Below are 57,671 nucleotides of genomic sequence, written 5' to 3' on the forward strand. Positions count from 1 at the left end.
GCAAAAAATATCAAGACTCCAAATTTGATTTACCAGTGTGTTTGGGCAAAACCATTTCGAATGAGGTGTATGTGGCCGATTTGGCTAAAATGCCTCACTTGCTTATGGCAGGTGCCACGGGTCAAGGTAAGTCTGTGGGGTTAAATGCCCTTTTAGTTTCGTTGCTTTATCGAAAACATCCTTCTGAATTGAAATTTGTATTGGTAGATCCCAAAAAGGTTGAACTTACCCTATATCAACGCATAGAAAGGCATTATTTAGCCAAAATTCCAGGAGAGGGAGATGCAATTATTACCGACAACAAATTGGTTATCAGAACCTTAAATAGCCTTTGTGTAGAAATGGATAACCGATATGCCCTCTTGCAAGACGCGTTGGTTAGAAATATCAAAGAATACAATGCCAAATTTCAAAAACGAAAACTGAATCCTCAAGAAGGACATCGTTTTTTGCCATACATTGTAGTGGTAATTGATGAAGTGGCAGACCTGATTATGACCGCCGGAAAAGAAGTTGAACACCCCATTGCTCGGTTGGCTCAATTGGCTCGTGCCATTGGCATACACCTCGTTTTGGCCACACAGCGGCCATCAGTAAATATTATTACTGGAACAATTAAAGCAAACTTTCCTGCCAGAGTGGCATTTAGAGTTAGTTCCAAAATAGACTCTCGAACCATTTTAGATAGCAACGGAGCAGACCAGTTAATTGGCAAAGGCGACCTTTTGTTTAGTAATGGCAGCGACATTGTTCGTTTGCAGTGTCCATTTGTAGATACACCCGAAGTAGAAGTTATTACCTCCTTTATTGGCGAACAAAGAGGATATGCCTCTGCCTATCAATTGCCTGAAGTGGCTGAAGATGCCGGCTCTACAGCCGATATCGAAGACGATGGAGAGCGAGATGCACTATTTGAAGATGCCGCCAGAATAGTTGTTCAGCACCAACAGGGTAGCACCTCCCTTTTGCAAAGAAGATTAAAAATAGGATACAACCGAGCAGGCCGAATTATCGACCAATTGGAGCGTAACGGCGTGGTTGGCCCATTTGAAGGAAGCAAAGCTCGACAAGTACTTTTTCCAGATGAATATGCTTTGGAACAATATTTGAATGACCTTGCGTAAATTTGCACCTATGAAACGTAAGTCTATTATTACTTTATCGCTGGCAGTTGTGTTTTTAGCCAGCATTACTACCCTAATTGCTCAAGATGCAACAGCAACAAAAATACTTGATGGGGTAAGCAAAACGTATCAGGCCTATAAAACTATTAAAGCCGGTTTTACAATTAAAGTTCAAAACGGGCAAAACAATAGTGCCATTTCAGAATCTGGCACTCTATACCTAAAGGCTAAAAAGTTTAAAATTGAATTGAGCGATCAGGAAATATACTGCGACGGAAAAACAATGTGGACGTATTTAAAAGACGAAAACGAGTGTCAAATTACCGACTACGACGCGAATGCCCAAGAAATTAATCCTGCCGACATTTTTACAATTTACAAAACCGGTTTCTTATCGAAATATACTGGCGAAGAAATTTCAGGAGGTAAAAAAGTTCAAAAAATAGAACTGACACCCACCAATAAAAACAAACCTTACTTCAAGGTTAAACTTGACATTGAAAAGGCATCTAATAAAATTATGAAAATGTCGGTTTTAAATAAAAACGGTATCAACTCCACCTACAATGTGACCAGTTTTACTCCAAACTTAGAAATGGCCGATGCAGTTTTCAAGTTTGACCCTCGCAAAAAACCGGGTGTTGTAATTACCGATTTACGTAAACAGAAATGAAACTTTGCGGCATAAAAGTCGGTGTTTCGTGCCTATTGACATTGTTTATTTTTTCTTGTCAGTCGGGCAAAAAAGCTCAAAAGAATGCGAACATTTTGTTTCAAAAAACAGCTTGCTACGGCACTTGCCCTATTTTTAAGATGACCATTGATGGCTCGGGTTTGGCAACCTACACAGGCGAAAGGTTCGTTTCAAAAGTTGGAACTTATAGCAAACAGCTTTCAAAAGAAGAAACCGAAAGCATTTATAAAGCAATGAAGGAAATTAGATGGGATACGCTAAAAAAAGAATATCCTGCCCACGTTTCTGACTTACCCAGCGTTATTTTGGGTTATCATTTTAAAAAAATTAATAAAGAAGTTGTTGTTTCTGGTGAACATCCCGCGGAGTTGGACGTTTTAGACCAAAAGCTTTCGGCCATTGCCAACAGCGATGGATGGCAAAGCATAACAATAGAATAATGCTGCAACTTTTTCAACGGATAATCGATGACATACTTTGGCCATCGGTTTTGGTGGTTTTTATTTGGGTTGCCTATTTCGTCAATTTCAAATACAATCTCGATTGGAATCAATACGGAATAAAACCCCATGAACTGATTGGCCTCAGAGGCATAATTTTTTCACCCTTTTTACACGGAGATTTTTCGCACTTGCTTTCAAATAGCCTGCCCCTCATAGTTTCGGGTGGTTTTATTTTTCATTTTTATCAAAAATATTTCTGGAAAATGATTTTTTCGCTTTGGATGCTTAGCGGCATTGGAACTTGGATTTTGGGTTCAACGGGCAGTACACACATTGGTGCCAGCGGACTCATCTACGGTATGATTTTCTTTTTATTGATTACCGGATTTATTCGAAAAAACAAAAATCTTCTTGGTGTATCGCTTCTACTGGTGTTTCTCTACGGCAGTTTGGTTTGGGGCATTTTCCCGGAAATAAGCGAATGGTTGCAGCAAAATATTAGCTGGGAAGGCCATTTGGCCGGTGCTGTGTCTGGCATATTGATGGCGTTGATACTGCGAAATGTTGGCCCCTCAGACGACCCTGACCCTTTTATAAACGAAGAAATGCCACAATGGTGGATGGATATGCAGCAACAAGAAAATTTATCGGAACAAGAAAAGCAACCTCCAACCATTCATTACATCTATAAAGAAACAAAAAAAGATTTGGAGTAAAACATAAGTTTTAATTGTTGCTTGTAGCAAACCCACCAATCAGAATTCGCACTAAATTTGCCCTAACACAATGAAAAAAATTGCACATCAGGTTTTCATCATAGTTTGCAGCATCAGCCTTGTTTCTTGGGGATTTTATGGCCACCGAACCATTAATCATGCAGCCGTTTTTACCCTACCAACTGAGATGTTTGGGTTTTACAAAAAACACATTGACTATATTAGAGAAATGGCCGTTAATGCCGACAAAAGAAGGTATGCCGTGGCCGATGAGGCCGCCAAACACTTTTTGGATGCAGATTTTTACGAAAAATCTGCACCCTTAGACACCTTGCCACACCATTGGGATTCGGCGGTTGCAAAATATGGCCTCGACACGGTTATGGCTCATGGCATTGTGCCGTGGCAGGTTATCAAAATGAAATATTGGCTTACCGATGCCTTTAAAAAACGTGATTTTAAAAATGTTTTGAGACTTAGTGCTGATTTGGGGCATTATGTGGCCGATTTGCACGTGCCATTGCACAGCACCCACAATTATGACGGGCAACTATCCGGCCAAGAGGGAATACATGGTTTATGGGAATCAAGATTACCGGAATTATTCGGTCAAAACTATGATTTGTTTGTTGGCAAAGCCCGTTATATCAATCAGCTTGATTCAGAAGTTTGGGTGAGATTTGAGCAAAGTTTTGCCGCAAAAGATTCCGTTTTACTCCTTGAAAAATTGGCCACCCAATATGTTAAAGAGTCAAACAAATACACTTTTGAAACCCGAGGACGGCAAACAGTGAAAACGTATTCCGAAAAATTCAGCAGCCATTATCACGAAAAATTGAATGACATGGTAGAGAAAAGAATGCAGGCCAGCATAGAGTTTGTGGGTTCTATATGGTTTACGGCCTGGGTTGATGCCGGACAACCCGACTTGAACGAAGACGCAAATTTTGAGCCTTATATACCCGACGAAAATCTTGATTCGATATACTTAAACAGCAAAATAATAGGCCGACCGGAAACGGAATAGTACTTTAGGAAGCCCTTCCTCCCCGCTTCATCCCTTCAGGTTTGCCTTTTGCAGGAGCATCTTCTTTGGCTTTCGATTTAATTTTATCTTTTAAAGTCACTCCTTCCAAAATCTGAATATTCATGCCATCAGATAGCCCAACTTTAACCATTCTTTTTTCAAAAACCTGATTGCCGGTTTGCACCTCAACAAAGGGTTGCTTTTTATCGTCAAATTGAAGTAACGACTCAGAAATAGCCAAAACACTATCTTGCCTTTGCAACACCACATCTGCATTGGCACTATATCCAGCACGTATATACACATCCGAATTGTTTTGAATGGCGGCTTTAATTTCAAACTGAATAGCACCTTGGTCTTCAAATCCTTTGGGAGAAATATACTCTAACTTAGCGTTGAGTTTTTGGTCTTCAACCGCCCCAAGTGTCAAAATCAAATCCATACCCAACTTCAACTTACCCACTTCACTTTCATCCACTTTTCCTTCAAAAATCATTTTTTTCATATCGGCCACAAAGGCTATGGTGGTTCCGGCATTAAAAGTGTTTGCCTCAATAACCGAGTTGCCCACTTCAACTGGCACATCGAGTACTGTGCCCGAAACGGTTGACCGAACCAATGTATTAGAGGCACTTCCGCTTTTGGCCGAAACGCCATCACGTATAATTTTTAGGGCATCTTTGGCAGCAATCAATTCTTCTTTTGCACTTTCAAGAGCGGTTTGATAGCGTTGAAAATCTTGTGCCGCAAGCACGCCTTGATCGTGCAAGGTTTTATTTCGATTGTATGCCTGCTGAGCATCTTTTAAATTTATGTCCGCCCTATTTACCCGATTTTCAGCATTATTTAAACTGGTCATGTTGGGTATTACCTTAATTTTTGCAATCAAATCGCCTAATTTTATCTGCTGCCCGGCTTCCACATAAAGTTCAGCAATAATCCCACTTAATTGCGGTTTTATTTCTATTTCATTTCGAGGAACAACAGAACCCGTGGCAACTGTTTTTTTGATAATATTGGTTATTTGTGGGCTTTCTACCTCATACACCACCGGTTTTTTCTCCGACTTTTTATAGAGATAATAAAATGTGGCAGCAAACAATGCAAAAACCACAACGGCCAAAAGTATTTTTAATAGGGTTTTCATTTCTAACTATTGCTCACAAAGTTTATGCATAAAAAAACTTGGCCAAATAACTAAACAAAGTCATCGACCAAGTTTTTTTGATTTTCTACTAAACCACTTTTTAGGCAAACGATTCTGTTGCCCAATAATTGATTGGTAATTCTTTCGGCTTAATAGCCATTACCGGAATTCGGCTGTTTTCGATGATATGTCGGGCAAATGAACCGAGAAAATACTCCTTTAATTCCTTTTCTTGCTGTGTCATTATCATTACCATGTCCGCACCTACTTCTTCACAATATTGAAGAATATCTTTGCCAAAATGGTCGGGGTAGTTGGCATCATCCAATATTTTTGTTACGTGCCTTACTCCTTCTTTTGCCAGCATGTTCTCTACCTGTAGCAAACTTCCTTTCACTTTGTTCACAGCAAATTCGTCCTTCTGCATTTCCATAATAACATGAATTTCAGAATTGTATTTTTTTGCAAGATGTGTGGCCCAACTCACTTTTTGACGCGATTCGCGAGATAAATCAATGGGCATTACAATTTTTTCATATTTTACCTTGGCAGGTGTGTCTTTTATAACCACTACCGGCACCGGAGAGCTTTTTAATACTCGGTTGGTGGTGCCACCCATAAAATATTCGAGGCTGCTCGAGCCACTATATCCCATCACAATACTATCACAAGCCAATGTTTCGGCGGCTTCCACAATCATTTTATAGGGTTTTCCCTCTCGAACCATTGCATTTACGATAAGTCCCGGATGTTTGGCCTTTAGCTCATCAGCTTTTTCGATTAGTTTTTTGTTAACGGTATCCAGCATTACACTTTTTTCAATGCTGTTGCCAAATAAGTTGGTCAAGAAGTTTTCTTCCACCACATACAAAAGTGTTATTTCATTATCAAACAGTTTGGCAATTTCTACAGAATGTTCCAACGCAAAGTTTGCCGATGTCGAAAAATCGGTTGGAACCAAAATAATGTTGTCTTTGGGTGTTACTATCGAATCCATCTAAAAGTGTTTATTTGCCGCGAAAATAGTATTATTAATACTTTTAATTTGAAACAATCAGAATTAATACTCAATGCCGACGGCTCAGTGTATCATTTGGCTTTAAAACCCAACGAGATTGCACAAAAAATAATAACCGTTGGAGACCCAAAGCGTGTTTTTGATGTGAGTTCTTTTTTCGACAAAATTGAATTAAAAAAAGAAAATCGGGAGTTTGTTACACACACCGGAGTATTTAATAATCAGACAATTACATGCCTTAGCACGGGCATGGGAACCGACAACATCGACATTGTAATGAACGAATTGGATGCGTTGGTAAACATTGATTTAAACTCACGAAAAATTAACCAAAACTTAACATCACTAAACATAGTAAGACTTGGCACTTCCGGCAGCATTTTACCAACTATTGATGTTGACTCCGTGCTTTATACAAAAATTGCCATTGGCCTTGAAGGGCTTTTGAATTGGTACAAAACTGAAATAAAAAGCAACACCATTTCCAAATGGGAGGCAGCTTTTCAACACATTGATTTGCCTGTAAAACCTACATTTTTTGAAGCCCACCAAACACTTGAAGAATTATTTAATGGCAGTTTTGCACCCGGAATTACCGTAACAACTCCGGGTTTTTATGCTCCCCAAAACAGGCAGCTACGTTTAAAGCCATCACTCGACATTTTTGCTGAATTGGAGAAAATAACTGTGGATGGTAAACGAATTACAAATGTAGAAATGGAAACCGCCGGAATATACGGCTTGGCACAGCTATTGGGGCATAAGGCAATTTCTATCAATGTAATTTTGGCTAACCGAGCAACGGGTGTTTTTAGTAAAAATCCACAACAAATCATGCAAAAAACAATACAGAAAACATTGGAATTGCTATGCAAATAATACAGGTTGAAACAGATACCGATTTTGGACATTTTTTGAACGTCCCTAAATTGATTTATGCCAACGACCCCGTGTATATTCCTCATATAAAACAGGAGTTGACAAAACTGCTGTGGAAACGCAGCAAACCTGCCACGCTGTTTTTGGCTAAAAAAGACAATCAATTTATCGGTCGAATTGCGGCCTTTATAAACGATGGCAACAAAGGGGGCATCGGTTTTTTTGAGTGTATAAATGATTTGCAAACAGCAAAGGCACTATTTAACGCAGCCGAAAATCATCTCAACAATTTGAACATCTCTACCTTCGAAGCTCCTGTAAACTATGGCCGCCGCGATAAGTTTTGGGGATTACTCACGCTCGGTTTCGATAGCCCGTCGTATCAAGAAAACTACAATCCAAACTATTATAAGGCGTTGATAGAACAATGCGGTTATGAGCAAAGCTTTGTGCAACACACCTACCAAATTGCTCCCGAATATTTCAACTACGAAAAAACCTATGGCTTGTCTAAAAACATTTTTGAAAACAGAGACATTGAAATAAAACACATCGAAAAGAACAAAATCAAGCAATATGCCCGAGATTTTACGACCATTTACAACAATGCATGGAAAAAACACGAGCATTATGAACCGCTGAGCTACGAGCAAGTGTTAAAAACGATGAATGCCATGAAACCTGTTTTGAGGGAAGATTTAGCATGGTTCACCTATGTAAAAGGTCAACCCGCAGCATTTTACATCAGCATCATAGAGATTAACCAAATTTTAAAGTATGTAAACGGCAATATGAATTGGCTCGGCAAACTCAAATTTTTGTATTATAGAAAAAGAGTGCCAATAAAAATTGTGAGAGGGTTAATTTTTGGAGTTGTTCCAGAGTTTCAGGCCATGGGAATAACCAGCGGCATGATGATAAAAATGTATGAAGTGGTAAAAAACGACCCACACCTTGCATTTAGCGAACTGGCGTGGATAGGCGATTTTAACCCGCGAATGATGCACCTGATGGAGGCCATCGGCACCCGACAGTATAAAGAGCACACAACATTTCAAAAAAAGTTGTGATAGACTACAATTCCAGTGTTGCAGCTTCCATTAATAGTGAAATGGTATCAAAGCCACTTGGTAAAAGATTAATGGAAATTTAATGTCAGCTATTTCGGTTTATTTTGCATTTACAGTAAATTAACATACGACTTGCGGCATTGTTTCCGGCCAAAACCACCCACTTTGCATCGACAATTAAAATAAAATGAATTGAAAATGATTTCCATAAGGATGAATGACCTTATAGATTTTTCGCATTTTCAAGGTTTTGGAGCGTAAAAAAGAATTAAGTGCTGAAACGAAATATTCAATAGAATTAATAAACACGAAGCACCTAAATTCTTTTTAGCAGAAAAGCCGTAGCAAAATGCTGAAAAATCTATCAAGTCTTGAATTTTTTGTTACTTTTTGTTTCAAGACAAAAAGTAACGCAATGAAAAATAGCCGATAATAACCATACAACCTGCGGCATAGTTATTGGGCAAAACCCATTGTCAAATCATTAGTTTTAGAGGTATTACAAAAACGCCTATTGTATTACCAAAAAAAACTTCCAAACTTTGTTAAAAAATTGAGTATGAAAAATTTTCTTTGGGTTACTTTTTTTCTTCCTTACCTTGTTGCAATTTACTTCGTGTGGCGACCCAACTTACCTCACACAATACCTTAGTCAAGAACAAAAAGATTGGTGCAACTACAAAAAAGGTTCTTATTGGATTTACCAAGAAGAAGGCACTGGAACAACCGATAGTTTTTATTGTTATAAAGATACAACGTTCATTGAGGAGCTAATAGAAGAATATTCCGAGTCATACCATGAAACTACCGAGCGTTTTGTAGCGAGTACAAACCCCAACGACAGTTTCTTTTACATTGTTGGTGCCTCTTCATATATGCATCTCTTTAAAATTGGAAAAAGTCCCGATAGTGAAATTGATTTAGAGTGTTTATTGGTTCCTTTTGTAGTTAGTTCTACTAACGATCCGTCCCTATCACCCCATTCTATTAGACGAATTACCTTAGACACACCCGTTTATAACTACGAGCTAAAAGGCATAAAGTATGATGAAACCATAAAAATGACCGACAATTTCAACACGGCATTTAACGCCACGGAAACCATTATTTATACCGCCAAAGGCGTAGGCATTATCCGTAAAGAATTTCCCGAATACGGCCAAGTATGGAACTTAGTGCGGTATCATATTGAACAATAATTTTAAAATATGACCATTAGCGTTATCGAATAGACAGGATTTCCCCTAAACTTTGTTGAAAAATTGGACATGAAAAAGCTGATGGTTAAGCATAAAGCCATTCTTCTTTGGAGTGTATCTCTCCTATTTTCACCTCTCACATTTCTCTTTAATAGATGTACGAATGACGGCCCTTGCGACTGTGGTAATTACTCCCTCTTAGTTCTATAATTAAATCATACTGCGATTTTGATTCGGGAGTTCAGTGGGTTTACCGCTTAAAACAGGACAGTACCGTATATGACACTATAACAAGCAGAGGATACACCGAGTTTGACTACAATGGTTGTGGAACACATGATGTTGGCGATTAGGCAAATATTTGTTCAAGACAGGGTTACATTTCAATACAACACAGCAACTCTAAAGCTTTCCCTCGCGATAGGGATACTCTAAAACCGGGACGAGACAAAATCTCAATTAGCATTTCAGGTACAGAGGAGTATTTGGTGTTTGACCAACCAGGATTTTGGGTCGGAAGAATGTTCTGTCTTCCAACTATCGATGTAATAAAAGTATATCCCAACGAATTGTATGGTGCTGATACGTTGGTTGAAAAGACAATAAATGGAAAAATATATTCCGATGTAATTTTTGTAGAATTGACAAAGTTTAAAGGGATTCCTTACTACAGAGACTCCTTATACTTCTCCCCCAATTATGGTTTGTTGCAATACAACAGCGAACTAAATAAAACATGGATGTTGTACACTTTTAGAAAGTAATATTATTAAAAAGCCCTTATTCTCACTTATTCATATAGCCCATTATGGAGGCATAGCATTTGAAAAAACAGATTGGATTATGGCAGTTTCAAAAAAAGTTGAATTAGTTTTTGGCATTAAAATCTAAAAATCTATTTTTGCACCCTCAAAAACGGTATCGGGGTTTTCTCGAGGTCGTTTTTGACTGATTCCGTAGCTCAGTCGGTAGAGCATCTCCCTTTTAAGGAGGTGGTCCTGGGTTCGAGTCCCAGCGGGATCACTGAATAAAATTGCAAAGCGACACATAAACACTTGATAATTAGATAAATAGTGCTTTTGTGTCGCTTTTTTATTTGGGTAAATAATGCACAAAAACGCACAGAAACGCATAAAAACGCTTGTTTGTGCCTCAAATATGCCTCATATTCTATATAAAAAAGAAAAATAACTCATTAAATTATGAGTTATAGCTTGTTTAAAGGTTCAAAAAATTCATTAAATTTGATTTTGAATAATAGACGTGTAAAGTATTGAACAAGCTTTTAAAGACAGATACTATAAAGCTTAGGTTTGTTGGTAACAACATTGACCCAACAAAAATCACTTTTAGTGAGCTAGGCGATGTTTTAAGTTATTTTGAAAAGGCTTTAAAAAACATTGTGTTTAGCTACGATAAAAGCCATTCGAAAGAAAAAGATTACTATTTAACTTTATCGGATATAACAAAAGAAAGTGCAGGATTTGTTTCAAAGGCATTTACCCCAAATCACGAATTCGACCATGCTCTACTAAACCTTAAAGATATTATCAAGAGTAGCAACGGTGAAGGACTTAACGATACTGCAATTAAATGTCTTAATTCTTTCAGTGGTTGGTTGAGAAATCATGGTTGTGATGCAGAGTGTTATTATAATAATGTACTAACAACTGAAATACCGAAAGAAACTAAGATAATAAAACCGTATCTTATTCGTGAAATAACCACCTTATACGGCAAGGTAATACATGTTGGAAATGAGAAATCACCTAAAGCTGAATTTAGAATTGAAAACGGCCAAAAGCTTAACATTCAGCTTAGCAAAGAATTGGCACAAGAAATCGCGAAATATTTATACAAAGAAATTGCTCTAATTGGAGAGTCACATCTTAATCCAAAAACCCTATCGATTGCGGAATTTGAGTTGCACGATTTTATTGTATTAAGTAAATTGTCGGAGATTGATAAAATTAAACGATTAAAAAGTGGGCTCAGTGATTCATGGGAAGACATTGATGACCCCATACAATTTTTAGGATTGAATGAATGACTAGGGGAGGCAAATACGTCATAGATTCAATGATAGTCATTTGGGCTATTAAGAAGGAGGGGGAAGATCAAAAGCAACAGGAAGCAATGTCTTTTCTTCGTGGCATTGATAGGATTGGAGCAGAATTATATTTTGCTGCCCCAATTCTTACCGAAATTCTATCACCTTACAAACATGATTCAGAAAGAAGAAATGAGTTAATTTCAGATATAACTCAACATTATAAGATACTTCCTTTTGATTTTAAAAGTTCTTTAGAAGCTGCCGATTTAATAAACCAATATGGAAAAGACCCTGAGTTACGAGCAATTCTTGAAAATGAAACTGGCCAGTACCACAATCTTTCAACGAAACTTAAATTTGACATTCAAATCGTGTCGTGTGCAATTGCACACAAAATGGACGGAATAATTAGCGAAGAAAAGAATGCAATTAAAACATATGCATCTGGGCGTATTCCTATTTTTAGTATGAATGAATTTATATTTGATGGAACATCTGGCTTATTTCTGATTCCAAAAAATGGATAACAAGGTAAAACCTAAAATGATAAACTAAACAATAGATCTCAGTTTTATACATCTATTATCGAATTGATAATACAAAAATTTAAAAAAAAAGCTGCCCATACAGGACAGCCTTACCTAAGAAATATCAATCGAGCGTTTTATCCAATTAAACTAATACCCCATTTTAAGGTTTCAAATTGTGGAGTATACGGGGTTCGAACCCGTATCAATCGAGCATCATTAAATTAATTTCAACATTTAAGCAACGACAACTCTTATACCAAAATAAATTTGCGACAAAATGTCACTAAAGTCACATTGGTTAAGTCATGGACTTCATTTAAAATATGAGTAGAAGTACAAAATCTACCAACCTATTTTCCAAAAATCTGCCTCACATTTACCTCAAACACAAACCCAACCAAATTAACTATCACAAAATGAAATAGTTATCACCCAAAAAAAAGTCCCAGCGGGATCACGAACAAAAAAGGTTCAGAGTTTCTCTGAACCTTTTTTGTTTTTTGAAACTTTAGAGTTTATTTGAGTTTAGCGATTCTTAAACCACACACGAGAGCATCATATAATGGAAAGAACTGAAACGTCTTACAAATTAAATTTGCACCATTAGCCACCAAAAAATCAATCGGAAGATTAGTTAGAAGTAACATATAATGAAGGAGTTTAAAAAGGGCGATGCGATTAAAAAATTTAAACGAAAGAGGTTCTTCTACCCTATTTCATCCCAAAATTAATTTTCCCATATTTCGTAAATCCTTCTTTCAAAAATTGATAAAGTGTATCGGCATTTGAAGTGTATCCTCTCACGCCCATTACTTTTTCCGAAGAACTTAATATGCAATATGTCGGTTGTCCTAAAAATCCTGTAATTGTGTACTGAAGTTCGAAATTCTTTTTTCCAATGGTTGAAAGTGAATCTTTTGAAGGCCTTTTGTCATCAGTATTAAGAACAACACACACAAATTTTTCACTCAAGAGCCTCTGGTTTTTACGAGCTATAAATACACCCCACTGCTCAGTAGGTGAAAGAGAGACTCCATAACTGGTAAACACGAGTAGCACAGGTTTTTGCAAGCTGTCTCCCAATTTTATGGCTTGGTCGTAATCTTCATAAAAATTTGAATCCAAAAAATCTGTCAAGTTTTGCCCCGATTGCAATCTTTCACATCCAAAAAGTAATACAAAAAAGACTGTAAATAGCCCGACTGGGTTTATTCTGTTAAACATTATGTAATTCTTTTTTAAAACCACAACTCACTTACCCCGCCCAATTCTCTCTATCCAAACTGCGGTATTGAATGGCTTCGGCAAGGTGCTCTATTTTTATGTTTTCTGAAGCATCAAGGTCAGCAATGGTGCGGCTTACCTTTAAAATTCGGTCGTAGGCCCGGGCGGAAAGATTGAGTTTGTTCATGGCATTTTTAAGCAGAAGACTTCCTGCTTTGTCAATTTCTCCAAACGTACGAATGTGGTTGCTGTTCATCTGTGCATTGCAATAAATGCCACCCACTTCTCGGTATCTCTCTTCTTGCAACAGTCTGGCGTTTACAACTCGTTTTCTAACAGTTTCGCTGTTTTCGCTGGGCCGCACATCGGCCAATTGGTCAAAGGCTACGGGTGTAACTTCAATGTGAATATCAATGCGATCGAGCAACGGCCCCGATATTTTGCTTAAATATTTTTGCACCACACCCGGAGCACACACGCAATCTTTTTCAGGATGATTGAAATATCCACAAGGGCACGGATTCATGGAGCTAACCAACATAAAGGTAGCCGGATAGTCCACACTAAACTTTGCTCTGGAAATGGTCACTTTCCGTTCTTCGAGTGGCTGCCGCATTACCTCCAAAACGGTTCGTTTAAACTCGGGCAATTCATCCAAAAACAATACGCCGTTGTGTGCCAATGATATTTCGCCGGGTTGTGGATTATTGCCACCTCCCACCAATGCCACATCGCTTATGGTATGGTGCGGACTGCGAAACGGTCGGCGAGAAACAAGGCTGCCTTCGGCTCCAAGTTTTCCGGCAACCGAATGAATTTTGGTGGTTTCCAACGCTTCATGAAGGGTTAATGGCGGCAATATGGACGGAAGTCGTTTGGCCAACATGGTTTTCCCTGCTCCCGGTGGGCCAATCAAAATAATGTTGTGGCCGCCTGCGGCGGCCACTTCCATCGCTCTTTTAATGTTTTCCTGCCCTTTTACATCGGCAAAATCCATTTCAAACTGGTCGTGCCGTTCAGCAAATTCGGTGCGGGGGTCAACAAACTCGCGTTCAATATGCAAGTCATTGTTTAAAAAACCAACCAAATCGTTGATGTTTTCAATGCCATACACTTCCAAATCTTTTACAATGGCCGCCTCCCGAGCATTTTGTTTGGGCAATATCATGCCCTTAAATCCATCTTTAACTGCCTGTATGGCAATGGGCAAAGCACCTTTTATGGGCAATACACCTCCATCAAGACTTAGTTCACCCATGATGATGTATTTATCCAGATTATCGGCCAAAATTTGTTCAGATGCAGCAAGCATTCCGGTGGCTATGGTCAAATCATACGCCGATCCTTCCTTTTTTATATCAGCCGGAGCAAGATTGATAATAATTCCGTTTCGGGGAACTTTCAACCCATTGTTTTTAAAAGCAGTTTCTATACGAAGTTGGCTTTCTTTTACGGCATTATCGGGCAAACCAACCATAAAAAATTTAGAACCTGAGCCGATGTTTACTTCTACCGTGATGGTAAAGGCATTTATTCCATAGACAGCACTTCCGTAGGTTTTAACAAGCATTATTCTTTATTGTAGAAATGATTTTATAATGCAAATGTAACCTAATGTATAAATGTAGTTTAATGTGAAAATGAAAAATATATCCATTCGAAAATGAAACAGAATGCTTAAAGATATTGATTCATTGTTACGTTGCTACAATGAATCATTTACACATTAACCTTATCGCATTAAGTAAACAGTTCCTCTTTCGTTGAATTGTTGGCCGCTGTAAAACTGCCCATCAATTGTAAAAACATACTGTTCCATTTCGCTCATGCGACCTTTGTATGTGCCATCCCATGCCATGTTTATATCGGTTGTCTCAAATATTTTTTCTCCCCAACGATTAAATATTCTAAACAAATAGCCATTGGGGTCAACCCCAGTCATAACAGGCATAAAATAGTCGTTTAGCTGATTTAACTCGGAGGGTGAAAAAGCAGATGGAATGAAAATTTTACCACCATCATGCACCGTTATATACAATGGTCTATTAAACGTGTCGCGGCATCCAAATTGATTTTCAACCTGCAAATCGATATTGAAAACGCCACTGGCGTTGAGTTGAAAAACCGGAGATTTTTTATGCGAAGAATCATACCAAATACCGTTTTGATTCGAAACATTCCACAAGTAGGTAACCGCCCCTATGCTCTGATTGTCGGCAGCAAACTGGGCATTTGGCAAATATCTTTCGGTAGGCGAAATGTTGAAAAGAGCCATCGGGTTCGGGTGTACGGTTATCATTTGTTGGGCAGTGGTGTCAGCCTCTCCGCCCGGGCCGTATGCCACCAGTTTAATATCGTATTTACCCTCATATACAAACGAGTGTGATGGGTTTTCCAAATCCGATTCACTGCCATCGTCAAAAAACCATCTATACCGATTGGCATACAGGCTTTGGTTTGAGAAATTTACGATTAATGGGCTGCATCCGGCAACATTATCGGCAGTAAAAAATGGAATGGGCAAATAGGGTTCTATGATTACCGGCTTGGTAATGGTGTCGGTACAAAAGCCATTATCAACCAATAATTGTACATAATAAATACCTGAATCAGAAAAGGTATGTGACGGATATTTTTGGGTTGAAGTAGCTCCACCGTCATCAAAATTCCAAGAATAAGTCAACCCAATAGAAGATATTGAAACATCTGTAAAACTAACCGTTGAATTGGGCATTTTGGCATTTATCGGGTCGAATATAAAGTTGGCTTTGGGACGGTCATAAACGGTTATCATTGCTTTTTTCTCTATCGAATCTGGACAGCCATTTATATCATATCCAATGTATTTTACTGAAAAAACTCCACCCTTTTTATAAAAATATACGGGCATCGAATCCCGACTTTCTGCTCCATCGCCAAAAGTCCATTTGTGATAAACAGCAAACTTGGAGCGGTTTTTAAAAGCCACATTGTCTTCTACACAAAGGTTTGAAATAACACTGGTGTCAAAATCTACGGTCATGATGGGGTTTACCGACACAACATGTATTGCAGTATCCGGACATCCGGCGGTATTTTTTACAATAAGCCTAACCGGATAATTGGCCGTTGCGTTTCGGTTTCGAACCAACAATAGACTTGGCTCTGCCAGGTTGCTCGTTTTGCCATTGCCAAAATCCCAGTTATTGCTCACATTGTTGATGCTTCGGTTTACCATCGAAAAATATCCGCTGTCGCATACATCCATGCGAAAAGGCGAAAAATCTGCCGTAGGTTCCGGAATTATTTTAAATCGAATGGTATCATTATCAACACAGCCAAATGTGTTGGTAGTTTGAAGTGAAACCATTAAATCTTTCGTAACATTCGATATGTTTTGATAGAAAAAAGAAGGTTGGCTTTGAGTAGATGTGTTTTCGTTTCCAAAATTCCATAAAGACTGGCTGTAGTTTTGCGAACCATTAATAAAATTGATGACAGCCGGAGAGCAAAACGAATCGAGATTATTCAAAATTTGGGCAACCGTAAACGGATAAACATAAACAGAATCAATGGCGGTATCCTTACAATTTCGACTGGAAGATGCCTCCAACCTTACCTCAAAGTCAAGTCCGGTATAAGCATCACTTCCCTTTTTGTATTGGTAATTTGGGCTACTCGAAGTAGAACTAACACCATCGCCAAAATCCCACGAATAAAATACTGCCCCATTGGAATTGTTGGTAAAATTAAATTCATCATACCAACAAATACTGTCAAATACAGGTTGAAAATCTGCAATGGGTTGGGCAAAAACAGTAACTGTTCTGATGGCTGTATCGCTTTGGCAACCATTTTGACTTTTGGTAAAAAGCAGAACGGTGTATGTGGTGTCCATTAGGCGAACAAACGGAAATAAAAATGCTGTATCGGCGGGCGATGACGAAAAACCGGAGCCTAAATTCCAAAAATTTTGATTGTTTAACTGACTGTTGTTTTTAAAATTGACCAATAATGGCCCGCATCCTTGAGTTTTATCCTGAGTAAAAACCGCATTGGGTGTCGGAAAAACCGTGACAGTATCATAAGCCGTATCCCTACAACCATGTTCGCTTATTGCAATTAACTGAATGTTATATTCTTTGTTGGCAAAGGCGGTTTCATAAAAGGTTTCTGTGGCATTGGTTTGGGCAGAGGTGTTTGCATTTCCAAAACTCCAGAAAAAACTCATATCGCCGATAGAGCTGGTATCATACGGCACGGAATTATTGGTAAATTGAACCGATAGCGGTGAGCAGCCCTTATTGGTATCTAAAGAAAAAGAGGACAAAGGTTTTGGGAAAACCTGTACCGTTTTTTGCATACTATCTGCACACAAATGCTCGCTATATCCAATCAATTTCAAGGTATAAAAAGTATCTTTTACGGGATTGGCCCTAAAACTGGCACTCGGATTTTGGAACACAGATGTCTGTCCATTACCAAAATCCCAATCAAACGTCATGATGCCAATAGAGCCAAAATTGTTGGGTTTAGAAATGTTGGTAATATTGGGTTCAAAAGGCCCACAACCCTCGGTTTGACTAAGGCTAAAATCAACCGTAGGTTTTGGATAAACGGTAATGTTCGACCGTTTTGAAGCCGAGCAACCATTGGTTGATTTAATGGATAACGAAACCGTATAAACCGAATCGATGGTTTTTGAATCGTAATACAGCACATTTGTTGGATGTTGTGCGGTATCTGTGCCACCGTTGCCCAAATCCCAAAAATATTTCATATCCGCAGGATTTCCAGTGCCGTTTGGAGAAGATAGGTTGGTAAAAGTGACCAGCAACGGAAAACAACCATTACTCGTATCCATGCTAAAATCGGCAATCGGATTGGGGAAAACCTTCCGAAAAGCAAGTGCAGTATCGGCACAACCCATCCAGTTTTTGGCAATTAATTGTATTTGATAGATGGTGTCTCCATTGCTTTTCAAATTAAAAGTGGCCGTTGGCTCATCCAACGTAGAAGTAGTGCCATTGCCAAAATTCCACACATAATTTGCGGCATGTAGCGAATGGTTTAAGAATGTATCCACCAAAGGGCCGCATCCTGAATCCATTGGATTGCCAATTACTGCGGTTGGGTTTTTTGATGTCAAAAATACTTGCTCCACACTATCGGCTCTGCATCCAATGGTGTTGTCTGCCACCAATTTTACACGTTTTATAGTCGTATCTGTTCCAATAATCAAACTATCTATTTCCTTATTGGTGGATACCAATGTACCATCGACAAACCACCTAAACACACTTGCATCAATGCTTTGATTTTGCATATAGAATGTGGCCGGGGCACATAAAGCCGTATCGGACAGCTTTAATTTTGCCAACGAATTTGGTTTTATGGTTACCTGCAATGTGTCTTTGCTTTGGCAAATGGTTTTGTTTACAGCTGAAACTATTACACTAAAATTTCCACTTTTTGTAAAAACATGGCCAAACCGGTTGATACCAGAATAAACAGAATCAGGAGTAGTGCCATCGCCATAATTAATCACCAAAAAATCATAATCTATCGATTTATTGTCAAAGAACATGGTATCCAAAGAGCATACCGCCCCTCCTGTCGAAACATCAATGGTTGGCACTTTATATACAAACAAATTTTGTTTGGCAGTATCAATGCCGCATGTATCGGCCACCACCAACATGAGTTGGTATTTGCCGCTATCTGAATAGGTTATGAAAGGTGGATTTTTGAGAATAGAAGTATCGCCATTGCCAAAACGCCAAAAATAGGTGGCACTATTTGTAAAATCGGTTGAACTGATATTTGAAAGGTTGAGCGTGTGCGAAACGCAACCGTTAGTAACTCCGCTGAATGATGCGGTAGGCTTGTCTTTTACAACAACTTGTTTGGTCACTGACTTTGTTCCACATCTATTAGAAACCAAGAGTTTTAAGTTGTAATTTCCCCTTCCAAAATACGTATGTGCATCTATTTTTGAATTTCCTGTATTCCCGTCTCCCCATTGCCAAACACGAGTCAACCCATACCCAATGCTGGTGTCTCTAACATTTACTTTGGCAGTGGCACAACCAGCAAGCGTGTCATGAACAAAACCCGGAATAGGCGTATAAACCACATTGAATACCTGCCTCATGGTGTCTTCGCCACATTTATTTTTGGCTACCAAATAAACTGTTTTCGGCCCTTCGGTGGCATAATTGTGGGTTATATTCGATTTACCCGTTATCCATCCGCTTTTCGTTCCATCTCCAAAATCCCAATAATATTGTTTCGGGTCGGGTACGAGGCAAAAACTGTCACTACTTTTATTAATAAAAGTATAAACCCCTGACGGGTCACAATTGCTGGAATCTATGGTAAAGATTGCCTTATCTTTTTGCGAAATGTGAATCGGATTCCAGGTGGTTTGAGAATATCCGCACACATTGCTGGCGGTTAGCTTTACCGTCCCGTTACAAAGTGTTCCGGTATAGATAAATTTAATTGTATCCTTAAAGGTGTTACTGCCAAATTTTGCTTTGGTGCCATTGCCAAAGTCCCAGTCAAACACCGTTCCGTTGCTAATATTGGATGAATTATTGACAAAATTGACCGAAAAAGGTGCACACCCCACATTAAAACCCGAACTGGGGCCGATAATACCTGCTGTTGGTATCCTTTCATTTATCAGAGTTCCATACGTTGTGTCAACACAGCCGTTTAAATCCGTTGTTACAAATTTTATGGTAAAGACACCGGTTTTGGGAAACGTATGCCCCACAATGCTGTCTTTCTTCAAATTTCCGTAGCTCGATGTGGCCCCATCTCCCCATAAAACATGGAGGGCAAGAAGCGAATCTTTTGGGGCAGCCTCTACGTTGAATGAGTCGGGGTCGGTGCTTTGCTGAATGCAGTTAATCCACTCCGGTTTGTCCGAGTAGCCATTAATAAAATCGTTAAACTCTGCCAAAGGATTTGTAACCACAACACTCGAAATAACAGAATCAGCACAACCGCCTGCTATGGTGGCCTTTATTTTAATAGAGAATGTTCCCCTATTTAAACTAAGCACAAACGTTTTGGAGTTGCCTACAGCAGAGTCGAAATAAGTATTATTGACATACAACTTATACACCGCAGTTGAGGCATTAGCTCCGGTAGTGTTGTTTTGAATAGAAACTGTTTTTGGAATGCAATTGCCCGACTGATTGATTGAAATATTCAGATTTAATCCGGTACAAGCCTTTAGTTCGATACTTTTTGAAACCAACAGAAAGAATACCAAAAACTTTGACCAACCGACTATTTTTAAAAACTTCACCAAAATAGTTTTTATAAAAGGGGCGGCAAAGATAGTAAGGATTTGGGGAGAAATTGCACATGTGCCATGTTGCAAATGTTTGGATAATGTTATTTTTTTGAAGATTCATGGCCTCATATACTATACTTATTGCCTTGTTAGTGCGTTTTTTTGCCAACCTATACCTTTGCCAAAGAGATGCAAACACGCTAATTGTAAAAGACACCGATGGCTATTATACGCTTACAATTGGGCGATTAAGGACATTTATAAATTTCCTTACCCTCACCATTGTAATATCTTTTATTTTTATTGACACCAGTTCCCCATTGCTGAAATGGGGCTTTTCTGCCCTATTTCTTTTTGCCATTTATTTTATGTTTTTACAAATGAAAAACAAAAGAGTGCGGTTTGATGAAAAAACTGTTCAACTATTTTCTAATTCAAATAAAATGGTGTCTTTTAGTTGGGATGAAATCGTTGATGCTAAATTCTCTCATTTTTCGAGCGATATAGAAATACATACTGCTCAAAACAAATTTTGTGTGTTTCGCTACTTTGTTGGCTATGCAACATTTGCGTCTATTTTGGAGGCTAAATTGGAGGAAAAGTTAACAACAACGGATAAATAGCCAAATCCGAGTTTTAAAAAATCCGCACCAAACGATGTTATTTTTTTGAAACATTACCTCATATTTGCCTTCCTACAAAAAACAAGTGCGGATGGAAATAAAAAATCATTGGGAAAATGTGTATGCCACCAAAACACCCGAACAGGTAAGTTGGACACAGGCAACACCGCAAACATCATTGGATTTAATTGCAACATTCCAATTGCCAAAATCTGCGAACATTATCGATGTTGGAGGTGGTGACAGCCATTTGGTTGATTTTTTATTAGAACTTGGATACCAAAACATTACGGTTCTTGATGTTTCGGGCAAAGCATTGGAAAGGGCTCAAAAACGATTGGGCGAAAAAGCAAAAAATGTGGAGTGGATTGAGTGCAACATTCTTGATTTCACACCAACAAAGCAATATGACCTTTGGCATGACCGAGCTGCCTTTCATTTTTTGACTTCGGTAGAAGATATTGAAAAATATGTGGATACGGTATCCAATTTTGTGTGCAATGGCCTTTGCATTGCCACCTTTTCGACCGAAGGTCCACTAAAATGCAGCGGGCTATCTATTTCTCAATATGACGAAAAAAAACTGTGCGAGTTGTTCGATAATTGCTTTAAAAAAGTTGCTTGTCATACAGAAAACCATACAACACCCTTTGATACAAAACAGAATTTTTTGTTCTGCACTTTTCAAAAAAAGATAGTTAAAACGGAGTCAACATGACAAAAGTCATATCCCAACAAAAAAACAAAAACCGACAAACCTTGTTCCTCATAAAAACATTTTTTTATGCGAAAGACTTTATACATCCTTTTTACCCTAACTCAGTTTGCAACAACATTTGCTCAAACTTCGTTTGAAATAAGCCTCGACCCAATAAACATTTCCAATTTGGGTGGTATTCAATCGTTTGCTTTTGGGCAACACGATGGCAAATGGCTAATAATTGGTGGCAGATTGGATGGTTTGCACCGCAGGCAGCCTTTTGCCTCGTTTGATGTGGCAGGAAATAATAATAAACTGATTGTGATTGACCCAGTGGCACAAAAAAGTTGGTCGGCACCCTTAACCTCTTTGTCAGTGGCACTTCAAGAGCAATTAAGTTCTACCAACATGGAGTTTCATCAAGAGGGAACTACACTTTATATTATTGGTGGATATGGTTACAACAATGCCTCGGCATCTCGAAAAACGTTTAATAATCTAACAGCAGTTGATGTACCAATGGTTATTGATGCAATAATCAACAACAAGACGTTTACCTCCTATTTTCGCCAAGTAAGCGACAATATGTTTGCCATAACCGGAGGTCATCTAAAAAAAATAGATTCGACCTATTATTTGCTGGGCGGAAATAAATTTGACGGCAACTACAACCCCATGGGCAACGCCACATACACTCAAGTTTATACAGATGCTATTTATAAATTTAAAATTATCGACACCGACACCTCTTTGAGTTTTTCTTTGATAGAAACCATGAAAGACGCGGCCAACCTTCACCGACGAGACTACAACGCTGTGAGCCAAATTATGCCAAACGGAGCGGAAGGAATTACCATGTTTTCGGGGGTTTTTCAGCCAAATGTTGATTTACCCTTTTTAAATTGTGTAAATGTAGATAACTCGGGATATAAAGTAAACAATGATTTCAACCAATATTACAACCACTATCATTGTGCGGTGTTGCCCGCCTACTCGAAGGTCAACAACGAAATGCACACCATTTTTTTTGGTGGCATAGCCCAATATTACGACAGTGCTGAAGTGTTGATTAAAGACGACGATGTGCCTTTTGTTAAAACCATTGCCCGCATTACTCGTGATGAAAATGGAACAATGACCGAATACAAACTTCCGATAGAAATGCCCCAATATTTGGGTGCCAGTGCCGAATTTATTCCGGTTCAAACGGCTCCGTACTACTCAAACGAAGTTCTAAAATTAGACAATATTGGCCAAGACAGCGTTTTGGTTGGTTATATTTTTGGCGGAATAAGCAGCAGCGATAAAAACATTTTTTTCATCAATTCTGGCACACAAAGTCAAGCAAATAGTGTAATATATGCAGTATATCTTACCAATAATGACAAAGCGAGTATAGACAAACCCATAAATAAAAATCTGGCAACGCTAAAAATGTCTGTCAACCCAAATCCGGTTTCCGATAAAATTGAAATTGCTTTTGTGCTGCACCACAAATCGGATGTAAACATTATACTATTTGATGCAAACGGAAAAATGGTTGAACAGCAAAAACTGGCCAATCAATTGCCTGGCAGCCATACTTTTAGCTACAAACTGAGCCGCAAAATAGCCTCCGGCGTTTACTTTATTACCTTGGAATCTGACAGAGAAAAGGTTACCCAAAAAATAGTAGTTCAGTAAAGAATACCCCATAAATTCTGGGTTTAGACAGGTTCTAAAGTTATTCTGTTTTGAAACTTCTCGATTTGTCAAAATTGAATACCTTTGCCAACATTATCGAAAAACACAGATGAAGAGTCTAAAAGGCAACAAAAAAATTGAAGAATTGCTGGCAAAAGTTCGCGAAGAATTTAACGCTGAAGAGATTGTTGAAAGCTTAAAAGAAATACGCGAAATAGCCCGAGAAGAGAAAAATCCGGCATTGGTAAAAATTTGTCGTTTATGCTATACCTACATCGAAGATAATGGCGATTTTGACATTGAATTTGCAGACGACGAAGATGCCATAGACATGCCAATGATAGAATATTTGCTTGAACTTATGTTGGGTTCTGAAAAAGAAGCAAACAAGGAAGAAATACGAGAAATAAGAGATATTTTAACCACCGAACTATACGGATAAATATGTTTCGTGGGCTAAAAACAATATTCCTTTTGTGCATTTCCGTTGCCGGATTTGCCCAAAACGATCCGCCAAAAAAAGAACCACTTAAGATTATTCCTGAATATCGGTTCAATATTTCGTATGCCAAAAATTTGGATGTGGGTGTGCAACACCTCGAAACTGGATTTACAACCGACCTGCTAAACATCTTTGACAAAAAACTTCGATTTGGATTTGGGGTCAGAATGGGTGCTCAATACAACCAGAATTTGGATTTTACCACGGCACATGCCAATTTAAAAAGTACTCCATCAAGCGTGGATACAATGCACATTTCAAATGCTGCATCGGTGGCTTTTAACCTTTATGGAAACGTGGAATTTGCCTTGAGAAAACGAATTGCAATTGGAGTAAACGTTGATTTTATTGGTATTTCAACTGGATTAAAAGCCAAAGGACAGTTTAAGCCAGGAAAAGAATCAACCAATCAGGGTTTTGAAATAAAAAACAATGTTGAAATTTACCCTACCGCAGCCAATGCATTCACCTTGTACAACTCAAAAGGATGCCTGTATAATCAGGCTTACATTCGGATAGAACCCTCTCGAAAATTTGGAATACGGCTTGGATTGGCTTACCTCAATCAAGAATTTTCTACCAATGAATCTGTCGGTGTTCACAACGCCTATCGTTTTGAGTACAACACTTGGGGGTTTATGGCAGGCATCACTTTTAACAATTTTAACGAAAAATAAATGACCAACGAACAACTCGTAGAGTTAAAAGGCAGAATCAAGGCCTTGGGGAGGTATCTTTGACATCCCTCAAAAAAAAGCAATAGTAGCACAAAAAGAAATAGAATCGCAAGATCCAACCTTTTGGGACGACCCCAAAAAAGCGGAAGCCCACTTACGTGACGTAAATAAAATAAAGGTTTGGACGACGGCATTCGACAAAATTTCTTCGGCCATTGAAGATTTAGATGTACTCCTAGAATTTAAAAATGCTGGAGAAGTGACCGACAAGGAGCTTGATAGCCAATATCAAACCACACTTTCTCAGCTCGAAGATTTGGAGTTTAAAAACATGATGAGCAGCGAAGAAGACCAGCTAAACGCCGTCATTGAAATAAACGCCGGAGCAGGTGGCACAGAGAGCAACGATTGGTCAAGTATGCTGCAACGTATGTATCTAATGTGGGCCGAAAAAAATGGATACAAAACCGACATGGTGGACGAAGTAAGCGGAGATGTGGCGGGCATAAAATCATGCAGTATAGAGGTAACTGGTGATTTTGCATACGGCTATTTGAAAGGAGAAAATGGAGTTCATCGCTTGGTAAGAATATCTCCGTTTAATGCTCAGGGAAAGCGGCAAACTTCATTTGCATCGGTATATGTTTACCCGCTGGTGGACGACAACATCGAAATAGAAATAAATCCTGCCGACATAAGTTGGGATACCTACCGAAGCAGTGGAGCAGGCGGGCAAAATGTAAATAAGGTTGAAACTGCGGTGCGGTTGAAACACGAACCTTCCGGCATTATTATCGAATGCCAACAGGCAAGATCTCAATTGCAAAACCGTGAAACGGCTATGCGAATGCTCAAATCTCAACTTTATGAAATAGAGTTACGTAAAAAAAATGAGGCTCGTGCCGAAATAGAATCAGGCAAAATGAAAATAGAATGGGGCAGTCAAATTAGAAATTACGTAATGCAGCCCTACAAATTGGTAAAAGACGTTAGAACAAGCCACGAAACCAGCAACGTTCAGGCAGTAATGGATGGCGATTTGAATGAATTTTTCAAGTCTTTTTTGTTGATGAATAGCGGCAAAGAATTGGAATAAGGAGCGATTGTAGGAACACGCCTCTTGGTGTGTTCCCCAAAAAATGAAGTCTCAAAAAAACAATATTACCCGGCAAATCTTTAGATTTGCCGAAAGTTAAAATGCCCGGATGGAGAATCCCGATAGTTATCGTCCCGATGGCTATCGGGAGGTTGACACTCAGGCGAAAATGCCCGGATGGTGAATCCCGATAGTTATCGGGAGGTAGACACTCAGGCAACAATGCCCGGATGGTGAATCCCGATAGTTATCGGGAGGTAGACACTCAGGCGAAAATGCCCGGATGGTGAAATTGGTAGACACGCCATCTTGAGGGGGTGGTGACCATTAGGTCGTGCAAGTTCGAATCTTGTTCCGGGCACTTTTTTTTTAAAAACCTCTTTTCCAAACTTCTATAACACTATCAGTACTTCGTTATTGTCTGATTTTTATGTTATAATTGTGTTGCAATAAATATCAACATGAGCTTATCAAACACAATAGTTTTGTCGGGTGCAGCCCTGTTTTTAGGTTTTTGGCCAAAAATTTTCAAAAAAAACAAATCAATAAAATCTACTCCGGTAGAAATTTCTGAAGAGCCAAAAATGGATCTTCAAGATAGGATTGACCTCGCAATGGAGCAAGAATTTAATGCTACTAAAGATCCCGAACTTGGCTATGTGCCACGCGAAAGATTAATTGCCGCGTATGAGCAATTGGCAAAACTGCAACCAAAAAATGGGCATAACAAAGCCGCCATTTCGGGCATAGAATGGAAGGAACGAGGCCCCAGGAATATTGGTGGTCGAACGAGAGTCATTCTATTTGATGCCAACGACAGCACACATAAAACCGTGTTTGCAGGCTCTGTTGCAGGGGGGCTATGGAAAACCACGAACATATATGCCGATGAAGTAGAATGGACATCCGTTAATGATTTTTTCGGAAACATGGCCATATCTGCAATTGCCCAAGACCCAACCAATCCAAACATAATGTACTTTGGCACGGGTGAAGGATATTTCAATTCAGACGCTGTAAGGGGCGATGGAATTTGGAAAAGCACAGACGGGGGAACCAACTGGACTCAACTGGCAGCAACCACGGGCAGCAATTTTGATTATATTACTAAACTAATTGTCGATGGATCTGGCAACCTAATTGTGGGTAGCTTAGGCTATTATGTTAACAACGGCGGTGTGTATCGATCTACCAATGGAGGGGTAAGTTTCAGTGAAGTTTTGGAACGATATACTGCCACCAGCGGAGCGGAATATGACCGATGTGCAGACGTAGAAATGGCCGCCGATGGCAAAACTTTTTACGCCTCGATGGGCATTTCTTCAACCGATGGAATTTTTAAATCAACCGACTCAGCTAAAACTTGGACCAGAATTTACAATGCAGACTCGGCCAACGAAAGAAGAATTGACTTGGTATGTGCCCCGAGCAACAGTAATTATGTGTATGCTTTGGTGCAAGGCTCAGGAAAAACCATTAAAAAAATAATGAAATCTACCAATGGAGGAAGTAATTGGACCACCTGTACCACCATAACTTGGTATGATAAATGTGGTAGCACCCCCTCTACCGACTTTACCCGAGATCAGGCATGGTACAATCTGGCATCTGCTGTAGCCCCAAACGATGAAGATGTGCTGGTGGTGGGCGGTATCAATATTTTTAAAACTACTAATGGTGGAACTTCTTGGACTCAACTTTCATCATGGGTGGGCTGCGGAGGTTATTCTGAGGTACATTCCGACCATCATGTACTGATGTTTCATCCTGGCAGTTCTGACACCATGTTAAACGGCAACGATGGCGGTATATATGTATCCAAAAATGTGCAAAGCTCCCCACCAACATGGACTCAATTAAACAGCGGATACAATGTTACACAGTTTTATGCAGCAGCATTGCATCCTACCGCATTGAATAATTATTTTTTGGCTGGAGCACAGGATAACGGCACGCAACGTTTTAATACGGTTGGCATAAACAACACCAACGCGGTTACAGGTGGCGATGGTGGTTTTTGCCACATCGACCAAAACAACCCCGACACCCAAATATCGGCCTACACATACAATAACATTCGGATTTCCACCAATGGATTTGACAGCTACATCTCGCATAATAGTATAAAAGGCCGATTTATTAATAGTTCTGATTATGACGATGTAAACAACATTTTATATGCCGGAAGCCAACCAAATTATATTTTCAGGTGGGCAGATATTGGCAGCACTCCTCCCGACAGCACCGACATTAATATTACCGCCATGAGTGGCGGAATGGCTTCTGCCATTTTGGTTTCGACCTCCACACCAACCACGGTTTATGCGGGCACAAATAATGGATTATTACTAAAAATAACCAACGCAAATACGGCTTCACCCTCCGTTACGAACATTACAGGTTCAAGTTTTCCATCAGGGGCTACCGTTAGCTGCATTGCCGAAGACAACTTTGATGCCGACCACCTGTTGATCACCTTTTCCAATTATGGTGTAACCAGTGTTTGGGAAACCGTTGATGGCGGCACCAACTGGACAAATGTGGAAGGCAACCTACCCGATATGCCAATTCGATGGGCTTTGTTTAGCCCTTGGGGTGGAGACAGTGCCCTATTAGCCACTGAATTAGGCGTATGGAGTACAACCAATTTGAACGGCTCCTCAACCAACTGGGCTGCCTCAAACACTGGTCTTGCAAATTGCCGCGTTGATATGCTGCAATTCCGAACCTCCGACTCGTTGGTATTGGCTGCCACGCATGGCAGAGGGGTGTACACTACCACATTTTTTTCAAAGCGAGTTTTAGCACAATTTGGAACAAACAAAACAGTAGCCTATGTTGGCGAAACAATTCAATTTTACGATGATTCGTATGGTGCTACAAGTCTTAGTTGGGATTTTGACGATGACGGAAACTCAGAATCGACTGAGCAAAACCCGACTTTTGCATACGGTGAAGGTGGAATCTATACCGTTCGATTAACAATAAACGGAACAACATCTACCACCAAGACCATTCAGATTTTGCCAAATATGAAGGTACCCTATACAACAAGCGATGGCGGAAACATGGAGAGCAACGCCTGGCACTTTGCAGGGCGTATCGCATCGGGCGACAAACAACTATGGGAACGAGGTGCCCCGACAAACTACTTTGGAACAAGCCATTATAATGGCTCTTATGCTTGGGTTACCGATTTGGATGGAGATATGATTGATGCCAATATTTCGTGCGAGTTACTAACTCCTAATTATAACTTTTCCAAATCTGGCACCTATACGCTCAGTTTTGTAAAAAGCATGGAAGTTCAGTATTGTAATGGCCCATTTGCCGCTCAAGTACAATACTCTACCAACAAAGGAAAAACTTGGACTCGTTTAGGGTCTGATGTCTCAGGTGGAACAAATTGGTATGAAAGAGGTCCGAATCAGGGCTGCCAGATAAGCACCTACATTTTCAGCGATGAAATGGGTTGGTCCAATTATTACACCAAAAGTAACACCTCACATGATGTATCATTCTTGGCAGGGAACGAAAGTGTTTGCTTCAGGCTATTGTTCACAGTTTCCTCGGCCTTTTCCAGTGGCTATGATAGAGCCGGGTTTTTGGTGGATGACTTTCAAATTTCTGGACCTGCTAACGAGGCCATTACCGGTGGGGGTATTGAAACAACGCTTACTTCAGCCACACAAAACTTAGGTGCCTACGATTCAGCAACATATTATTCATCCAATGGAAAAATAATGGCCAAGATGTGGAATCAAAGCTCGCATAATTTTGGGGCAACAAGTGTAGAGATAGACCAAGTTGGCACTACTGCCGTAGATTTTGACAACAATACCGCCAATGCTGAAAAGATTTTTAGCAAAACCATAAAAATAACTCCGACTACCAACAACACAAACGCACAAGTAAAAATTGCCCTTTATTACACAGACATTGAAACCAATGGTTGGCAAAGTGTAACAGGATTGTCCGCCGAGGACATTCAATTGTTTAAAACTACCTATGCCGTTGCCAGCAGTACTGTTGCCGATGGAGTTTACCCCTCTTCTACTGTGTTAGATTCCAATTTCGACAACGGAAATCTTTGCGTAGCGGGCATTTTTTCAAACGGATTTTCCGGTGTGGGCACAGGCGGTGGGGTTGGTCCAAGTCCCGGACCGCTTCCGATAACACTGCTCAGTTTTACGGCCATTAAAAACGATGAGGAAATTTTGCTTAGCTGGCAAACATCATCCGAAATAAACAATTCGCATTTTGAAATATGGCGAGCAGTAAACAATGATAAATTTGAAAAAATTGGCATCGTTAATGGTCATGGAAATTCGAGCCAAACCATCGCCTACAACTATGCCGATGTAACCCCCGAAGCAAATAGTGCCGACGCCGTTTGCTATTACCTTAAACAAGTAGATTTTAACGGAATTTATGAATTATCAAAAACTATTTGTCTATCTGCTGATGACATGACCATTGATTTTATAATTGGCCCAAACCCAATTCAAAATATTTTGAACATCGATGTAAATCCTTGGGTAAGTGAAAAATATGGGGTGGAAATTATCAATCTTAATGGAACCGTTGTTTTAAAACAGGAAACCCTTGAACAACACAACGATTTGGACATATCTCCCTTTGCTTCCGGAACCTATTTGGTGTGCATTAAACTTGGAAATGAAACCGTTCGAACTGAAAAAATTATCAAACAATAAGAGAAAGTCACTTATGGTTTAATATCAAGTCCGAAGTCGCAAAGCTTCGGGCTTTTTTTTGACAATTTGGGTATCAGCTCACACGACTCCAATCTACAAAACCCTTGCTGTGTAGCAGAAATAATTTCAAATTTTGGTGTTCGGACAATTGAAAATTTACATCTTTCTCCAGTAACAAAAATGCTTCTTCTCGAGCTCGCTCCAAAATGCCTAAATCTTTGGTAATGCTGGCCAACTTTAAATCGAGCAACCCACTTTGCCGTGTCCCTTCAATATCGCCAGGGCCTCGAAGTTTTAAATCATATTCAGCAATTTCAAAACCATCCGTTGTTTTTACCATTGCCGCCAAACGCTCGCGAGCATCTTTAGAAAGTTTATATCCGGTCATCAAAATACAATAAGATTGCTCTGCCCCTCTTCCCACCCTACCCCTTAATTGATGAAGCTGGGCAAGTCCAAATTTTTCGGCACTTTCTATTACCATCATGGTGGCATTTGGCACATTAACCCCAACCTCTATGACAGTGGTAGAAACCAAAATATGCGAAACTCCGGATTTAAATCGTTGCATGGCAGCTTCCTTTTCCTCCGGTTTCATGCGGCCATGCAGCATATCCAATTGATACTGTGGACGTTTAAAATACTCAACCAAATGATCAAATCCTTCTTGCAAATTTTTATAATCGAGTGTTTCCGATTCTTCAATCAGCGGAAAAACTACATACACTTGCCGGCCGGCATCAATCTGCTCTTTCATAAAACCCCGAACCCTCAATCGATGGCTTTCTGTTCGGTGTGCTGTTTTAATTTCCTTTCTGCCGGCAGGCAGTTCGTCTATTTTGGAAACGTCCAAATCGCCATAAACGGTCATGGCCAAAGTGCGAGGAATGGGTGTGGCGGTCATAACCAACACGTGCGGAGGCTTTTGCGATTTTTGCCACAGTTTTGCTCTTTGAGCCACACCAAATCGGTGCTGCTCATCAATGATGACCAATCCTTGATTTTTGAATTGCACAACATCCTCAATCAACGCATGGGTTCCAATAAGCAAATCAAGAGAGCCATTGGCTAATGATTCCAAAATCTCTCTTCTGGCTTTTGCCTTTGTGCTGCCTGTTAACAACGCACACGACACGCCAACAGAATCTAATTTTTCTTTAAACCCTTCAAAATGTTGGGTGGCCAAAATTTCGGTGGGAGCCATTAATGAAGCCTGAAACCCATTATCGACCGCCAACAAAACGCACAATATAGCCACAATGCTTTTGCCACTCCCCACATCGCCCTGCAACAATCTGTTCATTTGCAAGCCCCGCCCCATATCGTTGCGTATCTCTTTGATAACTCTTTTTTGAGCATTGGTTAGCTCAAACTCCATTTGGCTGTTGTAAAACCGATTAAATTTTTCGCCAACTTTATCAAAAACCAAACCCTGCACTACGTTTCGGCTGCGTTTTAATCGAAGAATGGAAGTTTGCAGCACAAAAAATTCGTCAAACTTTAAACGTTCCAATGCAGCATTCATTTCCGAGGCATTGTTCGGAAAATGAATCCACTTAAAGGCCAACTCCCGACTGATCAGGTTTTGTTTTTTCAGCATAGTGGGTGGCAATATCTCGGGTATGGCAAAATCTGTTTGCTGAAATGCATTGCCAATCAACTCTCGAAGTGTTCGGCTTTCCATTTTGCGTTTTTTCATCAATTCAGTAGAGTTGTAAACCGCCTGAAATCCAGATTTTTCCTTCTGATTTTCTGGCATTTCTACTTCCGGATGAACCATATTTAGGGTGTTGTTAAAGAAATTTGGTTTGCCGAAAACAAGATATTTCTGACCGGGTTTTAACCAATTTTTAAAATACGAAACTCCTTTAAACCATACCAACTCCACACTTCCGGTTTGGTCATAAAACTCCGCCACCAACCGTTGTTGACGGGGCTTTCCCACCAACTCCACGCTGCCCAAAGTTCCAACCAATTGCACGTGAGGCATATCTTCATTCAAATCTTTAATTTGATGAACTTGGGTTCGGTCGATGTATCGAAAAGGAAAATGATTGAGCAGATCTTCGATTGTAAAAATACCCAATTCCTTGTTGAGCAGTTCGGCTCTTTGAGGCCCAACTCCTTTTAAATAGGCAATTGGTGTTTTTAAAAACGGGTTCACGTATGCAATAATACACTTTGCAATGGCTGATGGAAAATTTGAATGTAAACACCTCAAACAATTATTAATTCTAAATTTGCAGCTCACAAAAAAACACAGCTCAATGCACATTTTTTTGACCGGGGCGGATGGATTGCTGGGAAATAATCTGGTTAGAATATTACTTCATAGAAACTATAAAGTGACTGTTTTTATACAGTCGGGCAAAGACTTAGGATACTTAAAAGGTCTTGATATTACTGCCCATTACGGCGATTTGTTAAACTATCAGGAATTGGTAGATGCTTCAAAAAACGCCGATGTTTTCATTAATGCCGCTGCTGTTACGGATACATGGCCAAATCAAGGCTCACTTTATTGGAAAGTAAATGTGGACGGAGTCAAAAATGTTATAAAAGCTGTTAAGGAGAATAATATTAAACGCCTCATTCATGTGGGAACCGCCAATTCTTTTGGCCCGGGCAATTTGCAAAATCCCGGAAACGAATCTACACCGTTCGACGGCAGCAGATACAATCTGGATTACATCACGTCAAAATATGAAGCACAAAAGATAGTTTTGGCTGAAGTTAGAAACAACCAACTTCCGGCCTTGATTGTAAACCCAACATTTATGATTGGCCCATACGATGTAAAACCAAGCTCCGGAAAGATGATTATTTCAGTTATAAAAGGTCAAGTGCCGGGCTATGCAAAGGGAGGGAGAAACTTTGTGTATGTGGGCGATGTAGCCACAGCTGTTGCCAATAGTATTGAAAAAGGAAGAATTGGTGAATGCTATATTGCCGCCGGAGCAAATTTGAGTTATAAAGATATGTTCGGTAAAATTGCCCGAATTTTCAATGTGAAACCTCCTTCGCTTGCCATTCCCGGATTTGCTGTTTTGATGTATGGACGCATCTTATCGATTATCGGGAATTTATCGAAAAAAGAACCCGTTATTTCGTTTCCATTGGCTAAAATATCAAACGAATTGCACTACTACAGCAATGCAAAAGCCGTGAAAGAACTTGGCATGACCGAAACTAACATTGAGGATGCCATAACCATGGCCGTGGATTGGTTCAAACAAGAAAAGTATCTTTGAGTTGAAAACGTTTTTTGAAAATAAAGTTGTTTGCATTACCGGAAGCAGTCAGGGTATTGGAAAAACAACCGCCCAAATATTGGGAGAGTTTGGTGCCAAAATTGTTTTGAATGGCCGAAACGCAGAGAAACTTGAATCAACAAGAAAAGAACTAACAGAGGCTGGTATTGAATGCATTGGCATTACCGCCGATTTGTCGATTGCAGAAGATTGCCAGAAACTTATCGACGAAACCATTAACCACTTTGGAAAATTGGATGTATTGATTAACAACGGGGGCATTGCCAGCAGAGGCAGAATAAGCGAAACTAATGCAGAAACCTGGGAAAATATACTAAAAATCAACACATTAGGTGTTATTAATACCACAGGATTTGCCATTCCCCACATTCAAAAAAGCAACGGTAGCATCATCATTATCAGCAGTATGGCCGGAAAGGTGGGCGTGCCGGGTCATGCAGGATATTCCGTATCAAAAATGGGATTGACAGCTTATGCCAAAGCCTTACAGATAGAGCATCAAAACGATTTTCATACCGGTTTGGTTTATGTTGGATTTACCAAAAACGAAACCCAAAAACAGATATTAAACCCAGACGGGAGCTATACCAACTTGAAAGAAAGAAAAGGTATAAAACTGGCCACACGCGAAGATGTGGCCATAGCCATTGCCAAAACCATCGTCAAAAGAAAAAAGGAAATTACACTGACCCCATTAGGGAAACTTCAGGCCTTAATGCTTCGCATTAGTCCAAAACTTGTGTATCTCCCACTCAAAAAAAGCTATCGAGATTATGACAAGATGTATGATTAGATTGTTTTTGGGTAAAACTATACTCTATAAAGATTTTCTATTTTTGTTACACAATAGTTAAGAATGAATCCCGAGGTTGACAAATTTCTGATAGATGGTTGCGGAAGATGCTCTTTGTATCAAACGCCGCAATGCAAAGTTCATCGATGGCCACATGAATTGCGGCTACTGCGACAAATTGTCCTCGACACGGGGTTGGAGGAGCAAATAAAATGGGGATTTCCGTGCTATACATTGAACAATGCCAACATTGTGATGATTAGCCCTTTTAAAGAACACTGCGTTTTGAGTTTTTTTAAAGGTGTGTTGTTAAACGATTCCGAAAAAATTTTAGAAAACCCAGGAGAAAATTCTCAGTCGGTAAAATTTGCTCGATTTACAGATGTAAAAAGAATTGAACAACTGGAAACCACTTTAAAAAACTACATTTTCGAGGCAATTGAAGTTGAAAGGCAAGGTTTAAAACCAGATTTTAAGCAAAAAGATGAACTGGAATATCCGGAGGAGCTTGTGCAAAAAATGGAGCATGACGCCAATTTTAAAAATGCCTTTGAAGCCTTGACACCTGGCCGAAAGCGAGGATATATTTTGCATTTCACCTCAAGCAAACAATCAAAAACACGAATGGCCCGCATCGAAAAATATGCCCCATTAATTTTGGAAGGCAAAGGAATGCACGACCATTATAAATGTTGAAACGATTATATTTTAATTTGTACCACCAATGAAAAAGACCACATACATAGCCATTGCAATTCTGTTTATTTCTTCAGGGGTTAAAAATTTGACCAAAAACAAAGGGAATACATACTTCGCATTGTCATCCATTTATTTCGACAGTGCGAGGTATGATTCATGTTGCTATGCGTTTCAAAAAGCGATTGGTAACCAAGCGTATAATGCTTACAACCCATATTCCGTTTACAAGTATGTCTATGCGGCGGCAATGAGCAACGAAAAGCAACTACTGACGGAGGCATTGCAACATGCTAAATGTGTTGGAATTGGTGCTGAGGATATTGAGGCAAACAATCTTTTACAAACAAATAAAGATTCTATACTTAAATATTACCATCAAACCCAAACACCAAAGAGTTACTTTTTTCAGGTGGATTCTGCTCTTTTGTTGGAATTGCAAGAAATGAAAAAATTTGACCAGACCCGGCGTTCCGTGAAACCCACCTACCCAATAGATAGTGCAAACCTTGTTCATTTAAAAAAAATAATTGCAGAAAAAGGCTTCCCAAATCAAAAAACAGTTGGCTATAAGGGAATGTTTAATGTCTATTTAATTCTGCAACACTGTTATGTTGGAATACCTAATGAACAGGGTTGGATTATAGAAACGGTAAAAAAGCAGATAGATGCGGGATGGTATGACCCACACGAATATGCTGTTTTTATTGACCGAGCCCTGGCATATAAAGAAGGAGAAATTATTTACGGTACATTGCTGCATAGGAATGATTCTGTTTATACAAGTTACCCAACAAAAAATTTACAAAATGTGGATTATCTTAGAAAAGAGCTTGGGATAGTACCGTTAAGTAATTACCTTTCCACGAACAAGGCAATTGCTCCCGTAGGTTATAAACCGATAGATTTTAGAATTCTTTTCAAAAAAGAGATAAGGAAGTTGTAGGCTGTTTATTGGTTAAAAAGCAATAAAAAATTCCCGCTAAAAATATTCGAACGACTTGGTATTGAAAATTATCCTTTTCGTTTAACCAGCCAAAAAATTACAACCACTCCCCAATAAAAAAGAGCCAAAATGAAATTGAAGAACAACAAATATAAGAGCCAAATAATAATCCCTCCGGCCGCCAGACCATGCTTCCAAAGTGGATAGTCATCAACAATCATGTAAATTAATAAACCAACACTCAAGAGAGTTGTCAAATAGATATAACGTTTTATTGATAATCTAAGAAACACTATGGTTAATGTAATTTGTTGTGAGGTAAAACCTTACTCCACTCTCGGGAATAATTCCCTACTTCGCATAATTAACCGCCCGACGTTCGCGGATTACGGTAATTTTTATCTGCCCGGGGTAAATCATTTCTTTCATGATTTTTTGGCTGATGTCGAACGACAACAAATCGGCTTGTTTATCTTCCAACACATCGCTGTCCACAATCACCCGCAGTTCTCTACCGGCCTGAATGGCAAAGGCTTTTTCAACTCCTTCAAAGCCAAGAGCCAGTTTTTCTAAATCCTGCAAACGTTTGATATACGCCTCGCCATCCTCGCGTCGTGCACCCGGACGAGAACCCGAAATGGCATCGCAAGCCTGCACAATGGGCGAAATCAAATTGGTCATTTCAATTTCGTCGTGGTGAGCTCCAATGGCATTGCACACCTCTGGGTGTTCCCCATATTTTTCGGCCCATTTCATACCCAACAACGCGTGTGGAGTTTCGCTGTCATCCTCAGGCACCTTGCCAATATCATGTAGCAATCCGGCACGTTTAGCCAATTTGGGATCCAAACCAAATTCGCTGGCCATAATGGCACACATATTGGCCACCTCGCGGCTGTGTTGCAATAGATTTTGTCCGTAGCTCGACCGATAACGCATTCTTCCAACTATACGAATCAATTCCGGATGCAAACCACTGATTCCTAAATCAATAACTGCCCGTTCGCCATGTTCGATTATCTCATTTTCGACATCTCTTTTGGTTTTTTCAACCACTTCCTCAATCCTGGCAGGGTGTATTCTTCCGTCACTAATTAAGCGGTGAAGAGAAAGTCGTGCAATCTCTCTTCGGATAGGATCAAACCCTGAAAGAATGATGGCTTCAGGGGTGTCATCCACAATAATTTCAATACCTGTAGCCGATTCTAATGCCCGTATATTACGCCCTTCACGACCAATGATTCGACCTTTTATGTCGTCATTATCGATATTAAAAACGGTAACAGTATTTTCAATGGCTTGCTCAGCAGCAGTTCGTTGAATGGTTTGCAAAATCATTCGTTTTGCCTCTTTGTTGGCTTTAAGTTTAGCTTCGTCCACCACCAACTTTATTTGAGAAATGGCATCACTTTTGGCATCTTCCACCAATGCTTCTACCAAATCTTTTTTTGCTTCTTCGGCAGTTAAGCCAGCAATTTTCTCCAACTGTTTTACTTGATTTTCATGAGCCTTTTCCAACTCCGATTTTTTCACATTCACCACCTCCAACTGCTGATTAAGATTGGATTTGATGGCGTCCAACTCTTTCAACTTTTGCTCTTGATTTTGAACTCGGTCGTTCAAACTTTGTTCTTTTCTGCGAATGTTGTTTTCGGCATTATTTAATTCGTTTTCGCGGGTTCGAACATCTTTTTCAAACTCTTGTTTCATTTGCAAAAACTTCTCCTTTGCCTCCAATTCACGAGTTTTCTTAAACTGCTTGGCTTTCTCTTCGGCATCTTTTACTATCTGTGCCGCTTTGGTATCCGATTTTTTGTTAAGGAAATAAAACGCACCGAAACCACCGGCGGCTCCCCCTACAACTATACCAACAATTAATGCAACAAAATCCATAATTTCTCTCTACTCTGATTAATAAATATATTAATAATCAGTGCATTGCATTGTCCAAAATCTGTTGGAAGTACGAAATTTTTCGTTCAAGTTGTAGAGTATTCGAGTCTTCATTGTGCTCATTTCCCAGCATTTCGCTGGCAAATTCTAAAGCGGCCAAGGCCAAAGCATCTTGTTTGTCTTTTACCGAGAAATTGCTCTGGTAAAATTTTGCTTTTTCATTTATTAACTTAGCTGCTTTCCGCAACACCTCTTCCTCATCGCTTTGAATAGTGAGCGGATATACTCGGTCTCCTATCGTAACTTTTATCGCTATTTCGTTTTCTGCACTTTCCAACTTTTTAGCTATTTAACAGTGCAATACACCTATCAATTTCCTTCAAATATCCGTCAATTTGCTCTTTTAGTTCGCTTTTTTCGGACTCCGGAAGTATAATTGCTTCGGCAATTTTAACCTTTTTATTATTCTCCTCTATATCTTTTATGATATTTTTTTGACGTTCGACATCAAGACTCAATTCTTCATTTTTCTGCCTTAATGCCTCATTTTCAGACTTCAAACCATCAATTCTGGATACAACCTCTTTAAGAGTTATTTCAAATTTCCACAATTTTTGTTCTAAGTCGGTCATATCTATTTTCGGATAAAGGCTCCTGTTTCTTCCTCCAATTTTCGCATCAATTTGTTCATGATTCCGTCAATTTTTTCATCGGTCATGGTCTGTTTTGCATCATACAAATCAATGCTGATGGCGTAGGATTTTTTTCCATCTTCGATATTTTTGCCTTCATAAACATCAAAAATCTCCACCTCCTTGGCAAAATGTCCTGCGGTTTCACGGCAAATTCTTTCCACCTCTCCATACTTTACCGTTTTATCCAAAACCAGACTTAAATCGCGTGAAACAATTGGAAAAACCGGAACATCATTCAATGTAAACTTAACATTTTGCAACATTTTTAACAGTGCATCCCAATCAATATCAGCATAATAAACGGCTTGCTTTATGCCAAACTCTTTTAATGTTTTTTTATCAAAACTACTGATAGTTAACAGTTTAAACATCCTTTTTGTGGAAATATTCAAAAGAGATGTTAAACCTTCTAAAATTCCTTTCAGATAAAAATAATCTGCATTTTCGGCTGGAGTATTCCAATTTTTGCTTGTTGATTTTCCGGTGCATACCAACATCAGCCGGTTGTTTTCCGCATATCCTGCCTCCGTTTTAGAATAGATTTTTCCAAATTCAAAAAAGGTAATATCTGCACTTTTTCTGTTGATGTTGTATGCCACCGATTGCAAAATTCCATCCACCATGTCGGTTCGCATTACACTGTTTTCAATGCTTAATGGATTTAAAAGATGGACTGCATTTTCCGTCAATCTATCCGATTTTTTTGTTTGAGAATTGCTCATGGTTTCATAGAATCCTTTAGAAACCAGATAGTTAGCCACCTTATTGAGTTGTTTCAGTTTATCAAAACTCGGCATGATAGAAGGTGTCATACTCAGCCTTTTGGGGATTTCTACTTGATTGTAGCCGTAAATTCTTAAAAATTCTTCTGCAATATCTACGGGTCGCAAAACATCACTTCGATAGGGAGGAATGGAAAGTGTGAGAACCCCATCTTTTTCCCCAATGGTTTCAATATCCAATTTTGCCAAGGTGCCTGATATTTCTTTTGATGAAATGCTGGTACCACAAAAACCATTTAACCAATCACAACTTACTTCAATTTGCTGATTTTGAATAGGTTTCGGATAAACATCCACCACGCCAGAAGCTATTTCGGCTCCGGCCACTTCCTGTAAAATATGCACTACCCGTTTTAGAGCAAACACTGTAATGTTTGGGTCGCAACCGCGTTCGTATCTAAACGAAGCATCGGTGCTTAGACCCTGTGTTTTGGCCGATTTTCTGACAGTTCCAGGGTTAAAATAGGCAGATTCGATAAACACAGAAGTCGTAGATTGTGTAACCCCGGAGTGTTTACCACCAAAAACTCCGGCAATTGCAACGGGTTTCGAACCATCAGCAATGACCATTTCGTCGCCCGTCAACGCTCTTTCTACATCATCAAGTGTAAGAATTTTCTCCCCTTTATTGGCCATTCGCACCACAATTTTATTTCCCGAAATATTTTCGGCGTCAAAGGCATGAATGGGTTGCCCCAATTCGTGCAAAACATAATTGGTGGTGTCCACCACATTATTAATCGACTTTAAATCAATTGATTGAAGTCGCTCTTTGAGCCATTCCGGACTTTCTTTTATGGTAATATTTTTCAATAAAATTCCAGAATATCTGGGGCAAATTGTTGGGTCGGGTAAAGAAACTTCTATTGGGCTTGGAGAAGTGTTAAGAACATCAGCCACTGTGGGCATATTTATACTTTCACCAGTAATTGCCCGAATGTCACGTGCCACACCCAAATGCGAGGCAGCATCTCCCCTATTTGGGGTTAGTCCTATTTCTATTTGATAATCATTTTTTAGGTTGAAAACCTCCGATAGTGGCGTGCCGGGTATCAAATTTTCAGGCAATACCATAATTCCGTCGTGATTTTTACCAAGCCCAATTTCATCTTCGGCACAAATCATTCCTTCCGAAACATGGCCTCTAATTTTGGCCTTTTTCAACGTAAAGGCCTCGCCCGAAACCGGATGAATGGTACAGCCAACAGGGGCAACCACCACCTTTTGTCCGGCAACAACATTAGGTGCACCACAAACAATAGAAACCGTTTCGAACCCGATATTAACAGTGGTTAAACTCAATTTATCAGAATCAGGAGCCTTTTCGCAAGTCAAAACATGACCAACAACTAAACCGTTTAGTCCGCCCTTTATGCCTTCCTTTTTATGAATTTTTTCCACCTCAAGGCCGGTATTGGTGAGCAAATCATCCAATTCTTCGGCTGTTTTTTGGGTATTTATGAGTGTTTTTAACCAGTTGTACGAAACTATCATTCGAGATTTATCAAATATTCAGCGAAAATAACCATTGGCAATTTGAAATGCTTAACCATAACCTTTTCGTTTTATATAATTTCTTCATACTCGGTTCGTTGTGTAGATGCTATATTTGCCTCCTTGTCAATAAATTTAGTCATAGAACATCCGTGGTTTGTGTTGCTCTGCCTGCTGTTGGGGGCGGCATACAGTTTTATTTTATACGCTAAAGCAATAAAAAAAGTTGACGATGACCAGCCAAAATGGGCAAAATACATGTTGGCCATACTCCGATTTCTTTCTGCTTCCTTTTTGGCCATTCTACTTCTCAACCCGTTGTTGAAATATCTCGAACGCACCATCGAAAAACCAACCGTATATTTGGTAGTTGACCAATCAGAGTCCATGATTTATAGCTCGGATAGCGGCTATGTAAAGACCCAACTGCAAAAAGATATTGCAGAATTGATGGAAACTTTGGGTCAAAAATTTGAGGTTGAAGAAATTGGCAAAAATGAAGAACCAGACATTTCTTTCAACCAAAAAACCACGGACATTTCCGACTATTTCTATCAAAAGCAACGACTGTATGACGGCAAAAATGATGCGGCTTTTGTGGTGATAAGTGACGGAATTTATAACAAAGGTGTGAACCCCGAATTTGCGGCAAGTAAATTGGGACTACCTGTTTACACGGTGGCTTTGGGCGACTCTGTGGTTAAAAAAGACGTATCGATATACAGTGCAAAAGCGAATGCCATTACTTTTTTGGGTAATCAATTTCCGGTTGAGGTGACATTGAATGCCACAAAAGCATCAGCTCAAAATGTAGAATTGAGTATTTGGCAAAATGGCCAAAAATTGAGTTCGAAAGGCCTTACAATTGACAATCCGAGATTTTCTACGACCCACACTTTTATTTTAAAAGCCGATAAGGTTGGGCTTCAAACCTACACCGTTAGAGCTACCGTTTTGAACAATGAGCTGAATGAATCCAACAATCAAATGCAGGTTTATACAGAAGTTTTGGACGGAAGACAGAAAATATTGGTGTTGGCTCATGCCCCACACCCTGATATTGCCGCATTAAGAGGTGCCATAGAAAACAACGAACAATATGAAATGAATTTGGAAATTGGCAGCTTTTCGGGCATAAAAAAAGACGAATATGATTTAGTAATTACCCACCAACTACCTACCGACAATGTAGAATTGAACTACCTTAAACAATTGATTGACAGCAGAATACCCGTGTTAAATATTGTGGGTGTAGCCACCAACATCAATCTTTTAAATTCGGCCGGGCTTGGCCTAACCATTACCGGAAACAGAAATAACTTCAATCAGGGTTTGGCCAAACTCAATACAAAGTTTAGCTATTTTGAACCTGATAATGATTTACAAAAATTTTTGGATAATGTTCCACCACTTACCATACCCTTTGGAGAATATTCAAAACCGGATGCACAAGGAGTTTTGGCCTATCAGGGCATTGGAAATGTGAAAACCGAAATGCCTTTATGGTTTTTTAGAAACAGTAATGGCTACCGTAGTGGAACCATCTGTGGCGAGGGTATTTGGCGATGGAAACTTCACGATTACGAAAAAAACGAGAGTCATGATAATTTTAACAAGCTGATACAACGAAGCATCCAATATTTGGCTTTGAAAGACGACAAGCGAAAGTTTAAAGTGTACACTTCTTCGAGAAGTTTTTTTGAAAACGAAAACATCACTTTTTTGGCAGAGGTGTATAATGACAGTTATGAATTTACACCCGATGCCGATGTGACCGTTAATTTAAAACACGAGAGCGGCAAACAATATGAATACAAATTGATACCACAGGGCAATAACTATCGATTTTTGGTAAATGCTTTGCCACCGGGCAACTATTCGTTTTCGGCAACGGCCCAAATAAATGGAAAAAAGGAAAATGCCACAGGCAGTTTTGTGGTTAAGGAGTTGCAATTGGAAAGGCAAAATCTTACGGCAAACTTTGATTTGATGCGTAAAATGGCAAAAGAAACTGGAGGCCAGATGTTTCACAAAAACGATATGGGCCAACTTGCCGACAGCCTGCTAAATTTGCCAAGTGCCATGGCGGTAAGCAAAACCAACCATCGCTTCAAAGACTTAATAAATCAAAAATGGCTGTTTTTTGTGCTGTTTTTTATGCTGGCCTTAGAATGGTTTGCCCGCCGATGGTTTGGTGGTTATTGATTTTTGTTATTTCCCCCTAATTCAACTTATATTCCGGTATTAACAAAAATTCAGGAATTTCGATTTTCACCTCTTCTTGAGTATCCAATAACAACGCTTCATAATGCCCTTTCATACTGCCCATATCGGTTTGCAAGTGGCACCACGACTCGTATTCATAGCTTTCGTTGGGCAAAATAATCGGTTTTTCGCCTACCACTCCTTCCCCATTTACTTCATGGCTAAATCCGGCGGAGTCTTTTATTTTCCAGTATCTCCTCAAAATATGGACGGGCTGTTTACCCCTATTTTGTATGCAAATGTGATATACAAATACAAAGGTTTTGTTTTCTGAATCAGACATAGGCGGATAGTATCGGCTCGAAACCGATATTTCCACATTACTGGTTATGGCAGTGTAGCTGGTCATGTTTACTCTACGTCAAAGTTATATTCGGTTTTAATCTGATTGGCCGTTTTTTGCACCAACTTCATGGCCATTTTTATGCGTTCATTAGGCCGGTTTGTGGTGCTGTTGCGGGGCTGAATAACAATGCTGTCGGCCACTTCCACATTTTTCAAAACTCTGCCAAAAACAGTGTATGCACCATTTAGATGTTTGGTGCCGTTCTCATCCACCACAATATAAAACTGGCTTCCACTCGAATTGCGTTGGGGGTTGGTGGCATCACCCAATCGGGCAGCGGCCACAGCTCCTTTTATATGTTTGTATTTGCTGCTGTCTATTTCGGCTGGAATAACATAGCCCGGGCCTCCGGTGCCATCATTGGTTCTGTCATCGTCTTTGCTCAAAGGGTCTCCGCCCTGAATCATAAACATTGGAATAATTCGATGAAATTCGGTGCTGTCGTAGAATCCTTCTTTAACCAATTTATGAAAATTGGCTCTATGCAGCGGGGTGCCTTTATACATATATAGGTGCATAACTCCATAATTGGTTGATAATTCCACAATGGTGTCAACGGGGCTGTTATCTACCGGAATATCAATCTTTGGAGGATCTTCCTTACATCCAAAAATAAAAACCGAACCAATAATCAAAGCCAAAAACTTATTCATAACAAAAAATTAAGCAGTCGAAAATACACTATTTTTTGTAACCAATACGGTTTATAAAATTTTGCACGATTCCAAATTGTCGATTCCCCAATTTTCAAGTTCTTTCTCTGTCCATAAATCAGGGAAGAAAATTCGTTTTTGATATTTGGGCAACATATATTTTCGCCAATCGCTGCCTCCGGTGGCTTCCTCTTGATTGCCAGAAGCATCAACCAAATATTTTTCGGCAGCATGGTAGTGTGCCATTACCCAACGAATATTCATGGTATGGTCGTAATGTCGCATGGCGTTTACCAATTTCACATCTTCTCTGGTTTCTGTAGGCAATGATTTGAATTTTGTCCAAAAATTTCGGGTGTTGTAATACTCCATAAATCGCAAAAACTCCTCTTTGTATTTGGCCTCAAAGTTTTTAAGAAGTGTGCTTTTACTGCCCGTTTTGTGGTCTTTTCCGGCTGCCTGCCAGTATAAATTTTCAAAAGCAAATTCATACGGTGTGTCTCTATCAATGGTAGCCCGGCATCGGTTGTCAATCAAATTAATCAATTCGGTACTGGCAAATTCAATCATACGATATTGAGCACTCTGAAACCCACTGGCGGGGGTAAGGGTATGTCGAAATTTTTGATATTGTTTTAACTGCATACCATCGCCCATTACCGTAAAACTGGATGATAAAACATCAACATAACGGCTTATTCTGTATAATTTTTCGCTAAAAAAATCAACCGTTAGGTTTTCGTTTTCGGCCACTTGTTTTATTTCCCATAACATCATTTTAAACAGCAATTCGTTTACCTGATGATACATGATAAACACCATCTCGTCGGGAAAAACAGTGCGTTGATTTTGCAAACCCAAAAGAGCGTCTGTATTTATATAATCCCAGTAGGTAATATAATTGGAGTGCAACAAACCTTCCAGATGCGTATTCAAATCCTGTCCGGTGCTGGAAAATTTATGTTCAAGTTGTTCTAAAATAGATTTTGTTTCTGAATTCATAATGCACAAAACAATGCTTTTTTTTAGAGGTTTTTAGTGTTTTTGAGCAAAATCATACATTTTAATTTCAACCTTGTTTTAAGTACTTGTTGTTTTTTTCTGTTGATTTGAAAAAAATATTTTTGTGGCGTGTTAAGTTATTCCAATTACCCCGTTTTTTATAAAGATTTTGCTGAATGGATTTCTAAAAATCTAGATAAAAAATACAGTTTTTTTACCTTCGAATATTGCGAATATTTGATGGATGCCGCATGGGAAATCGGCAAAGATGAAAAGCTAACCAACCATGATTGGGAAATTGTAAACACAGCCATTTTGCTGCTTTACAGCGGCAAAGCCACATCTTACAAAGATTTTTTAGAAAATAGTGTATCCACTGCCAAGCAGGTTTTAAAACAGTATGCCTACCCCGCCGATGACATAAAACTTGTTGTAAAGTTGCTCAATTCGCTGGCTTATGAAGATGGCAAACCATCTATCTTACAAAAAATATTTTTGGATAGCTACCAATATTATTATGCCGATGATATGAAAGAAGAGCTGCTCGAAAATTTGTATCGCGACCAACGAAAATATGGTCAAGGATTATTGCGAAAAGAGTTTATTGCCATAAAAAACAATCAAATAAGAAACACGGTTTTTCTAACGGAATATGGTCAAAAATACCTTCAACCAAAGCTAGCCGAATTAGAAGATTTCTAAGAGCCTGTTTATGATTTCCGAATTGAAAGCTAATTTGGAATTATTTTATTCCAAACAAGGCAAAATTGACGAGAATAGCAGAGCTATTTAAGGAAATTTTAACGCAGTTTGGAATAAAATAAACCGAAATAGATTAATTTGTGAGATTATTAACAGGCTCTAAATATTCTCGCGAAAGTTTTACATAAGCCACAGCATTTTTACGGATGGCCTCTATTTGTTGCTCATTAAGTATTTTTACTACTTTGGCCGGACTGCCTATTACCAAAGAATAGGGCGGAATTTGTGTATTGCCCGTTACCAATGCTCCTGCCCCAATAATGGAAAAATCGCCCACCACAGCACCATTTAGAATGGTAGAGTGCATACCCACCAACACATTGTTGCCAATGGTGGCACCATGCACCAATGCCAAATGACCAATGATACAATCATTGCCAATGGTAGTGGCAAAACCCGGGTCAACATGCACCACGGCATTGTCTTGCACATTGCTTCTATCTCCAATGCGTATGGCATCCGAATCGCCGCGAAGCACCGCCCCAAACCAAATAGAGCTTTCCTGGCCAATATGCACATCGCCAATAATAACGGCTGTTTCGGCCACAAAAGCAGTGCTGCTAATTTCCGGATTTTTACCTCGAAATGATTTAATCACGCTAAAGACTCTCCGTGTAATTCTTAAAATTGTTTAAAATAGACTGCCAGCCTTGTCGCTGCATTTCTACCGGATGCTCGGTTTCAGCTTCAAACGTAGTGGTAACAGTGGTTTGCAAACCATTTTCTTCAAAAATGGTGGTGGATTGTCGGCCACCAAAGGTGTAGGTAAAACTTTTTTGAGGAGTTATTTCATCGTAAACCGCCTCAAACTCAAAACCAAAGCTACCATCCTTGGCTTCCATTCGGGCAATATAGGTGCCACCCACAACCATATCGTTTTTCGCCCACGGACACTGCCAGCTTGGGTCTGCAAAATTCCATTGCGTAATGTGTTCCGGCATAGTATAGGCATCCCAAACCTTTTGCAAATCAGCATCAACCGTAGTTTTTACCGTAATTTTTGTTACACTCATTTGTGAAATTTAATGGCGGCAATTTCGGGGATTTTTTTAACGAAAACTTCATGGTCCAGCCAAAAAAATCAACACGTTTAAAGATATTTTTCAAAAATGATTAATATTGACCTATAAAGCAATTGTATTATGAGACAGATTTTCACACTAATTATAGTTGGTATTGCATACTTCAGCTCTTTATCTCAGGATTTAGATGTAAATAACAACCTTATTGAACTCGGCAAAATTTACAAGAACTTCATGTTCCGTGCCAACCCAACGAGTGAAACAGAGAAAAAATTGGAGTCTCTTAAAAGCGTTGATCTAAGAACCACAGTGGAATTTTTAAGCCAAACCATTAAACAACAAAACAATCTTACCGATGAGAAATACTTGAAGCTGCCTGATACCATTTCCTTGAAATATATTTTTATAGTCGAGATGGTTTCCCAAAACTTAATAGAGGAAAATCCAAAAGACAATAAGAAACTTATAGCCGACACTATTAATTCAAAAATTAGCTATTTGAAACTTATTGATAATTACTATACTATGCTCTTCAATGGCATTGGTAACAAGAATCAACCATTTGATTTATCTGGTGTAAACTTCGAACTAGACAAGTACAATTTATCAAATGATACTGAAAAAGGTATCTTTTTTCTTAAGGCTATGAACTTGTGTGGAACAGTAATTTGGGGGTATATGAACATTCCGAATCCTCCAAATTATAAAGCAGCACTTGATATGATTAACAAATATCCTAAATTTAATGGCTTGCCATATTATCAATTTACCGATTTAAATTTTGAAGATTTCAATATCGAAATACTCAAAAACAAAGGTGAAATGAGCTACAAAGAATATTATCTCGACAAATACCTCTCAACCCTAGTTTATCATCTAATCTGTCTTGATCAGAAAAAAAAGTACAAACAACAAAAAATGGATTTAATGCTAAGTTCAATCTTAAAAGAGGAACTGTACTACAAATACTCGAAAAATTTCAAGCAACAACTGGAGGCATTATTCAAGAGTGTTAAATGACCTTTCTACATTAATGAATTACTAATATTATTATTCGACATTTACAAGAAAGAACTGGCTTATTGCTTTTCCTCAGAAAAAATTGACACAAAATCCCCCATCACTCCGGCAATGCCCCCTCTATGCCAAGCATTTTGGTAATTTTTATAGAAAAATGATAGATTTGGAATTTCATAAATGTCTTATGAAAAATTTGTATTTTCTTCTTTCTCTATTTTTGACTTTTGGTTGTGGTAATGATGATTTGTCAAAAGAAACGATTGTTGTCCAAACTATTTACAAAAATTCCGATAGCACAATAACATTCGACACCACTATAGGAAAACCATACGAATGGCCTGTCAAATCAGACAATCAATACAACAAAATGATTTATTTGGGAGAATATTGTTCTTTCTGTGATAATTATACGATTGACGTTTATTGGGGCAGCGGTAAATCAAATTGGATACGACTCCCGTTTGTTGACAATCTGAACAATGTTGCCATTAATTATCAATGGACATCAGACAATTTATTCGTATTTGCCTACGGTGATTCTACAAAACTATCCTCGAAAGAATATTGGGATAACCTGAGGAAAACTGATCTTCGAATAAGAATAAATTACAAATAACTTTAGAAACGGGTTTTAGAACCCACGCCTCACTCAGGCAAAGCTCCCTCTATGCCAAGCATTTCGGTAATTTTTGCACGTACTTCCAGAATTTTCACGATACGATGTTGGGCTATCATTAGGTCTTCTTCGGTTTCGGCATCTTTGAGCATTTCCATGGCCTTTTTATACACTTTGGCTATTTTGTAGAGTTTTAGATAGTTCAGGTTTTCAAGCACTACCTCTTTGTAATTCTCCGAATCTGGCTTTACATAAATTTCGTGCATCTCCCACCACGCCGGACTTAAATTGTATTTTAACGAGAGCACATTGGCCGCAATTTTTCCGAGACTTTTATGTTTGGTAAAAAACTCCTCGGTTAGCGATTCGTTAAAATCGTAATATTCTTTTGCCTGCTCCACACTTTCGGCAAACTCAGGGTTTTCAAAACGATATTGGTCGTTTTCCAACTCGCTAAAAACAAATCCGGCCACATCAATCTCTTCATTAAAAGGCTCTCTACCATACAAAATCAAGGATTCTATTAGAGCCTGCTCTTTGGTTTTGGTCTCACTTAGTTCTACCGCCACGATAGGAACGGCTTCCAACAATCGACGTTGCTCGGTGCGTTTTTGCTGCTGTTCAAACTCTCGGGTGGCGGTGCTCCGCATTCGCTTTGCCTCTGCAAACATTAGCTCCTCGTCAAACTGCATGAGGTTGGCACATTGTTTTATATAGGCGGTACGTTTTATGGGATCCGGGATTTTAACAATGCTTTCCAGCACATCTCTGGCCGTTTCGCTCAGCCCCACCGGGTCACGCCCACGCTCGTTGAGCAAGATTTCGGTTTTAAACAGCACAAAATCTTTCTTTTCTTTTTCGATGTATTCCTGCAATCCGGCACCACCCAATTTTCGGCAATACGAATCGGGGTCTTCACCCTCCGGGAAAACAACCACTTTTACGTTTAAATCGCCTTCCAACAACAAATCTATTCCACGAATGGCCGCTTTTATTCCGGCTTTGTCGCCGTCATATAGCATGGTAACGTGGTCTGAAAATCGTTTTACAATTTTCACCTGTTCAGTTGTCAGCGATGTGCCACTGGTTGCCACCACATTTTCAATTCCACTTTGGTAGAGCATCAAAACATCGAGGTAACCTTCTACCAAATAAACATTTTCGTGAGTGCGAATGGCTTTTTTGGCATGGCTCAAACCGTAAAGCACCGACGATTTGTGATATACTTCGTTTTCTGGAGAGTTGATGTATTTCGGACTTTTATCGTCCTTTTTTAGTTGACGACCTCCAAAACCCACTACCTTGCCACTGAGGTTAAAAATAGGGAACATCACCCGCTCGCGATAAATATCGTAATAGGAGATTTCTTTTTCTGCTGCTTCTCCCTCACGATTTCGGGCTTTTATCAACCCCGCTTTAACCAATATTTCGGTGTCATAACCCGATTTTATGGCCTCGTTATAAAAATCTTCCCAGTTGTTTTTTGAATAGCCAAGCCCAAATTCTTCGATGGTTTTTTCGGTTAAACCCCGTTCTTTAAAATAAGAAAGACCAATGTTGCGGCCTTCCGAATCATTTTTTAAGGTATTGTGAAAATAGTTTTTGGCAAATTCGAGGGCAATATACAAGGCTTCCTTTATCTGCATTTGCTCCGAAACCTCTTCTCTATTACCAAAATCTTCGTCAATTTCGATGTGGTATCGGTTAGCCAAAAAACGCAGTGCTTCTGGATAAGCCATTTTTTCGACATCCATAACAAAATCTACGACATTGCCGCCTTTGCCGCAGCCGAAACATTTATAGATACCCAATGCAGGGCTAACTTTGAATGAAGGTGATTTTTCATTATGAAACGGACACAACCCACCGAAACCGCTGCCTGAGCGTTTCAGTTTTACATAATCGCCCACCACATCCTCAATGTTGGCGGCTGAAAATATCTGATCGATGGTGTGCTGACGAATCACAGCGGCAAAGTAAGAAAAGATTTTTTGATTGGATAAAAAACTCTGCTTTTGGTTGGATTCTATTTTGATGGGTGCTTGAGAAACGTATTAATATTCGACCCCTTCGGGGTCGCACGGTTTGGAACATTCTGTTTTCTATAAATGTTTCATCCCTTCGGGATGTGGACGTGACGAATATTTATCATTTCTTTTTTGTCTTTTTATTGCACCCCACCAGGGTGGAATATTTGTAAAAACGCATTATATCCGATGCTGAGCGACCCCGCAGGGGTCGTATATTTATAGAGAATCGGGCATTTTGTACGACCCCTTCGGGGTCGCACTATGTGCGGTATTTGGTTTTATAAATATTTCATCCCTTCGGCATGAAGACCCTGAGACACTTTTTTGACCAATATCAATTTATTGCCAAACAAAACTCAAGCTTTGGGCATTATATTACTTTATTTTTGCCGCGATTTTTAGCAAAATGATTGAAACCGATATTATAATAATAGGTGCCGGCCCCGTAGGACTGTTTACTGTTTTCGAGGCGGGACTCATAAAACTAAGATGCCACCTTATCGACTCTTTGCCAACGGCTGGCGGGCAATTGGCGGAGATTTATCCCAAGAAACCTATTTATGACATTCCCGGATTTCCATCTGTTTTGGCTGGAGATTTGGTAAAAAACTTAATAGAACAAGGGTCTCCATTTTCGCCCGGTTTTACATTGGGTGAGCGTGCCGAAGAATTTGAAAAAACGGATGACGGACAATTTATTGTTACCACCAATAAAGGCACAAAACACAAAGCCCCTATTATTGCCATTGCCGCTGGATTGGGCTGTTTTGAACCCCGGAAACCCGAAATAGAAAACCTTGAAAAATATGAAGATTGTGGTATCGACTACATCATCAGAGACCCTGAAAAATATAGGAACAAGCGGGTGGTGATTGCCGGTGGAGGAGACTCTGCCCTTGACTGGACAAACTTTTTGGCCGACGTGGCCAGTGAGGTAACTTTGATACATAGAAGAACCCAATTTAGAGGAGCGTTGGATAGTGTAGAGAAGGTGGAAACATTATCAAAATCAGGCAAAATCAATTTAATAACCAACAGCGAAGTTTCTGAGCTATTCGGCAATGAACATTTAACGGGAGTTAAGGTTAGCAACCGCGAAACCAATGAAGATAGCGTGGTTGATACGGATTATTTTATTCCATTGTTTGGCTTGTCGCCCAAACTTGGCCCATTAAAAGAATGGGGACTCGACCTAAACAAAGAATCGATAAAAGTTAATACCTTAGACTACAGCACCAATGTGCCGGGCATTTATGCCATTGGCGACATCAATGATTATGAAGGCAAGCTACGACTAATTTTATGCGGATTTCATGAAGCCACCCTCATGGTGCAGTCGGCTTACAAGCGAATTTACCCTGACAAAAATCTGGTTTTAAAATATACCACCGTAAGCGGTGTTCCCGGAAAAAACTAAATAGCAAATGGCAAAAGACAGTATTACCATAAAAGTCACTGATTTAAAGGGCGAAACGTATGAAATATTGGCTCCCACCGACATGGGCTTGAACCTAATGGAAGCCATGAAAGCCAACGAAATGCCGGTAAAAGCCACCTGCGGAGGTATGGCTATGTGTGCCACCTGCAATGTAATAATTAAAAGTGACCATGTATTGCCCGAAATGAGCGAAGACGAAGAAGCCATGCTCGATGAAGCCTTTGTGCTTGACATACCCAACAGCCGCCTGAGTTGCCAAATTCATATTTCTGAAGAAATTGATGGACTGGAAGTGCAGTTGGGTGCTTTGACAAATCCAGAGGAGTAGAGGTTTTTCAAAAAAAAAGAGGGCTATCCATTACGGATAGCCCCCTAGAAATAAAAAACTTAGAACTTTATTGCTTCATGAATTTGGCTACTTGTTTTGTATCATCAGAACCTGAAAGTTCTAATATATATGCACCATCTTTTAAAGTCGAAACGTCAATGCGGATAATATCAGACTGAGAAGAAATGGTTTTGGTTAAAACTGTTCTTCCCAATAAATCAACCACTCGAATCATTACCTCAGATTCTGAATCTAAGTAATAATCAATTGTCAACTCATTATCAACTGGATTTGGATACAACACCATTTTGTTTCTGTCCAAAAGTTTGATGTTTTGAGCCGGCATTGGTTGATATTGTTTCATTGTCACAAAGATGTATTCATTGCCTTTGGCCACAGATTGAATTATTTCGCGAGCTTCATAAAACACTGCTCTTTCGCAATTTGAAGAAACAATATTTTCCAAATCCCGAACCAGATTTGATGTGTTGCCATCAATCAAATAACCCAATTTGGCTCGTTCAAGAAGTATTCTGTGGCTGGTAACATAGCTATCTGTGGTAATTCCATCAATCAATGTTACACATTTTTGATAGTCACCGCTATGCACATAATACTGATAATCTAACCAAGTGGCGTTGTAAACAGCTTTACTTGATTTGATAAGATTATAGAATTCTTGCAACAAATTGTCTTTGTTTTGAACACACAAATTGAACCAACCAGTCACTTGGTCGTCAATCTGCATACCATTCAACATCTCAGAGGCATTTTCAGAAATTTCAAATTTTCCGTATGGTGTTCCACCAAATGGTTTTTCATTTCTAAAATACTCTGCATCGCAAGTTTCATCATATACTTCAGCAAGTTTATGAGAGTTTTCGGGCAATTGTGCTCCACACGAAGCGGTAGAATAAAACTCATTTCCACCCAAAGATATTGGTCCGTCAACGGAAATTACACCATAATTTCCATCCACCCCTACCGGGCAGGCACCCATTACGCGAACATCAACAGAACCGGCAGATGTGTGGTTACTTGCAAATGTATTTCTTCCGCCGTCTTGTGCTCCGCCACTTTGACCAATGTCGCCAGTCATGTATCTTATGTCTATTCCAAATTCGGTATAGTTATACATAAAATTGTTGCTGATTCTTGGCAAAATAAAGCAGTAGTCTCCGAGACCATCAAAAAGCATAGCCGTTGAGGCTTCAAAAATACAGTTGCCACTAATATTCACTTCGGGCGATGATTTATCTTGGGTGACATAGTAAATACCAATGCGAGTGGTCTTGTTATCGTCTTCCAAATTAAGTGTATTACACATAACATCAGAATACAGCACATTGTCCAGATAAATTCCGACATATCCCACATCTTCAAGTGTATTTTCTTTAATCAAAATATCACTACAACGCACGGCCTGCACTGCACTTTCAAATCCTTTTATTTGATTGTTGTTGACAGTTGTTTGTGAGGCATTCTCCAAATAAATTGCCGAATGTGTGTTCCATGGAATATCCTCTCTCTCTTTCGTAAATGAATAAATCAATGTGTTGTTGCTTACATTTACGGATGAAGACGAATTCACATTTATTTGATGTTGGCTTTTTAGAACGCCATAATAATTGAATGAATTTACCTCAAGCCTATTGGCTTCAATATGCACATTTGACGACCTATTTACCTCAACGCTTCTGTATAAATCTGTAAAATTATTTGAAGAAAACTCGCCATAGCTACATTCGTTGAGCTGCACACCATAAAACAATTTTGTGGTGTCTGTACCTTCCACTTCTTGTGCATTGATAAAATCATTTTGCGAAACGTTACCATAAAGCACAGAATTATGAGCCAAAACTCCATAATGATCTGAATGATAAGGCAGGATAGAAACTGCATCGATAGCTATTTTACACTCTACATGATAGTTAATGGCATTTCTATCAACATAGAATGTATTTCCTGTTATACCATCAAAGTTGCGGCTTTCGCTAAATTGGATAGAAATTCTGCAATTCTCAAATAGATTGTTGACCGTTTTGATTTTTGCTTCCGGAACTCGGATATAGTTCATTGCAATTTGAGCATTTTTGAATGTACACTCATTTAGCACTCCATTGGCAGAACCTATATAGGTAAATCCAAGCCAGGTTTTGTTCATATCGCAGGGTCTGAACACAGAGTTATTTGCCCTCATAATAGCACCTTCTTCAAATACAATTCCGGCACACTCTCCGAAAATAACATCCACATTTGTCAAATCAAGGATAGCACCTTTAACAGTTATAATTACATTATTTGGGATATAAACTTTATCGTGCCATATTTCGTCAGATGTAATTGTTCTGTCAACAGGCTCTACCTGCACAAATGAGCCACCTCCAATTACATTTCCGCCTCCTATTATATTTCCACCACCAAAAACGGTAGTAAAATCAACAAATGTTGGTTTATCAGGATTTACCGGAATAAGTGGTCTATCCCCTCCTTTTATTCCGTCAAAAAGGCAAGGTTCTACCGGAACGCAAGAGAAAACAATATCGTTTCCTAAGCCCGGATTAGAGTGATAATCAATTTCTATATGCGTTCCACCATTGATTAGAAAATGGGCCGTAACCTTAAAATCGAATCCGGCATTTGTGTTCGGAAAATCGCCGCTATCCAATGTAAAACAGAATGTATGATTGGTGGTATTTATGGTTGGGACAACATTTACGGGTGTATATGTTCCGTTTTGAAAAACTTCAAGTGTTATATAATCCAGCGTACCAGAAACACATTTTATTACCGGAAGTTCATAGGTTCCGCATAGTTGAAATTGCCCACCTACATCCCAGCAAGAATCTGTAGGGTTCAAATCAATGCTCCCTTGGTCATTGCAAGGGTCTGCTTGACAAGGTTCGCAAATATCGTCCACGTACGCGTATCCCCAGTGTGCTCCGGCTCCGCAATCTGTAGCCCAAATTTCTAAGGTGTAACTCTCTCCTGCTTTTCCGCCAATTTCGAGCTCATCGCATGTCCAATCTGCCCAAACAGTCAACGTATTATAACAATGGTTGATAACCTGACTGCTAAAAAATGGATCGGTAGCATCGGCAAAATGACATACCCTGTCGAGTTCGTTTCCGCTGGCATCCAACACACGAGCTACAAAAACGGGTTGTCTTGTGCCATGTCCTGATGGATTTTGCATTACCAAGGCATACGAAAATGTAATCTCATTTCTATCAGCCGTTAAATTAAACGTACGCGTTAACTTGTTTACACCAAATTGTGCTGTACACGGATTATCACTGTTTATCCGTGCGGCATGTTGACCACTATGCACCATCGGAATACCCACAATTGGGTCATTTCCTACATTGGTAATGGTAAACAGATTTGGATTTGGAGCAGCCGGAATCATTGTAGTCGGCAAAAAAGAACACTCTCCTCCATGATAACCGTTTGAGCCGCCGGGTCCACCGGCATCCCACAAGTTAAAATTATTAAATGTTCCGCTTTCAAAATCACCATTGGAGCAGTCGCTCGATTCGGATGCTCGATACGCTTTCATAGCCTCCGGATTGCTAATGAAATACTGAATTCTCCAATAACCTCGTTTAAATTGATCTACTTTTTGGTTAATTTCTGTTGATGTGTAGGTGGTTGGGTGGTCAACGTCTGAAACCAGTGATTTCTTAAAATCGCTGATGGCAGAAGAAGGTGTTTTTGAAAGATTTTGGGTAATGTAAGCCTCAATCTTCTTTTCTTCGTTGTTTACCGCTGTGGTTCTACTACCATAGTCGGTTGTGCTTTGAGCATTGGCCAAACCAAAGCCACAAAAACTAACGAAAATTACCAAGAGTAATCTTTTTAAGTGCATAATCGATAAATAAATATTTAAGTAGGCCTACTCTATTTGTTGAAGATATTCTTCGTACGCTTTTCGGCTTCCGCGATAAACGTTAGTGTCAAAATAACGTCACTTCCTAACCACTCTTATGTATCTTTTTTATACAGTTATTGTCTTTTGCTGTACAAAATTGTTTTTAATCACTTCAATTTCAATATTTTAAAGAAAATTGAAAAAACTATTATTTATCGAGTAAAGTTTTAGAGTTTTAGCCGTTTTTTTGGAGTAGAATCACTAAGTTTTTTATCAAATAAAGCTTTTAGGCATTTGCTTTTTTTGTTCATTGCCACCTGCGAGTTTTTGTATTCCATTATTTTGCATATTTCGGTCATAGAATATCCGAGCGACCAAAGCCTGAGAATTTTCACACATGTTTCGGGGAGTTGGTTGGATATTTTTTCCCATTTTTTTGCAAAATCATCAGCCTTTTCAAAATAATCGACAATATCAACATAGACGTTGTATTCTTTTTGGCTCAAATCATCAATAAAAACTTCAATACAATTTTTTATGGGTTTACATTTATTTAACCAAAGAATTTTACATATCCCAACGTAGTAGGTATTTAAGGAACATCGATACTGAAATTTTGCATTTTTTAAATTGTGAATTAATGTAATTATTCCATCATTCATAATCGTATTTAAGTCCACATTCGACCCCCCATACTTGCTAACGAACGACCAAATTACATTTTGATTGGCAGCCAACATGTGCCTAATAGTAATTGATTTTAACTTTTCATCACTGCTCAATAGAGCATTGACATCAACAGTAGCATTTTTCATATAAGTAATAACGGGGGTAAATTTAACATCCCCATTATGTATTATCCAAATCTTTGGTATGGAACATTTTGATTTTGACACTCGAAATCGGCAAACGATTGAGCGGCAATAATTTGCGGTTTAAATTTACATAACTATTTGATTAATAAATGATTAATTTTAAAATAAAAAGAAACAAAGAATAAAAAAACAAGTGGTTTTTAATATTATTTAGAATAATTCAAAAATGGTTTCCGGTGTTCTTATTTGTTCAACCGATTCCAAAGCAAATCCTTTAAAGTTTGAATATTAAACCCAGAAACAGAGGATATAAAAATCGCTTCAACGTCTTTGGGAAGCTGATTTTTCATTTCTTTCATCAGCTCCTCATCAAGCATGTCACTTTTGCTAATGGCCAAAATTCGGTCTTTGTAGAGCATTTCTTCGTTGTATTTTTCTAACTCAGAGAGCAAAATTTTGTACTCTTTGGCAATATCCTCCGAGTCTGCCGGAATTAAAAACAGCAAAATCGAATTACGCTCAAT

At 39.1% G+C, this 57,671-nt stretch carries 47 protein-coding genes and 2 tRNA genes (2 of these 49 running past the window's edge); 30 read left to right on the forward strand and 19 right to left on the reverse strand.

Going from position 1 to position 57,671, the window contains the following annotated elements:
* The 5 genes from H6607_12185 to H6607_12205 form a co-directional block, all read left to right on the forward strand.
* Window positions 1–1,124, forward strand: the final stretch of a protein-coding gene (locus tag H6607_12185; protein ID MCB9263125.1) for a DNA translocase FtsK. The gene continues 1,300 nt to the left of window position 1, outside the view; 1,124 of the gene's 2,424 nt are visible here — the last part of the coding sequence; the start codon falls outside the window, past its left edge; it ends in the stop codon at window positions 1,122–1,124.
* Window positions 1,125–1,134: 10 nt separating this feature from the next.
* Window positions 1,135–1,797: an outer membrane lipoprotein carrier protein LolA gene (locus tag H6607_12190; GenBank protein ID MCB9263126.1), complete on the forward strand. Its 663-nt coding sequence runs from the start codon at window positions 1,135–1,137 to the stop codon at window positions 1,795–1,797.
* 35 nt (window positions 1,798–1,832) lie between these two features.
* Complete coding sequence (locus H6607_12195; GenBank protein ID MCB9263127.1) at window positions 1,833–2,258, forward strand: hypothetical protein; 426 nt, start codon at window positions 1,833–1,835, stop codon at window positions 2,256–2,258.
* Complete coding sequence (locus H6607_12200; GenBank protein MCB9263128.1) at window positions 2,234–2,977, forward strand: rhomboid family intramembrane serine protease; 744 nt, start codon at window positions 2,234–2,236, stop codon at window positions 2,975–2,977. The genes H6607_12195 and H6607_12200 overlap by 25 nt, the downstream gene beginning before the upstream one ends.
* 70 nt (window positions 2,978–3,047) lie before the next feature.
* On the forward strand, window positions 3,048–4,004 hold the full coding sequence (locus H6607_12205; GenBank protein ID MCB9263129.1) for a S1/P1 Nuclease: 957 nt from the start codon (window positions 3,048–3,050) through the stop codon (window positions 4,002–4,004).
* Window positions 4,005–4,008: 4 nt separating this feature from the next.
* Here H6607_12205 and H6607_12210 read toward each other — a convergent pair whose 3' ends face one another.
* Both H6607_12210 and H6607_12215 read right to left on the reverse strand, forming a co-directional pair.
* Window positions 4,009–5,151 (reverse strand): efflux RND transporter periplasmic adaptor subunit, encoded by a 1,143-nt coding sequence (locus tag H6607_12210; GenBank protein MCB9263130.1) that lies wholly within the window; start codon window positions 5,149–5,151, stop codon window positions 4,009–4,011.
* Between the two features lie 100 nt (window positions 5,152–5,251).
* Window positions 5,252–6,148 carry a universal stress protein gene (locus H6607_12215; protein MCB9263131.1) on the reverse strand — a complete coding sequence of 299 codons (897 nt, stop codon included), beginning with the start codon at window positions 6,146–6,148 and terminating at the stop codon, window positions 5,252–5,254.
* On the opposite strand from H6607_12215, the gene H6607_12220 reads away from it, so the two are divergent.
* The 7 genes from H6607_12220 (at window position 6,065) to H6607_12250 (ending at window position 11,897) form a co-directional block, all read left to right on the forward strand.
* Window positions 6,065–7,048, forward strand: coding sequence for a nucleoside phosphorylase (locus tag H6607_12220; GenBank protein MCB9263132.1), 984 nt, complete (start codon window positions 6,065–6,067; stop codon window positions 7,046–7,048). The two genes, H6607_12215 and H6607_12220, sit on opposite strands and share 84 nt — an antisense overlap.
* On the forward strand, window positions 7,039–8,118 hold the full coding sequence (locus H6607_12225; GenBank protein MCB9263133.1) for a hypothetical protein: 1,080 nt from the start codon (window positions 7,039–7,041) through the stop codon (window positions 8,116–8,118). The genes H6607_12220 and H6607_12225 overlap by 10 nt, the downstream gene beginning before the upstream one ends.
* 602 nt (window positions 8,119–8,720) lie before the next feature.
* Window positions 8,721–9,317, forward strand: coding sequence for a hypothetical protein (locus H6607_12230; GenBank protein MCB9263134.1), 597 nt, complete (start codon window positions 8,721–8,723; stop codon window positions 9,315–9,317).
* Between the two features lie 521 nt (window positions 9,318–9,838).
* Window positions 9,839–10,081 (forward strand): hypothetical protein, encoded by a 243-nt coding sequence (locus H6607_12235; protein MCB9263135.1) that lies wholly within the window; start codon window positions 9,839–9,841, stop codon window positions 10,079–10,081.
* 186 nt (window positions 10,082–10,267) lie between these two features.
* Window positions 10,268–10,340: transfer RNA gene (locus H6607_12240), tRNA-Lys, on the forward strand.
* Window positions 10,341–10,590: 250 nt separating this feature from the next.
* The gene (locus H6607_12245; GenBank protein MCB9263136.1) at window positions 10,591–11,367 is read left to right on the forward strand and encodes a hypothetical protein; all 777 of its coding nucleotides are present in this window, start codon (window positions 10,591–10,593) and stop codon (window positions 11,365–11,367) included.
* A 29-nt stretch (window positions 11,368–11,396) separates the two neighbouring features.
* A complete protein-coding gene (locus tag H6607_12250) occupies window positions 11,397–11,897 on the forward strand; it encodes a hypothetical protein (protein ID MCB9263137.1) in 501 nt (166 codons plus the stop codon).
* Window positions 11,898–12,611: 714 nt separating this feature from the next.
* On the opposite strand, the gene H6607_12255 is transcribed toward H6607_12250, so the two are convergent.
* From H6607_12255 to H6607_12265, 3 genes are all read right to left on the reverse strand, one after another.
* A complete protein-coding gene (locus H6607_12255) occupies window positions 12,612–13,124 on the reverse strand; it encodes a hypothetical protein (GenBank protein ID MCB9263138.1) in 513 nt (170 codons plus the stop codon).
* A gap of 31 nt (window positions 13,125–13,155) precedes the next feature.
* Window positions 13,156–14,694 carry a YifB family Mg chelatase-like AAA ATPase gene (locus H6607_12260; GenBank protein ID MCB9263139.1) on the reverse strand — a complete coding sequence of 513 codons (1,539 nt, stop codon included), beginning with the start codon at window positions 14,692–14,694 and terminating at the stop codon, window positions 13,156–13,158.
* Between the two features lie 162 nt (window positions 14,695–14,856).
* Window positions 14,857–20,424 (reverse strand): PKD domain-containing protein, encoded by a 5,568-nt coding sequence (locus tag H6607_12265; GenBank protein ID MCB9263140.1) that lies wholly within the window; start codon window positions 20,422–20,424, stop codon window positions 14,857–14,859.
* A gap of 107 nt (window positions 20,425–20,531) precedes the next feature.
* On the opposite strand from H6607_12265, the gene H6607_12270 reads away from it, so the two are divergent.
* The 8 genes from H6607_12270 to H6607_12305 all read left to right on the forward strand — a co-directional run bounded on the left by H6607_12270 (window position 20,532) and on the right by H6607_12305 (window position 30,408).
* Window positions 20,532–21,035, forward strand: coding sequence for a hypothetical protein (locus tag H6607_12270; protein ID MCB9263141.1), 504 nt, complete (start codon window positions 20,532–20,534; stop codon window positions 21,033–21,035).
* Window positions 21,036–21,126: 91 nt separating this feature from the next.
* On the forward strand, window positions 21,127–21,753 hold the full coding sequence (locus H6607_12275; GenBank protein ID MCB9263142.1) for a class I SAM-dependent methyltransferase: 627 nt from the start codon (window positions 21,127–21,129) through the stop codon (window positions 21,751–21,753).
* A 66-nt stretch (window positions 21,754–21,819) separates the two neighbouring features.
* Window positions 21,820–23,418: a T9SS type A sorting domain-containing protein gene (locus tag H6607_12280; GenBank protein MCB9263143.1), complete on the forward strand. Its 1,599-nt coding sequence runs from the start codon at window positions 21,820–21,822 to the stop codon at window positions 23,416–23,418.
* 109 nt (window positions 23,419–23,527) lie between these two features.
* Window positions 23,528–23,860: a hypothetical protein gene (locus tag H6607_12285; GenBank protein ID MCB9263144.1), complete on the forward strand. Its 333-nt coding sequence runs from the start codon at window positions 23,528–23,530 to the stop codon at window positions 23,858–23,860.
* A gap of 32 nt (window positions 23,861–23,892) precedes the next feature.
* Window positions 23,893–24,597: a hypothetical protein gene (locus tag H6607_12290; GenBank protein ID MCB9263145.1), complete on the forward strand. Its 705-nt coding sequence runs from the start codon at window positions 23,893–23,895 to the stop codon at window positions 24,595–24,597.
* Window positions 24,598–25,693 (forward strand): peptide chain release factor 2 gene (prfB, locus tag H6607_12295; protein MCB9263146.1). Its coding sequence is split into 2 segments (ribosomal slippage): window positions 24,598–24,645 and window positions 24,647–25,693, totalling 1,095 coding nucleotides; the frame shifts between segments, so codons are not numbered across the junction. It begins immediately after the preceding gene.
* A gap of 277 nt (window positions 25,694–25,970) precedes the next feature.
* Window positions 25,971–26,054 (forward strand) — tRNA-Leu (locus tag H6607_12300).
* A 100-nt stretch (window positions 26,055–26,154) separates the two neighbouring features.
* A complete protein-coding gene (locus H6607_12305) occupies window positions 26,155–30,408 on the forward strand; it encodes a T9SS type A sorting domain-containing protein (GenBank protein MCB9263147.1) in 4,254 nt (1,417 codons plus the stop codon).
* A 73-nt stretch (window positions 30,409–30,481) separates the two neighbouring features.
* Here the strand turns inward: H6607_12305 and recG are convergent, their stop codons facing one another.
* Complete coding sequence (gene recG, locus H6607_12310; protein ID MCB9263148.1) at window positions 30,482–32,683, reverse strand: ATP-dependent DNA helicase RecG; 2,202 nt, start codon at window positions 32,681–32,683, stop codon at window positions 30,482–30,484.
* Between recG and H6607_12315 the strand changes: the two genes are divergently transcribed.
* The 4 genes from H6607_12315 to H6607_12330 all read left to right on the forward strand — a co-directional run bounded on the left by H6607_12315 (window position 32,676) and on the right by H6607_12330 (window position 36,115).
* The gene (locus H6607_12315; GenBank protein ID MCB9263149.1) at window positions 32,676–33,659 is read left to right on the forward strand and encodes an NAD-dependent epimerase/dehydratase family protein; all 984 of its coding nucleotides are present in this window, start codon (window positions 32,676–32,678) and stop codon (window positions 33,657–33,659) included. The genes recG and H6607_12315 overlap by 8 nt on opposite strands.
* 1 nt (window position 33,660) lies before the next feature.
* Window positions 33,661–34,473, forward strand: a complete 813-nt coding sequence (locus tag H6607_12320; GenBank protein ID MCB9263150.1) for an SDR family NAD(P)-dependent oxidoreductase — start codon at window positions 33,661–33,663, stop codon at window positions 34,471–34,473.
* Window positions 34,474–34,536: 63 nt separating this feature from the next.
* Window positions 34,537–35,169 (forward strand): YdeI/OmpD-associated family protein, encoded by a 633-nt coding sequence (locus tag H6607_12325; GenBank protein ID MCB9263151.1) that lies wholly within the window; start codon window positions 34,537–34,539, stop codon window positions 35,167–35,169.
* A gap of 28 nt (window positions 35,170–35,197) precedes the next feature.
* Window positions 35,198–36,115 (forward strand): hypothetical protein, encoded by a 918-nt coding sequence (locus tag H6607_12330; protein ID MCB9263152.1) that lies wholly within the window; start codon window positions 35,198–35,200, stop codon window positions 36,113–36,115.
* 351 nt (window positions 36,116–36,466) lie between these two features.
* On the opposite strand, the gene rny is transcribed toward H6607_12330, so the two are convergent.
* The 4 genes from rny to H6607_12350 are packed head-to-tail and all read right to left on the reverse strand — an operon-like array spanning window position 36,467 to window position 40,979.
* Window positions 36,467–38,008, reverse strand: coding sequence for a ribonuclease Y (rny, locus tag H6607_12335; protein MCB9263153.1), 1,542 nt, complete (start codon window positions 38,006–38,008; stop codon window positions 36,467–36,469).
* 37 nt (window positions 38,009–38,045) lie between these two features.
* Window positions 38,046–38,345: a cell division protein ZapA gene (locus H6607_12340; protein ID MCB9263154.1), complete on the reverse strand. Its 300-nt coding sequence runs from the start codon at window positions 38,343–38,345 to the stop codon at window positions 38,046–38,048.
* Window positions 38,346–38,349: 4 nt separating this feature from the next.
* Window positions 38,350–38,640, reverse strand: coding sequence for a hypothetical protein (locus H6607_12345; GenBank protein ID MCB9263155.1), 291 nt, complete (start codon window positions 38,638–38,640; stop codon window positions 38,350–38,352).
* Between the two features lie 2 nt (window positions 38,641–38,642).
* Complete coding sequence (locus H6607_12350; GenBank protein ID MCB9263156.1) at window positions 38,643–40,979, reverse strand: phenylalanine--tRNA ligase subunit beta; 2,337 nt, start codon at window positions 40,977–40,979, stop codon at window positions 38,643–38,645.
* Window positions 40,980–41,102: 123 nt separating this feature from the next.
* Here H6607_12350 and H6607_12355 point away from each other — a divergent pair, with 123 nt between their 5' ends.
* Window positions 41,103–43,184, forward strand: coding sequence for a hypothetical protein (locus H6607_12355; GenBank protein ID MCB9263157.1), 2,082 nt, complete (start codon window positions 41,103–41,105; stop codon window positions 43,182–43,184).
* 16 nt (window positions 43,185–43,200) lie between these two features.
* Here H6607_12355 and apaG read toward each other — a convergent pair whose 3' ends face one another.
* The 3 genes from apaG to H6607_12370 are packed head-to-tail and all read right to left on the reverse strand — an operon-like array spanning window position 43,201 to window position 45,245.
* A complete protein-coding gene (gene apaG, locus H6607_12360; GenBank protein MCB9263158.1) occupies window positions 43,201–43,593 on the reverse strand; it encodes a Co2+/Mg2+ efflux protein ApaG in 393 nt (130 codons plus the stop codon).
* A gap of 2 nt (window positions 43,594–43,595) precedes the next feature.
* The gene (locus tag H6607_12365) at window positions 43,596–44,243 is read right to left on the reverse strand and encodes a peptidylprolyl isomerase (GenBank protein MCB9263159.1); all 648 of its coding nucleotides are present in this window, start codon (window positions 44,241–44,243) and stop codon (window positions 43,596–43,598) included.
* A gap of 51 nt (window positions 44,244–44,294) precedes the next feature.
* Window positions 44,295–45,245, reverse strand: coding sequence for a tryptophan 2,3-dioxygenase (locus tag H6607_12370; protein MCB9263160.1), 951 nt, complete (start codon window positions 45,243–45,245; stop codon window positions 44,295–44,297).
* A gap of 129 nt (window positions 45,246–45,374) precedes the next feature.
* Between H6607_12370 and H6607_12375 the strand changes: the two genes are divergently transcribed.
* On the forward strand, window positions 45,375–45,947 hold the full coding sequence (locus H6607_12375) for a hypothetical protein (GenBank protein MCB9263161.1): 573 nt from the start codon (window positions 45,375–45,377) through the stop codon (window positions 45,945–45,947).
* A gap of 133 nt (window positions 45,948–46,080) precedes the next feature.
* Here the strand turns inward: H6607_12375 and H6607_12380 are convergent, their stop codons facing one another.
* Window positions 46,081–46,605: a gamma carbonic anhydrase family protein gene (locus H6607_12380; GenBank protein ID MCB9263162.1), complete on the reverse strand. Its 525-nt coding sequence runs from the start codon at window positions 46,603–46,605 to the stop codon at window positions 46,081–46,083.
* 1 nt (window position 46,606) lies between these two features.
* Window positions 46,607–47,020, reverse strand: a complete 414-nt coding sequence (locus H6607_12385) for an SRPBCC domain-containing protein (protein ID MCB9263163.1) — start codon at window positions 47,018–47,020, stop codon at window positions 46,607–46,609.
* A 129-nt stretch (window positions 47,021–47,149) separates the two neighbouring features.
* Here H6607_12385 and H6607_12390 point away from each other — a divergent pair, with 129 nt between their 5' ends.
* The gene (locus tag H6607_12390) at window positions 47,150–48,049 is read left to right on the forward strand and encodes a hypothetical protein (protein MCB9263164.1); all 900 of its coding nucleotides are present in this window, start codon (window positions 47,150–47,152) and stop codon (window positions 48,047–48,049) included.
* 184 nt (window positions 48,050–48,233) lie between these two features.
* Window positions 48,234–48,665 (forward strand): hypothetical protein, encoded by a 432-nt coding sequence (locus H6607_12395; GenBank protein MCB9263165.1) that lies wholly within the window; start codon window positions 48,234–48,236, stop codon window positions 48,663–48,665.
* A 29-nt stretch (window positions 48,666–48,694) separates the two neighbouring features.
* On the opposite strand, the gene H6607_12400 is transcribed toward H6607_12395, so the two are convergent.
* Window positions 48,695–50,632, reverse strand: a complete 1,938-nt coding sequence (locus tag H6607_12400) for a DNA primase (GenBank protein ID MCB9263166.1) — start codon at window positions 50,630–50,632, stop codon at window positions 48,695–48,697.
* A gap of 469 nt (window positions 50,633–51,101) precedes the next feature.
* On the opposite strand from H6607_12400, the gene H6607_12405 reads away from it, so the two are divergent.
* Window positions 51,102–52,112 (forward strand): NAD(P)/FAD-dependent oxidoreductase, encoded by a 1,011-nt coding sequence (locus H6607_12405; GenBank protein ID MCB9263167.1) that lies wholly within the window; start codon window positions 51,102–51,104, stop codon window positions 52,110–52,112.
* 7 nt (window positions 52,113–52,119) lie between these two features.
* Window positions 52,120–52,461, forward strand: coding sequence for a 2Fe-2S iron-sulfur cluster binding domain-containing protein (locus H6607_12410; protein MCB9263168.1), 342 nt, complete (start codon window positions 52,120–52,122; stop codon window positions 52,459–52,461).
* Window positions 52,462–52,528: 67 nt separating this feature from the next.
* On the opposite strand, the gene H6607_12415 is transcribed toward H6607_12410, so the two are convergent.
* From H6607_12415 to obgE, 3 genes are all read right to left on the reverse strand, one after another.
* Window positions 52,529–56,329 (reverse strand): T9SS type A sorting domain-containing protein, encoded by a 3,801-nt coding sequence (locus tag H6607_12415; protein ID MCB9263169.1) that lies wholly within the window; start codon window positions 56,327–56,329, stop codon window positions 52,529–52,531.
* 230 nt (window positions 56,330–56,559) lie between these two features.
* Window positions 56,560–57,147, reverse strand: a complete 588-nt coding sequence (locus H6607_12420) for a hypothetical protein (protein ID MCB9263170.1) — start codon at window positions 57,145–57,147, stop codon at window positions 56,560–56,562.
* A 242-nt stretch (window positions 57,148–57,389) separates the two neighbouring features.
* A protein-coding gene (obgE, locus tag H6607_12425; GenBank protein ID MCB9263171.1) for a GTPase ObgE crosses the window boundary here: on the reverse strand, window positions 57,390–57,671 show its end. 711 nt of this gene lie beyond the right edge of the window; 282 of the gene's 993 nt are visible here — the last part of the coding sequence; its start codon lies beyond the right edge, outside the window; the stop codon is at window positions 57,390–57,392.

The organism is Flavobacteriales bacterium, from assembly GCA_020635395.1.
In the GTDB taxonomy this organism is placed as follows: domain Bacteria; phylum Bacteroidota; class Bacteroidia; order NS11-12g; family UBA9320; genus UBA987.

Excerpts from the sequence above, each read along its gene's own strand:
- H6607_12190 (MCB9263126.1), top strand. The coding sequence starts at position 1,135 with ATGAAACGTAAGTCTATTATTACTTTATCGCTGGCAGTTGTGTTTTTA.
- H6607_12200 (MCB9263128.1), top strand. The coding sequence starts at position 2,234 with ATGGCAAAGCATAACAATAGAATAATGCTGCAACTTTTTCAACGGATA.
- H6607_12205 (MCB9263129.1), top strand. The coding sequence starts at position 3,048 with ATGAAAAAAATTGCACATCAGGTTTTCATCATAGTTTGCAGCATCAGC.
- H6607_12210 (MCB9263130.1), bottom strand. The coding sequence starts at position 5,151 with ATGAAAACCCTATTAAAAATACTTTTGGCCGTTGTGGTTTTTGCATTG.
- H6607_12220 (MCB9263132.1), top strand. The coding sequence starts at position 6,065 with ATGTTCCAACGCAAAGTTTGCCGATGTCGAAAAATCGGTTGGAACCAA.
- H6607_12215 (MCB9263131.1), bottom strand. The coding sequence starts at position 6,148 with ATGGATTCGATAGTAACACCCAAAGACAACATTATTTTGGTTCCAACC.
- H6607_12225 (MCB9263133.1), top strand. The coding sequence starts at position 7,039 with ATGCAAATAATACAGGTTGAAACAGATACCGATTTTGGACATTTTTTG.
- H6607_12235 (MCB9263135.1), top strand. The coding sequence starts at position 9,839 with ATGTTCTGTCTTCCAACTATCGATGTAATAAAAGTATATCCCAACGAA.
- H6607_12250 (MCB9263137.1), top strand. The coding sequence starts at position 11,397 with ATGATAGTCATTTGGGCTATTAAGAAGGAGGGGGAAGATCAAAAGCAA.
- H6607_12255 (MCB9263138.1), bottom strand. The coding sequence starts at position 13,124 with ATGTTTAACAGAATAAACCCAGTCGGGCTATTTACAGTCTTTTTTGTA.
- H6607_12260 (MCB9263139.1), bottom strand. The coding sequence starts at position 14,694 with ATGCTTGTTAAAACCTACGGAAGTGCTGTCTATGGAATAAATGCCTTT.
- H6607_12270 (MCB9263141.1), top strand. The coding sequence starts at position 20,532 with ATGGCCTCATATACTATACTTATTGCCTTGTTAGTGCGTTTTTTTGCC.
- H6607_12275 (MCB9263142.1), top strand. The coding sequence starts at position 21,127 with ATGGAAATAAAAAATCATTGGGAAAATGTGTATGCCACCAAAACACCC.
- H6607_12280 (MCB9263143.1), top strand. The coding sequence starts at position 21,820 with ATGCGAAAGACTTTATACATCCTTTTTACCCTAACTCAGTTTGCAACA.
- H6607_12285 (MCB9263144.1), top strand. The coding sequence starts at position 23,528 with ATGAAGAGTCTAAAAGGCAACAAAAAAATTGAAGAATTGCTGGCAAAA.
- H6607_12305 (MCB9263147.1), top strand. The coding sequence starts at position 26,155 with ATGAGCTTATCAAACACAATAGTTTTGTCGGGTGCAGCCCTGTTTTTA.
- H6607_12315 (MCB9263149.1), top strand. The coding sequence starts at position 32,676 with ATGCACATTTTTTTGACCGGGGCGGATGGATTGCTGGGAAATAATCTG.
- recG (MCB9263148.1), bottom strand. The coding sequence starts at position 32,683 with ATGTGCATTGAGCTGTGTTTTTTTGTGAGCTGCAAATTTAGAATTAAT.
- H6607_12325 (MCB9263151.1), top strand. The coding sequence starts at position 34,537 with ATGAATCCCGAGGTTGACAAATTTCTGATAGATGGTTGCGGAAGATGC.
- H6607_12330 (MCB9263152.1), top strand. The coding sequence starts at position 35,198 with ATGAAAAAGACCACATACATAGCCATTGCAATTCTGTTTATTTCTTCA.
- rny (MCB9263153.1), bottom strand. The coding sequence starts at position 38,008 with ATGGATTTTGTTGCATTAATTGTTGGTATAGTTGTAGGGGGAGCCGCC.
- H6607_12345 (MCB9263155.1), bottom strand. The coding sequence starts at position 38,640 with ATGACCGACTTAGAACAAAAATTGTGGAAATTTGAAATAACTCTTAAA.
- H6607_12350 (MCB9263156.1), bottom strand. The coding sequence starts at position 40,979 with ATGATAGTTTCGTACAACTGGTTAAAAACACTCATAAATACCCAAAAA.
- apaG (MCB9263158.1), bottom strand. The coding sequence starts at position 43,593 with ATGACCAGCTACACTGCCATAACCAGTAATGTGGAAATATCGGTTTCG.
- H6607_12365 (MCB9263159.1), bottom strand. The coding sequence starts at position 44,243 with ATGAATAAGTTTTTGGCTTTGATTATTGGTTCGGTTTTTATTTTTGGA.
- H6607_12370 (MCB9263160.1), bottom strand. The coding sequence starts at position 45,245 with ATGAATTCAGAAACAAAATCTATTTTAGAACAACTTGAACATAAATTT.
- H6607_12385 (MCB9263163.1), bottom strand. The coding sequence starts at position 47,020 with ATGAGTGTAACAAAAATTACGGTAAAAACTACGGTTGATGCTGATTTG.
- H6607_12390 (MCB9263164.1), top strand. The coding sequence starts at position 47,150 with ATGAGACAGATTTTCACACTAATTATAGTTGGTATTGCATACTTCAGC.
- H6607_12395 (MCB9263165.1), top strand. The coding sequence starts at position 48,234 with ATGAAAAATTTGTATTTTCTTCTTTCTCTATTTTTGACTTTTGGTTGT.
- H6607_12405 (MCB9263167.1), top strand. The coding sequence starts at position 51,102 with ATGATTGAAACCGATATTATAATAATAGGTGCCGGCCCCGTAGGACTG.
- H6607_12410 (MCB9263168.1), top strand. The coding sequence starts at position 52,120 with ATGGCAAAAGACAGTATTACCATAAAAGTCACTGATTTAAAGGGCGAA.
- H6607_12415 (MCB9263169.1), bottom strand. The coding sequence starts at position 56,329 with ATGCACTTAAAAAGATTACTCTTGGTAATTTTCGTTAGTTTTTGTGGC.
- H6607_12420 (MCB9263170.1), bottom strand. The coding sequence starts at position 57,147 with ATGAAAAATGCTACTGTTGATGTCAATGCTCTATTGAGCAGTGATGAA.